The 57,671-nt window shown below is 59.6% G+C and carries 59 protein-coding genes and 1 pseudogene (2 of these 60 cut by a window edge); 39 read left to right on the forward strand and 21 right to left on the reverse strand.

Features of this window, described 5'->3' with window-relative positions; genetic code table 11:
- From HGA39_00275 to HGA39_00290, 4 genes are all read left to right on the forward strand, one after another.
- Nucleotides 1–632: the 3' end of an FAD-binding protein gene (locus HGA39_00275; GenBank protein NTW27792.1), read on the forward strand. It extends 1,225 nt beyond the left edge of the window; the window shows 632 of its 1,857 coding nt (coding positions 1,226–1,857); its start codon lies off the left edge, out of view; its stop codon occupies nucleotides 630–632.
- Between the two features lie 37 nt (nucleotides 633–669).
- A complete protein-coding gene (locus tag HGA39_00280) occupies nucleotides 670–1,365 on the forward strand; it encodes a 4Fe-4S dicluster domain-containing protein (GenBank protein ID NTW27793.1) in 696 nt (231 codons plus the stop codon).
- A 320-nt stretch (nucleotides 1,366–1,685) separates the two neighbouring features.
- On the forward strand, nucleotides 1,686–2,264 hold the full coding sequence (locus HGA39_00285) for a hypothetical protein (GenBank protein ID NTW27794.1): 579 nt from the start codon (nucleotides 1,686–1,688) through the stop codon (nucleotides 2,262–2,264).
- 7 nt (nucleotides 2,265–2,271) lie between these two features.
- Complete coding sequence (locus HGA39_00290; protein NTW27795.1) at nucleotides 2,272–3,174, forward strand: hypothetical protein; 903 nt, start codon at nucleotides 2,272–2,274, stop codon at nucleotides 3,172–3,174.
- 110 nt (nucleotides 3,175–3,284) lie between these two features.
- Here the strand turns inward: HGA39_00290 and HGA39_00295 are convergent, their stop codons facing one another.
- The gene (locus HGA39_00295; protein ID NTW27796.1) at nucleotides 3,285–5,069 is read right to left on the reverse strand and encodes an ABC-F family ATP-binding cassette domain-containing protein; all 1,785 of its coding nucleotides are present in this window, start codon (nucleotides 5,067–5,069) and stop codon (nucleotides 3,285–3,287) included.
- 230 nt (nucleotides 5,070–5,299) lie between these two features.
- On the opposite strand from HGA39_00295, the gene HGA39_00300 reads away from it, so the two are divergent.
- The 34 genes and pseudogenes from HGA39_00300 (at nucleotide 5,300) to HGA39_00465 (ending at nucleotide 37,728) form a co-directional block, all read left to right on the forward strand.
- Complete coding sequence (locus tag HGA39_00300; protein NTW27797.1) at nucleotides 5,300–6,610, forward strand: hypothetical protein; 1,311 nt, start codon at nucleotides 5,300–5,302, stop codon at nucleotides 6,608–6,610.
- Between the two features lie 144 nt (nucleotides 6,611–6,754).
- Entirely contained in the window at nucleotides 6,755–8,104 is a 1,350-nt protein-coding gene (locus HGA39_00305) for an RHS repeat-associated core domain-containing protein (protein ID NTW27798.1), read from the forward strand.
- The gene (locus tag HGA39_00310) at nucleotides 8,104–8,466 is read left to right on the forward strand and encodes a hypothetical protein (GenBank protein NTW27799.1); all 363 of its coding nucleotides are present in this window, start codon (nucleotides 8,104–8,106) and stop codon (nucleotides 8,464–8,466) included. Before HGA39_00305 ends, HGA39_00310 begins: the two co-directional genes overlap by 1 nt.
- Nucleotides 8,467–8,628: 162 nt before the next feature.
- Nucleotides 8,629–8,898, forward strand: a complete 270-nt coding sequence (locus HGA39_00315; GenBank protein ID NTW27800.1) for a hypothetical protein — start codon at nucleotides 8,629–8,631, stop codon at nucleotides 8,896–8,898.
- A 303-nt stretch (nucleotides 8,899–9,201) separates the two neighbouring features.
- Entirely contained in the window at nucleotides 9,202–10,158 is a 957-nt protein-coding gene (gene corA / locus HGA39_00320; protein ID NTW27801.1) for a magnesium/cobalt transporter CorA, read from the forward strand.
- Entirely contained in the window at nucleotides 10,149–10,793 is a 645-nt protein-coding gene (locus HGA39_00325; GenBank protein NTW27802.1) for a CDP-alcohol phosphatidyltransferase family protein, read from the forward strand. The genes corA and HGA39_00325 overlap by 10 nt, the downstream gene beginning before the upstream one ends.
- A gap of 48 nt (nucleotides 10,794–10,841) precedes the next feature.
- The gene (locus tag HGA39_00330) at nucleotides 10,842–13,352 is read left to right on the forward strand and encodes an NTP transferase domain-containing protein (protein NTW27803.1); all 2,511 of its coding nucleotides are present in this window, start codon (nucleotides 10,842–10,844) and stop codon (nucleotides 13,350–13,352) included.
- 143 nt (nucleotides 13,353–13,495) lie between these two features.
- On the forward strand, nucleotides 13,496–15,469 hold the full coding sequence (locus HGA39_00335) for a hypothetical protein (protein ID NTW27804.1): 1,974 nt from the start codon (nucleotides 13,496–13,498) through the stop codon (nucleotides 15,467–15,469).
- A 50-nt stretch (nucleotides 15,470–15,519) separates the two neighbouring features.
- On the forward strand, nucleotides 15,520–16,791 hold the full coding sequence (locus HGA39_00340) for a phenylacetate--CoA ligase (protein ID NTW27805.1): 1,272 nt from the start codon (nucleotides 15,520–15,522) through the stop codon (nucleotides 16,789–16,791).
- Between the two features lie 14 nt (nucleotides 16,792–16,805).
- Nucleotides 16,806–17,240, forward strand: coding sequence for an ACT domain-containing protein (locus HGA39_00345; protein NTW27806.1), 435 nt, complete (start codon nucleotides 16,806–16,808; stop codon nucleotides 17,238–17,240).
- Nucleotides 17,241–17,257: 17 nt separating this feature from the next.
- A complete protein-coding gene (locus HGA39_00350) occupies nucleotides 17,258–18,544 on the forward strand; it encodes a D-alanyl-D-alanine carboxypeptidase (protein NTW27807.1) in 1,287 nt (428 codons plus the stop codon).
- Between the two features lie 43 nt (nucleotides 18,545–18,587).
- On the forward strand, nucleotides 18,588–19,688 hold the full coding sequence (gcvT, locus tag HGA39_00355; GenBank protein ID NTW27808.1) for a glycine cleavage system aminomethyltransferase GcvT: 1,101 nt from the start codon (nucleotides 18,588–18,590) through the stop codon (nucleotides 19,686–19,688).
- A 41-nt stretch (nucleotides 19,689–19,729) separates the two neighbouring features.
- Complete coding sequence (gene gcvH / locus HGA39_00360; GenBank protein NTW27809.1) at nucleotides 19,730–20,113, forward strand: glycine cleavage system protein GcvH; 384 nt, start codon at nucleotides 19,730–19,732, stop codon at nucleotides 20,111–20,113.
- A 5-nt stretch (nucleotides 20,114–20,118) separates the two neighbouring features.
- Nucleotides 20,119–21,483: an aminomethyl-transferring glycine dehydrogenase subunit GcvPA gene (locus HGA39_00365; GenBank protein ID NTW27810.1), complete on the forward strand. Its 1,365-nt coding sequence runs from the start codon at nucleotides 20,119–20,121 to the stop codon at nucleotides 21,481–21,483.
- Nucleotides 21,484–21,536: 53 nt separating this feature from the next.
- Complete coding sequence (locus HGA39_00370) at nucleotides 21,537–22,979, forward strand: aminomethyl-transferring glycine dehydrogenase subunit GcvPB (GenBank protein ID NTW27811.1); 1,443 nt, start codon at nucleotides 21,537–21,539, stop codon at nucleotides 22,977–22,979.
- Nucleotides 22,980–22,989: 10 nt separating this feature from the next.
- The gene (locus HGA39_00375) at nucleotides 22,990–23,793 is read left to right on the forward strand and encodes a lipoate--protein ligase family protein (protein NTW27812.1); all 804 of its coding nucleotides are present in this window, start codon (nucleotides 22,990–22,992) and stop codon (nucleotides 23,791–23,793) included.
- Nucleotides 23,794–23,877: 84 nt separating this feature from the next.
- Nucleotides 23,878–24,123 (forward strand): annotated as a pseudogene (locus tag HGA39_00380) (hypothetical protein).
- Nucleotides 24,124–24,239: 116 nt separating this feature from the next.
- Nucleotides 24,240–24,497: a hypothetical protein gene (locus HGA39_00385; GenBank protein ID NTW27813.1), complete on the forward strand. Its 258-nt coding sequence runs from the start codon at nucleotides 24,240–24,242 to the stop codon at nucleotides 24,495–24,497.
- A 99-nt stretch (nucleotides 24,498–24,596) separates the two neighbouring features.
- Complete coding sequence (locus HGA39_00390) at nucleotides 24,597–24,974, forward strand: FHA domain-containing protein (GenBank protein NTW27814.1); 378 nt, start codon at nucleotides 24,597–24,599, stop codon at nucleotides 24,972–24,974.
- Complete coding sequence (locus tag HGA39_00395; protein ID NTW27815.1) at nucleotides 24,971–25,687, forward strand: MerR family transcriptional regulator; 717 nt, start codon at nucleotides 24,971–24,973, stop codon at nucleotides 25,685–25,687. The genes HGA39_00390 and HGA39_00395 overlap by 4 nt, the downstream gene beginning before the upstream one ends.
- Nucleotides 25,684–26,130, forward strand: a complete 447-nt coding sequence (locus tag HGA39_00400) for a hypothetical protein (protein ID NTW27816.1) — start codon at nucleotides 25,684–25,686, stop codon at nucleotides 26,128–26,130. The genes HGA39_00395 and HGA39_00400 overlap by 4 nt, the downstream gene beginning before the upstream one ends.
- An 8-nt stretch (nucleotides 26,131–26,138) precedes the next feature.
- Nucleotides 26,139–26,669 carry a hypoxanthine phosphoribosyltransferase gene (gene hpt, locus HGA39_00405; GenBank protein NTW27817.1) on the forward strand — a complete coding sequence of 177 codons (531 nt, stop codon included), beginning with the start codon at nucleotides 26,139–26,141 and terminating at the stop codon, nucleotides 26,667–26,669.
- Between the two features lie 42 nt (nucleotides 26,670–26,711).
- Nucleotides 26,712–27,230 carry an adenine phosphoribosyltransferase gene (locus tag HGA39_00410; GenBank protein ID NTW27818.1) on the forward strand — a complete coding sequence of 173 codons (519 nt, stop codon included), beginning with the start codon at nucleotides 26,712–26,714 and terminating at the stop codon, nucleotides 27,228–27,230.
- Nucleotides 27,231–27,360: 130 nt separating this feature from the next.
- A complete protein-coding gene (locus tag HGA39_00415; GenBank protein ID NTW27819.1) occupies nucleotides 27,361–28,488 on the forward strand; it encodes a hypothetical protein in 1,128 nt (375 codons plus the stop codon).
- A gap of 52 nt (nucleotides 28,489–28,540) precedes the next feature.
- Entirely contained in the window at nucleotides 28,541–30,352 is a 1,812-nt protein-coding gene (locus HGA39_00420) for a 4Fe-4S binding protein (protein NTW27820.1), read from the forward strand.
- A gap of 1 nt (nucleotide 30,353) precedes the next feature.
- Nucleotides 30,354–30,944 (forward strand): indolepyruvate oxidoreductase subunit beta, encoded by a 591-nt coding sequence (locus HGA39_00425; GenBank protein ID NTW27821.1) that lies wholly within the window; start codon nucleotides 30,354–30,356, stop codon nucleotides 30,942–30,944.
- Nucleotides 30,945–31,019: 75 nt separating this feature from the next.
- On the forward strand, nucleotides 31,020–32,216 hold the full coding sequence (locus HGA39_00430; protein NTW27822.1) for an ABC transporter substrate-binding protein: 1,197 nt from the start codon (nucleotides 31,020–31,022) through the stop codon (nucleotides 32,214–32,216).
- A 40-nt stretch (nucleotides 32,217–32,256) separates the two neighbouring features.
- On the forward strand, nucleotides 32,257–33,129 hold the full coding sequence (locus HGA39_00435) for a branched-chain amino acid ABC transporter permease (protein NTW27823.1): 873 nt from the start codon (nucleotides 32,257–32,259) through the stop codon (nucleotides 33,127–33,129).
- Nucleotides 33,126–34,106 carry a branched-chain amino acid ABC transporter permease gene (locus HGA39_00440; protein NTW27824.1) on the forward strand — a complete coding sequence of 327 codons (981 nt, stop codon included), beginning with the start codon at nucleotides 33,126–33,128 and terminating at the stop codon, nucleotides 34,104–34,106. The genes HGA39_00435 and HGA39_00440 overlap by 4 nt, the downstream gene beginning before the upstream one ends.
- A complete protein-coding gene (locus tag HGA39_00445) occupies nucleotides 34,103–34,867 on the forward strand; it encodes an ABC transporter ATP-binding protein (protein NTW27825.1) in 765 nt (254 codons plus the stop codon). Before HGA39_00440 ends, HGA39_00445 begins: the two co-directional genes overlap by 4 nt.
- Nucleotides 34,867–35,625 carry an ABC transporter ATP-binding protein gene (locus HGA39_00450; protein ID NTW27826.1) on the forward strand — a complete coding sequence of 253 codons (759 nt, stop codon included), beginning with the start codon at nucleotides 34,867–34,869 and terminating at the stop codon, nucleotides 35,623–35,625. The genes HGA39_00445 and HGA39_00450 overlap by 1 nt, the downstream gene beginning before the upstream one ends.
- Nucleotides 35,622–36,923 carry a phenylacetate--CoA ligase gene (locus HGA39_00455; protein ID NTW27827.1) on the forward strand — a complete coding sequence of 434 codons (1,302 nt, stop codon included), beginning with the start codon at nucleotides 35,622–35,624 and terminating at the stop codon, nucleotides 36,921–36,923. Before HGA39_00450 ends, HGA39_00455 begins: the two co-directional genes overlap by 4 nt.
- 61 nt (nucleotides 36,924–36,984) lie before the next feature.
- Nucleotides 36,985–37,392, forward strand: a complete 408-nt coding sequence (locus HGA39_00460) for an SH3 domain-containing protein (GenBank protein ID NTW27828.1) — start codon at nucleotides 36,985–36,987, stop codon at nucleotides 37,390–37,392.
- 6 nt (nucleotides 37,393–37,398) lie between these two features.
- Entirely contained in the window at nucleotides 37,399–37,728 is a 330-nt protein-coding gene (locus HGA39_00465; GenBank protein NTW27829.1) for a hypothetical protein, read from the forward strand.
- A 255-nt stretch (nucleotides 37,729–37,983) separates the two neighbouring features.
- Here the strand turns inward: HGA39_00465 and HGA39_00470 are convergent, their stop codons facing one another.
- From HGA39_00470 to HGA39_00495, 6 genes are all read right to left on the reverse strand, one after another.
- Nucleotides 37,984–39,249: a uracil permease gene (locus HGA39_00470; GenBank protein NTW27830.1), complete on the reverse strand. Its 1,266-nt coding sequence runs from the start codon at nucleotides 39,247–39,249 to the stop codon at nucleotides 37,984–37,986.
- A gap of 146 nt (nucleotides 39,250–39,395) precedes the next feature.
- On the reverse strand, nucleotides 39,396–40,769 hold the full coding sequence (locus HGA39_00475; GenBank protein NTW27831.1) for an NCS2 family permease: 1,374 nt from the start codon (nucleotides 40,767–40,769) through the stop codon (nucleotides 39,396–39,398).
- A gap of 89 nt (nucleotides 40,770–40,858) precedes the next feature.
- A complete protein-coding gene (locus tag HGA39_00480; protein NTW27832.1) occupies nucleotides 40,859–41,338 on the reverse strand; it encodes an NUDIX hydrolase in 480 nt (159 codons plus the stop codon).
- Entirely contained in the window at nucleotides 41,316–41,750 is a 435-nt protein-coding gene (dut, locus tag HGA39_00485; protein ID NTW27833.1) for a dUTP diphosphatase, read from the reverse strand. The genes HGA39_00480 and dut overlap by 23 nt, the downstream gene beginning before the upstream one ends.
- A 57-nt stretch (nucleotides 41,751–41,807) precedes the next feature.
- On the reverse strand, nucleotides 41,808–42,254 hold the full coding sequence (nrdR, locus tag HGA39_00490) for a transcriptional repressor NrdR (GenBank protein ID NTW27834.1): 447 nt from the start codon (nucleotides 42,252–42,254) through the stop codon (nucleotides 41,808–41,810).
- A 102-nt stretch (nucleotides 42,255–42,356) separates the two neighbouring features.
- Nucleotides 42,357–42,644 carry a LysM peptidoglycan-binding domain-containing protein gene (locus HGA39_00495; GenBank protein ID NTW27835.1) on the reverse strand — a complete coding sequence of 96 codons (288 nt, stop codon included), beginning with the start codon at nucleotides 42,642–42,644 and terminating at the stop codon, nucleotides 42,357–42,359.
- 311 nt (nucleotides 42,645–42,955) lie between these two features.
- On the opposite strand from HGA39_00495, the gene lexA reads away from it, so the two are divergent.
- A complete protein-coding gene (gene lexA / locus HGA39_00500) occupies nucleotides 42,956–43,579 on the forward strand; it encodes a transcriptional repressor LexA (protein NTW27836.1) in 624 nt (207 codons plus the stop codon).
- 15 nt (nucleotides 43,580–43,594) lie between these two features.
- On the opposite strand, the gene hflX is transcribed toward lexA, so the two are convergent.
- The 14 genes from hflX to HGA39_00570 form a co-directional block, all read right to left on the reverse strand.
- Complete coding sequence (gene hflX / locus HGA39_00505; protein NTW27837.1) at nucleotides 43,595–44,896, reverse strand: GTPase HflX; 1,302 nt, start codon at nucleotides 44,894–44,896, stop codon at nucleotides 43,595–43,597.
- Between the two features lie 15 nt (nucleotides 44,897–44,911).
- Entirely contained in the window at nucleotides 44,912–46,072 is a 1,161-nt protein-coding gene (locus HGA39_00510) for an LL-diaminopimelate aminotransferase (protein ID NTW27838.1), read from the reverse strand.
- A gap of 101 nt (nucleotides 46,073–46,173) precedes the next feature.
- Nucleotides 46,174–47,067 (reverse strand): diaminopimelate epimerase, encoded by an 894-nt coding sequence (locus HGA39_00515; GenBank protein NTW27839.1) that lies wholly within the window; start codon nucleotides 47,065–47,067, stop codon nucleotides 46,174–46,176.
- Between the two features lie 46 nt (nucleotides 47,068–47,113).
- Nucleotides 47,114–48,022, reverse strand: a complete 909-nt coding sequence (gene miaA / locus HGA39_00520) for a tRNA (adenosine(37)-N6)-dimethylallyltransferase MiaA (protein NTW27840.1) — start codon at nucleotides 48,020–48,022, stop codon at nucleotides 47,114–47,116.
- 48 nt (nucleotides 48,023–48,070) lie between these two features.
- Nucleotides 48,071–49,441, reverse strand: a complete 1,371-nt coding sequence (gene amrA / locus HGA39_00525; protein ID NTW27841.1) for an AmmeMemoRadiSam system protein A — start codon at nucleotides 49,439–49,441, stop codon at nucleotides 48,071–48,073.
- 69 nt (nucleotides 49,442–49,510) lie between these two features.
- On the reverse strand, nucleotides 49,511–50,863 hold the full coding sequence (gene miaB, locus HGA39_00530) for a tRNA (N6-isopentenyl adenosine(37)-C2)-methylthiotransferase MiaB (GenBank protein ID NTW27842.1): 1,353 nt from the start codon (nucleotides 50,861–50,863) through the stop codon (nucleotides 49,511–49,513).
- A gap of 20 nt (nucleotides 50,864–50,883) precedes the next feature.
- Nucleotides 50,884–51,717 (reverse strand): PHP domain-containing protein, encoded by an 834-nt coding sequence (locus tag HGA39_00535; GenBank protein NTW27843.1) that lies wholly within the window; start codon nucleotides 51,715–51,717, stop codon nucleotides 50,884–50,886.
- 6 nt (nucleotides 51,718–51,723) lie between these two features.
- Entirely contained in the window at nucleotides 51,724–51,996 is a 273-nt protein-coding gene (locus HGA39_00540) for a stage V sporulation protein S (protein ID NTW27844.1), read from the reverse strand.
- A gap of 132 nt (nucleotides 51,997–52,128) precedes the next feature.
- A complete protein-coding gene (locus HGA39_00545) occupies nucleotides 52,129–53,208 on the reverse strand; it encodes an ATP-binding protein (GenBank protein ID NTW27845.1) in 1,080 nt (359 codons plus the stop codon).
- Nucleotides 53,209–53,310: 102 nt separating this feature from the next.
- Nucleotides 53,311–54,849 carry a ribonuclease Y gene (gene rny / locus HGA39_00550; GenBank protein ID NTW27846.1) on the reverse strand — a complete coding sequence of 513 codons (1,539 nt, stop codon included), beginning with the start codon at nucleotides 54,847–54,849 and terminating at the stop codon, nucleotides 53,311–53,313.
- Nucleotides 54,850–55,198: 349 nt separating this feature from the next.
- Nucleotides 55,199–55,819 (reverse strand): regulatory protein RecX, encoded by a 621-nt coding sequence (locus tag HGA39_00555; protein NTW27847.1) that lies wholly within the window; start codon nucleotides 55,817–55,819, stop codon nucleotides 55,199–55,201.
- A 6-nt stretch (nucleotides 55,820–55,825) separates the two neighbouring features.
- Nucleotides 55,826–56,881: a recombinase RecA gene (gene recA, locus HGA39_00560; protein ID NTW27848.1), complete on the reverse strand. Its 1,056-nt coding sequence runs from the start codon at nucleotides 56,879–56,881 to the stop codon at nucleotides 55,826–55,828.
- A gap of 129 nt (nucleotides 56,882–57,010) precedes the next feature.
- Nucleotides 57,011–57,598 (reverse strand): RNA 2',3'-cyclic phosphodiesterase, encoded by a 588-nt coding sequence (gene thpR, locus HGA39_00565; protein NTW27849.1) that lies wholly within the window; start codon nucleotides 57,596–57,598, stop codon nucleotides 57,011–57,013.
- Nucleotides 57,595–57,671, reverse strand: the 3' portion of a protein-coding gene (locus tag HGA39_00570) for a nicotinamide-nucleotide amidohydrolase family protein (protein ID NTW27850.1). It continues 1,171 nt past the right edge of the window; only the last 77 of its 1,248 coding nucleotides appear in the window; the start codon falls outside the window, past its right edge; it ends in the stop codon at nucleotides 57,595–57,597. The genes thpR and HGA39_00570 overlap by 4 nt, the downstream gene beginning before the upstream one ends.

Here is a 57,671-nt window from a genome sequence, read left to right on the forward strand (position 1 = left end):
GTGCGCCGGTGATCAGCGATAAGCTGATGAGCACCGAGATCGCAGGCCTCTTCTGCGTGCGCGGCACGGGCGTATACGGTGAGAACGCCGGAACGAGTGTGTACCTCAGCAATAGGTTCGGCTCGTACGCGACTCGGTGCGCGATCGAGTATCTCGGGAGTCTCAAGGCTCCGAAGACGATCGACTGGACGCCGGTTGCCGATGAGTACACGAGGCTCCATGAGCTTCGGACACGCGAGGTCAAAGGCGGCCTGAGGCCACACGTAGTGCGCCACAAGATCCAGCAGGCGTGCGGCACCTGCATGAGCATCGTTCGCGAGAAGGCAGCCCTTGAGGCGGCAGTGACCGAGCTTGCGCGCATCCGTACTGAGGACATGCCGAAGATGGTTCTAGGCACGGATACCTTGACCTACAACATGGATTGGAAACAAGCCATCGAGAACTACAACCTGCTTGAGATCGCCGAGATGAGCGTCAAGGCAACATTGATGCGGGAGGAGACCCGTGGCCAGTATGTGCGCGTCGATTTCCCAAAGAAGGATGACGCTAAGTGGAAGTGTGTCATTGCGGCCTCACTCAAAGATCATGCGATGACATTCGCGAAGCGGGAAATGCCGGAACTCACCTGGTAACCAACAAGGTTCAACGCAATCGAGGAGCGAATACTCTATGAACATCACTTTCAAGAAATACGACCCAGCGGTAGACGCCGCACCCTACGAAGTGACCTGCGAGGTTGAGCACTGGGACAAGATGACGGTACTCGAAGCAATTTCGTGGGCGAACGAGAATCGTGAGCCAATTGCTTTTGACTACTCCTGCCGGGGACGAGTGTGCGGACGCTGCGCCGTCATGCTCGACGGCAACCCTATTCTGGCCTGCGTCACGATGATCGGCGACGCGAGCCACAAGATCGAGCCACTCGTTGGCCAGCCCGTGCTGCATGACCTGATCGTTGACAAGAGTCAGGCCCAGGCCCGGATAGCGCAGAAGTACGCGCGCGTTCGGACCTCGCCACTCAAGAAGGAGGAGATCAACACCTACGACATGACGGTTGCGGAGAAGATCAAAGCGCTGGAGTGGTGCGCCCGCTGCCAGGTCTGCACTGCCGCCTGCCCGGCGCACGCCGCAGCTCCGTCGAAGTACGTTGGACCGGCCTCAATGCTCGCAACCGCTTTCCGGTTCTACGATCCCTACGATCAGGCGGACAGAGTGGTTGAGGCGGTGCAGGAGGGCCTTTGGGCCTGCATCATGTGCGGCAAGTGCGACCAGGTCTGTCCCCAAGGCGAGATCAAACATCTGGACTACTGGACTGACCTGCGCGCTGCCGCCACCGCACGGGGCTTCACTGCACCGAAGGCGTAGATACAAGAACTCGGGTGTTTGGCTGGGCGTCCACTTGGAGAGATCGAGGAGAGTAGAAACGCGCCCACCGTGCCCGGCCAGTAGAGCTGCAGATGAGAGGCCGTGTTCCGGGAAGCCGTGAACCGGTCTCTCATTCGTTTTCGGCGAGTATGCAGCGCGCCTTCATGATCTCTGAGGAAGAAGTGAGAGCAGCGTCTCAAACAAGAAAGACGAGGTCAAAGGCCTCGTCCACTAGCAATACCTTACCACATTCCGGCCTTCAGAACGAGTCCTGTATTTGTCGCAAGAAGAGCGTATAAGCAGTACCCGAGGTGATGCGAATGTTAGTACCCTTTGGGCAAGACGCTGGGCGGCTCCAGATTGCACGGGCGGTTCACGAACTGGAGTCGTGCAACACCACGATCGAGTGCTACGGCCTGTCGCTGTCGTCGGCAGACATCCAGGCGCTCGTCGTCGGACGTCTTGAGGCGCTCCGTGAGAGTGAGCGTGTCGAGTTTGGAGGCGGCGTTACCAAAGCGCTGGTCTTGGCGTTTGCCGGTTCGCCGCACGTTTCGCAGAGTACCTTCGCTCAGCAGATTCTTGAGCTGCAGGACCTCTTCTATGAGTTCAAGAACGAATCGCTCGAGCAGGTTCCTGACGACGAGCTTATCGGCAAAATACGATCGCTGTTTGACGATGTGGCTGAAGGCGACATGGAGTGCCTTGCCGAGGCGTTGTTCGATGGGCTCGGCCGGCACATTCGCGAGGAGGCTCTGGGCGAGCCCGACACTGCCCACCCAGAGGCCGACAATGCCGCCGCGAATGCCTACACGCTCGCCGCGCATCGTTACGACGTTTCCAAATGGGTCGATGATACTTACGCGCCCGCCTGGGAAGGCGCGAGTTGGCTGGATGAGTAGGTTGCGCATGACTGATGAGCGCGGGCTGATGCGAGAGGCGCGTGTGGCCGACGAGCTTGTGTCATCGGCCGATGAGGTCGCGTTCCAGGACGCCTTCCTGCGGCTGGTGGAACGACGCACCGCGATCTATACCATGGGCGACAGTACCTCCGTGCCCACCCATGTGGCGGCTGATCTCCTGCGCTCCATATGCTTCGTGCTGGGCATCGATCCAGAGGAGCGGACCGTGCCCGAGCAGCTGCTTCAGGTCGATCTCGAGAGCGAATTCAGGCGCCGTCTCGCCGAGGTCGGGCGCAAGGTCGAGGCTGCCGAGCAGCTCTGGCGCAACGTCTGTATTGCCATGCCGTTGATTCCGAACATCGCGCTGCGCGACACTCTTACAGGCATCGGTGATTTTTTCAAGCACTACGATTACCGATCAATGGCACACGAGGTCCCGTGCAGCATCGACTATCCGCTCTGCCATCCGGTCGATTCGTCGCTCTCAGGCATTGACTTCATTGCCGAGTACCTACGGCGCATGATGATCGAGGCGCAGTTCCTGCGGTTCTTCGAGATCGCCTCCTGTGAGCGCGTGCTTGCCGCCGCCAGTCCAGACTACATCGGGCTGCTCGTGAACGTGTACGAGCCGGTTGCGATCAACGTGATTGGTCTGGTGCTGCTCGGTGAGGATCCGGCACGGCTGGCAATCGGGGACGGGGAGCGCACGGCGATTGCTGCGCGTCTTGAACCCCTTGGGAATGCGCAGCGTGCTCGGGCGTTGCAGCAGGTGGCAACCAAGACGTGTGATGTTCTGAGCGTCTCCGACGAAGATGCGCGGGAGTACTTGATCGCCATGGTGTCCGAGCTGCTGCCGAGGATTGAGGTGGGACTGGCGTATAGGAGCTTGGACGCGGTCTTTGTGGGCTAGAAAGCCTGAAGGATTCCGAGTGGGCCAGCAACGCTGTTCGGGCGATTGGCGGCTGCCGATAAGCCTGGTGTGCGCCCATGACAACAACAAGCGGTGACTCGGCGCAGGGGTCAGGCAAGCTTCTCGGAAAGCTCCACCCAGAGGTCCTCGAGGTCGGAGATCTGCTGTCTGGCTTCCTGAAGGCGGCCTTGGATGTCACCCAAGGCGATGTAGTCTGAAGGATTCGCCGCCTCCATCTCGTCGCGGATGGCATCCGCTTTTGTGCCCAGCGTGTCCAGCTTGCGCTCAACAGACGCGAGTTGCTTCTTGAGGGCGTATTCGTCGGCTCGCAGGAGTGAAGGTCGGGGCTGCGCATTCGGTTTTGCGAGCTTCGCCTTCACGCGCCCCTGATCGCGTTCGTCTACGAGGCGCAGGTACTCGTCAACGCCGCCCGGCACGTGCACGACTCTGCCGTCGACAATCGCGAACTGATCATCGGTGACGCGTTCCATCAGGTAGCGGTCATGGGTGATGAGCAGGAGGGTGCCGGGCCACGTGTCCAGAAGGCTTTCCACGACTGCGAGCATGTCGATGTCTAGGTCGTTGTCTGGCTCATCCAAGATGAGGACGTTTGGCTTGTCCAAGAGGATGAGCATCAGCTGAAGACGGCGCTTCTGTCCGCCGGACAAGTCAGATACCGGTGTGGACAGGTGTGCAGTCTCGAATCCGAGCCGTTCCAGCAGCTGGGCGGGCGTTATCTCTCGGCCATCGATTTCGTAGCGAGTCTTGTAGTGCGAGAGAACCTCGCGGACTCGGGAGTTGCCCAGCTCATTCAGTTCGTCCAGGTGTTGCGACAGAATCGCGAACTTGACGGTCTTGCCGATCTTCACGTGACCGGAAGTCGGTATGACGGAGCCTTGGATGATGTTGAGTAGCGTCGTTTTGCCCGCTCCGTTCTCGCCCAGAATGCCAAACCTGTCTCCAGGGCCGATACGCCACGTGACATCATCGATGACAGTCTTGTCGCCGAGGCGCTCGGTCACGTCCACAAGGTCGACAACCTGCTTGCCCAGACGAGACATCGCTGACCGTTTGAGCTCAAGGGAGTTGCGCACCGGCGGCTCGTCGGCGATGAGTGCACGCGCCGTCTCCACGTGGAACTTGGGCTTGGTCGCACGGGCACGAGCGCCGCGCGAGAGCCAAGCGAGCTCCTTGCGCATGAGGTTCTTGCGCTTCTGCTCGGCGGTTTGGGCGGCCTCCTCCCGTTCGACGCGCTGGAGCACATAGGCCGAGTATCCGCCCTCGAACTGCTCCACCAGCCCGTCGTGCACCTCCCACATACCTAAGCAGACTTCATCGAGAAACCACCGGTCGTGGGTGACCACGAGAAGCGCGCCTGACTTTTTCGTCCAGCGCTGCTTGAGGTGCTCGGCGAGCCACGCGATAGCTCGAACGTCGAGGTGGTTGGTGGGCTCGTCGAGCATGAGCACGTCGCAGTCTCCGACGAGCACGCGGGCGAGATCCACTCGGCGTCGCTGTCCGCCGGAAAGCTCGCCGATTGGGCCATTCCAGGGGATGTCTTCGATGAGGCCGTGGATGATGTTGCGGATCCGGGCGTCGGAGGCCCACGTGTGTTCCGGCACGTCGCCAACAACCGCGTGGGCGACGGTTTCTTCGGGATTGAGAGCGTCGGCCTGCCGAAGCATGCCGAAGGTAGTCCCTCGGCGCCTCATGACGCGTCCGGTATCGGGCTCGAACGCACCCGCGAGCAGCGAGAGGAGCGATGACTTACCGTCGCCGTTGCGGCCGACAATGCCGATCCGGTCACCGTCGTTGATTCCGAGTGTGACCGAGTCGAAGACCGTCTTGGCCGGATATTCCAGATGGACGTTCTCACATCCGAGCAGAAACGCCACTGAACAGACCTCGATTCACGGACAGCAGGTGAGCACGAACGACACTATCGCACTGCCGGAGACCAAAGGATACCCACATGGGCGAGTAGGGCAGTGTCACGTCCGAAAGTGCGTCGGAATGGCACACGGAGGTCGTCTCTTTTGCTAGAGTTGACAGAACAGGTCTGGGGGCCGCGCTGCATGAGATGGCGACACGGCGATGAAGCGTTTCGGCGAAGGGGGACGGCGTCATGCATTTTGTGGGGGATACTGTGTGCGGAAAGAGTGGGGGCGCGAAGCGTGCGATGTTCGCGGTCGTCTTCGGAGCGATCTTGTTGGCCGCATTGCTGGTTCCGCAACTCGCGATGGCGGCTACGCCTCGGCTGGGTACGTCGCTTCCATCGATTTTTAGTCGCGGAACAATAGGATCGGTCGCTTCGCCGAGTCTGGGCACCATGTCTTCACTCAAGACGTTCTCGGCGGCGGGTGTTACTTCGAGTCACGAAGTCGCAGCGATGACGCTAGACTCGACATCAGGTTCCGGAGAAGTTCAGATTCCTTCGATGGGCAACTTTTTCTGGGTTGGCGACTATCTGTGTATTCAGGGGCTGGTCGGAAACGACCAGAGTTCCCCGGTGGGCATGGTCCGGCTGGCATTTACGGTGAAGTCCGCCGACACGACCATAGCGACCGACACCGGTTGGGCGCTGATATACAATCTCGTGCCAGACAATATCGCGAGTTACACGGACTATATGACCCTACCCGTCCCTACGGGTACGGCCGTCACCGTGTTTGTGAGCGCATTCGGAACCATTCCCACTGAGTATCCAACCGCCGTAGATCTCACACTCGTCGGGCGGACTGAGACGGTTATCAATGGCCTTCGCGCATACTCGTGTTCGTTCCGTAACGATTCACGTGTGGCGGTGGAATCACCCGTAGCGGGAGGCTGGGAACTCAACTCGGCCGACGACCTCATTGACACGCTGTTCGACTACGACGACGGTCTCGTGATCAACCCAGGCGAAACTTGGACTTCAGTGGTTCAGAGTACTTTCAACGATGTGCCGACGACTGTGGATACCTACGCGCAGGCGCTCCCGATCCCAGTGACAGACCTGCCCATCTATCGCTTCTTCAACAGGAACAACGGTAGCCACTTCTACACGGCGTCTGCCGGGGAGCGGGATACCGTCATTGCTCAATACAGCGCGACCTTCAGCTATGAAGGTCGCGCCTATGGCGTAAATACTACCAATCCATACAACAACGCTCCTCTCTACCGGTTCTACAACAAGAAGAACGGCAGCCACTTCTACACGGCATCTCTCCAAGAGCGAAACACGGTAATCGCTTTGTGGGGCGCAACCTACAACTACGAGGGCCCGGCCTACAACGTGTGCACGTACTCCGCGGGGACAACGCCGGTGTATCGCTTCTACAACAGGAATAATGGCAGCCACTTCTACACGGTATCCGTGGACGAGCGCAATACAGTCATGGCCGCGTACTCGGCGACTTACAGTTATGAAGGCGTAGCATTCTTTGTGGCGCTCTAGGATTTCCGAGTTGCATCGGCTATGACGATGCGCTTCTAGTCTGAGCTTTCTTGAAGGCCCCGGACAATCCGGGGCCTTCGCGCGTTTACCGACGACATCTCGGGCCAGATCGTCACCGCACTCATCTCGTCCTCGGGTGCCACCGTGGCGAAGTGGACCTACGACGCCTGGGGAAACCCCACCGAGTACAACGCAAGCGGTACGCAAGTGGCAGTAGGCACGGCGGGCAACCCCTTCCTCTATGCCTCCTACTACTTTGACACCGAGACCTCGCACTACTATCTCCAGGCACGCTACTACGATTCGGCCACCGGCCGCTTCCTCTCCATGGACCCGGACCCGGGCAAAGCGACCGACCGGCTCTCACTTAACCCCTACATCTACTGCTCAAACGACGCGGTCAACAGCATCGATCCCAACGGGCACGGTTTCTGGAGCTGGGCGAAAAAGGCGGTAAACACCGTCGTCAACGCCGTCAGGACGGTCGTGAACCGCGTCGTGCGCGCCATCACCAACGTCGTGACACGCGTCAAGGAGGAAGTGCGGGAGGCCGTCGGTGACGTCGGGGAGGCCATCGGCGAGGCCTGGAGCGCGGCACAGGAAGCGGGAGCTGAGATGGCACGGGCGGCAGAGGCCGCCGCGATCGCCGAACGCGAGGCGGCAGAAGCTGCTGCTGCCGCACGCGCCGAGAGGGCTGAGGCCTTCAAGGCCGAGGTCAAGAAGGCAGGCCAAGCACTGAAGCGCGGTGCCGAGTGGCTCGGCAGCGAGGAAGGCCTTGCCACCGTCAAGAAAGGTCTGCTGACGGCAGGCACGGTGGTGGGGGTTGCGGCCCTGATCGTCGGATGCGTGGCATCCGGAGGGTTGCTTGCGGCCGGGCTGGTTGTGGCAGGTGCGGGGCTTGGCGTCGCGGCTGGCGCCGTAAGTGCGGTCCAATACGGGAAGGGCTACATCAGCGGCGGTGAGTTTGCCTTGGACATAGCAGGCGCGGTGATGTCGGTCGGGGGCCTCGGCGCCGCGGCGAAGACTCTCGGGGCGGTAAGAGCGGCAGGGGGGCTCGGAGAGGCACTGCTTGGCGAGGGCAGGGCGGTAGCGTCAGGGCTCGGGGGACTTGCGAAGAGCGGTGCGAGCCGGATACGGTCGCTTGTCACAAATCTTAGGCGGGGGTCGGGTGAGACTGCTGCAACCGGGCAAGGTTTTGAGAGTTTCGACGATGTAAAGAAGGCGGTGGGCTCGCCAGGACAGGACAGAGAGTGGCATCATATTGTGGAACAGTCACAAATCAAGAAGTCAGGCTTCAATCCGTCACAGATTCACAACACGGACAATCTTCTATCTCTCGATAAAGGTACCCATCATAAGATAAGCGGCTATTATAGCAGCAAGGATAGAAACCTCTCATCTACAATGATAGTTAGGGACTGGCTAGCCGGTCAGAGTTTCCAAGACCAATACGAGTTTGGAATCGATGTCCTTAAGAGGTTCGGTGCTATTTGATGAATACGCCAGATAGTCATGATCTTATCAAGAAATACGTTGAATACGCTACTATAGAAGGAGAAACCAAGCTCAGCGGAGACTATAAAAAGGGCAACAGAATGGTTGTGAAACTAAATAACATATTTGACATTATCAAAGGAGATAGGCAGTTATCAATATATGTACTATCGTCTGTTATGGAGTCGCATTCAGTCAGAGCTCGTGGATTGGCTGCAGTTGATGCGCTAAGACTTGGTATTTGTATTCCTGAGTCTGTAAAGGCGTTGGAAGAAATCTCGTTACGAGAAGACATATGGGGATTTGGAAGCAAAATGGCCTTGAGAATCTGGAGAGGAGAGTTTCCCGGAAAGACTCTCTGAATACTAGAGGGAAGGTCATCGCCTTGTGTCTTCTTGGATGAAGAGAGCGAACCCATCCTGCTCTTCGCCTACGCTCACTGGACCGAGTTTGTTGGTCTTGCATATCAGACCGAACAGAGCAACTAGCCTAATGATTGTTTCATCTACGTACGGAGAACACAGATGATCCCTGAACCCTATCGCGTATTCGCATTCCTCGTCGGGCTGGCCTTCTGGCTTGTCATGGTCGTCGCCGTAACCGTCGCCTACGGCCTCCTCGGCCGACCCGAATGGCTACGTGTCGTCATGACCCTTCTGCCGCTTCTGGTCGTGCTTATCGCTTGGGTGACGCTTGCGCTCTCCTGGGCTTCGATGCTCTCCATCTCGGCGATCGCCGTGGGATTGGTCTTTGTCGTGCACCTCTTCCTCACCAAGTACCTAGGACTCAAGTAAGCAGCTCGAGATCGGGCAGTTTCGAGTTCCGCCCCAAGATTCATGAGATGTCAGCGGCGAAGCCTTCGGCAGCTTTCTGCTGTTGCCTAGGTCCGCGGCGAGCCGGATCGTTCACGCCCAAAGCCATAATTGAGGTGTAAGAACGTACAAACATAGTGTACAGATGTACAACAATGGTCCCGACACCATTCGGATGCGGGCTGGCTTGAGCTGAGTCTTGTCGTGTTGGCTTGTGTCAGACACTCCTCCGACCCTTCACGCTACACTGTGCAACAGATGCGAGACAATGCGGGGGGAGTGTTCATGTCTGAGATTCTGGTTCGCTGGCTCGACGAGGGCGGCGCTGTTCGCTCGGCAGGCGCGGAAGTCCTGCCGCTCAGTGAGGCGTCGTCTTGGGTGTGGGTTGACGTCACGGACCCCGACGTAGCGGTGCTCGATCATCTTGCCGACGTCTTCGGGCTTCATCCGCTTGTTGTCGAGGACATGCTGCACGCCCAACACAGGGCTAAGTTCGATGTCTACCCGAATGGCGCCTTCCTCGCGTGGCTTACGCCGGATCACCGCAGGGGCGAGGGTGTTGCCACCCGCGAGCTCGACGTCTTCGTTGGCAACACGTGTCTGCTGACGCTCCACCATGGTGTAGATGAAGCCATCGAAAAGGTCGCCAAGGATGCGGAGCGCGTATTGCAGGCCGGTCCGGATTGGCTGATGCACGCCATCGTGGACCTGCTGGTGGATTCTACGCTCCCGCTCGTCGATGCAATGGGCGAGGAGCTCTCGGCGATCGAGGACACAATGCTCGACAATCCTCGGCAGGACGACTTGAAACGCCTTCACAAGGTGCGCCGTCAGCTGGTTCGGATGCACCGCATCGTCGCTCCCGAGCGTGACATCATCCGCGGCATCGGGCGCGAACGCGGGGCGAACAGCGGCGAGATCTACCGGTACTTCCAGGATGTGGGAGATCATCTGGGGATGGTGCTTGACTCGATTGAGACCTACCAAGATGTGGGAGCATCCGTGATGGACGTGTATCTCTCGGCTCAGAACAACCGCATGAACCTGATCATGAAGCAGCTGACGGTGGTAGCGACGATCTTTATGCCGCTGACGTTGCTCTCGGGTATCTATGGAATGAACATCACCGTGAAGATGTGGCCGCCATCCGACGCATGGTGGTCGTTTCCGGCGGTCGTGGGCTTCATGTGGGTTGTGGCAATCGCAATGGGCATCTATTTTCGGAGGAAGAAGTGGTGGTAGGCGAGCCTTCGTCAGCAGAGGACAAGAGCCACGAGATCTACACGGTGGCCAACAGCGTGACGCTGCTCAGGCTGATGCTGGTGCCGTTCTTCTTCGCGGTGCTCATCAATGGCAGGCATGATGACCTTGCGTTTGCCCTGTTTGTCATTGCGGCCTCTACCGACTGGCTTGATGGGCAGATTGCCCGGCGGACGGGCACAGTGACCGCTCTGGGCAAGGCGATCGATCCGCTTGTTGACAGGCTCCTTCTTGCGGCGGGCGTTGTGGGGCTCAACGTTGTGGGCCGGTTGCCGCTCTGGGCCGTCGTCGTGCTGCTAGCGCGCGATTTCTACCTGATGTACGGGGCGTGGCGTCTCGAACAGGTTCACGTTCGTCTGCCGGTGACGTATGCGGGGAAAGCAACTACTGCAGTACTTCTCACCGGCTTCGCGGCGCTGCTTCTCAATTGGCCGCGCATTCCGGGGCTCGATATCGTGACCACGCGCCTGCTGCCGGGTTTTGGCACGCATTCTGTGGCTGTGGGTATTTGGCTCGTCTACGCGGGCATTGTTCTGTCGATCGGGACCGCGCTGCAGTATACGGTGCAGTTCAGGCGAATCATGCGCGCGGCGGAAGGTTCTGCATCGGCGAAATGAGACTGTGCCGGCTTGCGGTCGGCGACACACGAGGAGGCGACAGGCGCAATGAAGGCTGTGATCATGGCTGGCGGCGAAGGGACACGCTTGCGCCCCCTGACGTCTTTGCGACCCAAGCCGATGGTGCCTATCGTCAATCAGCCCGTGATGGAGCACATCATCGGCCTGGTCAAGCACTCGGGCATTGAGGAGATTGTCGCGACGCTGGCGTTCATGCCCGGCGTCATTCAGGACTACTTTGGTGCTGGTGAGCAATGGGGCGTTCAGATCGAGTATGCCGTGGAGGCGTCCCCCCTCGGAACAGCCGGATCGATCAAGAATGCCGAGCACCTTCTCGACCGCGACGAACCGTTTCTCGTGATTTCGGGTGACGCCATCACCGATATCGACCTTGCGGAAGTGATCCGGTTCCACAAGGAGAAGGGGGGCGCTGTCACTATCGCGACGAAACAGGTGGACGACCCTCTCGACTTTGGCGTCGTGATCACTGACCCCGACGGCCGCGTCGAGCGGTTCGTCGAGAAGCCCAGTTGGGGACAGGTGTTCGCCGATACGATCAACACGGGGATCTATGTGGTGGAGCCATGGGTGCTCGATTTCGTTCCGGTTGGCAAATCATTCGATTTCTCCTCGGATCTCTTTCCGCTTCTCATGGCCGAGGGCCACGCGCTGTATGCGCTTCCTGTCGACGGGTACTGGTGCGACGTCGGCAGCCGTGAGACGTACATGCAGGCGCACCGCGACATCCTCGAAGGTGCGGCGCGGCTCTTCATCCCCGGAATTCACGCACGCGAAGGACTCTGGGTAGCGGATAGCGCGAGAATCGACAAGGGCGCGGAGCTGGGGACGTGCGTTGTTATTGGCGAGAACGTGCGCATTGGCGAGGGCGCGCACATCGACGACTACACCATCATTGGGGACAACTGTGTGATCGGGCGCGATGCGACCGTGAGTCACAGCGTTCTCTGGAGCGACACGTTCGTCGCCGAGCACGCGAGTGTCGCCGGGGCGGTATTGGGACGCCACGTCGACATACGAGCCCGAGCCACCGTGGATGTCGGGGCGGTTATCGGCGACGAGTCGGCTGTCGGCCATGGCGCGCACGTCGGTGCCGACGTACAGGTCTTCCCGTACAAGCGTATCGAGCCCTCGGCTGTCGTCAGAACCTCGCTTATCTGGGAGTCGACCGGTGTGCGCTCGCTCTTTGGCGACGCGGGACTCGAGGGGCTGGTCGGCGTCGATATCACCCCCGAGCTGACTTTGAAGGTCGCCGAGGCGTTCGGATCGCTCCTTCCCAAGGGCGGAGACGTCGTCATAGCCCGCGACGCCACCAGGGCAGCGAGAATGGTGAAGCGGGCGATGATCGCCGGGCTGAACGCGACCGGAATCAACGTGCGCGACTTGCGTGTGGCATCGCCCACGCTGTGCCGGTTCACCACGCAAAAGACGCAGTGCGTCGGCGGCATTCAAGTGTCCGGGTCGATGAAGGATCCGCAGTCGTTGGAGATCCGCTTCTTCGATGCGAACGGACTCGATGTTTCGCCGTGGACCAAGAAGAAGATTGAACGACTGTATTTTCGCGAGGAGTTCCGACGGGCGTTCTTCGACGAGATCGGCGGCATCACCTATCCTCCCCGGCCGTTTGAGTATTACTCGGCTGCGGTCAAGGACGCCATGACGGCGGCGAACCTCGGTACCGAATGGCGCAAGGTGGTGGCCGACATGGCGGGCGGCCCTGCTGCCTTCGTGCTTCCCCAGGTCGCCCACGGGTGGAACATGAATCTCATCGCGCTCAACAGCGTTGTCGATCCCGACGCCATCGCCGCGCCTTCAGAGACTCCTTCGGACGAGAGCGTCAGCGAGGTCCTCCGCGCGGTCGAGCTGTTTGGGGCCGATCTCGGCGTGTTCTTCGACTGGGGAGCCGAGCGCGTCCACTTCATGACGCACGCGGGTCGGCTGCTCGATGGAGATACCGGACTGCACGCGATGATCGACCTGTGGTGCCGGACACACCGAAAGGATGGTTCTATAGCCGTGCCTCACTCGGCATCCTCGGTCGTGGAGGTGATCGCCGGCCGCTATGGACACAACGTCATCAGACCCGGTCGCTCCAGAAGAGCGCTTGCGGCTGCGGTGCTCGAAGGAGATGCGGTGTTCGCGGGTTCCACAAGCGGCGGATTCATCTTCGGCGACGTCTTTCCGGCTTACGATGCTGTACTTACTGTCGGCATGATGGTGCGCATGCTCGCGAAGACGGGGGAGACTCTCGATGATGTCGTCGCCTCGCTGCCGACATTCCACAAGCTTGAGGCGACTGCGCCGTGCCCGAATGCCCGGAAGGGCGCCGTCATGCGCACTGTCACCGAGCGCAGTGCCGTGCCAGCTGCCGATCTCGCCGAGGGCGTTCGCGTCGTCTACCCCGATGGGTGGGCGCTGGTCTTGCCGCATGCGACCGAGCCGATGGTGACGATTTGGGCCGAGGCCTCCAGCGACGCGATCGCTGAGAAACGGCTGAAGGAGTGGCAAGACATCGTCGCGGAAGCTGTCGACCAGGGGTGACTTCGCGTCTATGGCTCGGCACTTGCTGAGCCAGCATGCCCGTTGAAGCGTAACGGCACCATGACGCGAGGTGGCGGATTTGCCCGTTCCCGTTATGATGGCGGCTCGGACTTATTCATGGAACTGAGGAGGATCAGAGGCGCGTGAGTGACCAGGCACCGTCGGATGACATCGATTTGCCGGCCGATAAGGCCGACCTAACAACCCCGACTGATCCGGTCGTTCCGGCTGAGGCGGCTACGGCCGCGTTCGAAGCTGTCGCAGACGATGCAGATTCTCAGGCCGAAGATGCTTCCGCGGCCGACCCGGCTGCCTTGGGCGTCGAGAGGCGTCTTGAGCGGCAGCGTCTGGCTCACGTCAAACGTCGGCAGAAGTGGGCCATCGGCGCGGCATGTGCGCTCGCAGGAATCATTCTGTTGGCGGTTGCCGGCGACGCGATTGCGAGTATGGGACGAATTCACCCGGGCGTGAGCGTGGGAGGCGTGAACGTCGGAGGGCTGAAGTCGGATGAGGCAGCGGCACGGCTCGCGACCGAGTTGCCAAAGACAATCAACACGACGGTGACTGCCGTGTATGCCGACAAGAAGTTCATTGTGAAGTCGAGCCAGATGGGGCTTTCGTTTGACTCCACGGCGTTGGCCACGAGCGCGATGGATGTGGGACGAACCGGCGGAGTCGTGCGCGTGGTTCGCGACAGGATCGCGGCTTGGACCCATGGAGTGAGTCTTGAAAGCTCGGTGAGTGCGGATCCCACAAAGCTGCAGACTGTTCTCGGCTCCCTTTCCACCGGCGTGAACGTTGCCGCCAAGGACGGCGCCATTCAGATAAAGGGAACGAGCGTGTCCGTGGTGCCGGCAGCCACGGGCCTCGAGGTTGACACCAAAGCCTCCAGTGCGAGCCTCCTGGAAGCGTTCACGGCAAGCTCCAGCACGTTCACGCTTCCGGTCAACGCTGTTCACCCGAGGATATCGGATGCGGCCGCCCAGTCGGCCAAGCTGGTTGTCGAGCGGATGCTCTCGGCACCCGTGGTCGTGACCTACACGGACAAGAAGTGGACGTTCTCGCCGACAGATATCGCAAAGACGATTGTGTTCCGTACGGTCGAGACCACCTCGGCCGCGTCGTCGACAGCCACATGGACCCTTGATCCCTACATTGGGGGGGAGGAAGTGTCGGCAACTATCGTACCGAAGCTTGGTGCGGGAGTCGGCCGGGCCGCGCAAGACGCTGACTTCAAGACACAGAACGGGCAAGTCGTCATCGTGCCCTCGCAAGAAGGCACGGGCCCGGACGTTACCGGTCTTGCCTCGGATCTCACCATGGTGCTCAAAGGTACCTCCGCGGAGCGGACGGTGGCGCTGAGGGTGGCGGCTGTTGCCGCCAAACTCACGACGCAGCAGGCGCAGGACATGGGAATCAAAGACAAGATCTCCACGTTCACCACGACCTACGATTCGGGCGCTTCCGCCCGAGTGAACAACATCCATGTTCTGGGCGACGCTCTTGACGGAACGCTCATCGCTCCCGGAGCCGTGTTCTCATTTAACGGCGCCGTAGGGGAGCGTACCGCCGAGAAGGGCTACAAAGAGGCCGGCGCCATCATGGACGGGAAGCTCGTACAGCAGCTTGGCGGAGGCATCTGCCAAGTGGGCACGACGGTGTTTAACGCCGCGTTCTTCTCGGGATTGCCGATTGTTGAGAGATCCAACCATGGGTTCTATATCTCGCACTATCCGACCGGGCGCGACGCCACCGTTTCGTGGGGCGGACCGGATCTGAAGTTCAAGAACACCACCGGGAACTGGCTCTTGGTTTCGGTGTCCTACACGTCGAGTTCGGTGACTGTCGCCCTCTACGGCAAGAGTCCGGGATACGATGTGACGTACACGACAAGTCCCTTGACCAACATCGTTGCGTTCACGACCCAGGAAGAAGCGGACCCGACACTGCCCATCGGCACAAGGATCGTCACCGATCCCGGCCAAGACGGTTGTTCGTGTGTGGTCGTGAGAACAGTGACCAAGGGCGGACAAGCCGTAAGCACTGACACATTTAAGTCGCTGTATCAGCCAAAGACTGAGATAGTGACCGTAGGAACGAAACCTGCAACACCCTGACCACAAGGCTTGAGAAGGGGGACGATGTGTACCAGCCTGAACTCGAGACAATGCCCAGGCCCCAGCTTGAGGACCTGCAACTGAGAAGGTTGCGCGATCTTCTCGCGAAGGTCTACGCGAACGTCCCGCTGTACCGAGACAAATTCGATGCAGCCGGCTTTGATCCGGAGTCCGTGACTTCTCTGGCAGACGTCGCAAGAATCCCCTTCACCGTGAAAGACGACCTGAGGTCGGCCTATCCTTACGGGATGTTTGCGGTTCCCTTGAAGGACATCGTGCGCGTGCACGCGTCCTCGGGCACTACTGGTCAGATCACCGTCGTCGGCTATACCCGCGGCGACATCGACCGCTGGTCAGACCTCATGGCTAGGACGTACGCCTCCGGCGGCATGGACGCCGAGGACATCATGCAGGTCTCTTTCGGCTACGGACTCTTCACGGGTGGCTTGGGAGCCCACTATGGCTCCGAACGGCTCGGCGCGCTGACCATTCCTGTTTCCGGCGGCAATACCAAGCGCCAAGTGCAGATTCTTAAGGACTTCGGGGTCACAGCGTTGGGTTGCACGCCCTCCTATGCGCTTCTGATCGCGGAAACCGCGCTGGATATGGGCATCGATCCACGCGATCTTCCTCTGCGTGTCGGCTTCTTCGGGGCTGAGCCCTGGAGCGAGAACATGCGGCGTCAGATTGAACAGGCCCTAGGTATCACCGCGATCGATATCTACGGGCTCTCGGAAGTCATGGGTCCTGGCGTCGCGGCGGAATGCGTTCATCAGAATGGGCTGCACGTTTTCGAGGATCACTTCCTGGTCGAGATCGTCGACGCCGAGACATTCGAACCCGTACCTGACGGCGAATATGGCGAAGTCGTCTTCACCACGCTCACCAAAGAGGGAATACCGGTCATCCGCTATCGTACCCGCGATATTTCGAGGATCGTCCCGGGACAGTGTGCCTGCGGACGGACCTTCCGTCGCATGGAGCGTGTCACAGGCCGCAGCGATGATATGTTGATCATTCGCGGCGTCAACGTGTTCCCGAGTCAGATAGAGCAGGTGCTGGCGGGAGTTGAAGGAGTTGCGCCTCATTACCAGGTGGTGCTCAGCAAACGCGGCTCCTTGGATCACGTCGAGGTTCAGGTCGAGGTGGCACCGGACTTCGCGTTTGACGAAGTGCGTGCCCTCGAGCGCCTGCAGAAAAGTGTGAAATCGGCGATCGATTCCGCCTTGGCGATCTCGATCAACGTCAAGCTCGTAGAACCCAAAACGATTGTCCGGAGTGAAGGCAAAGCCAAGCGTGTAGTGGACCTGCGCAACGAGTGAGAGGTGCGTCTACCATGATTGAACAGGTTTCGGTCTTCCTTGAGAACAGCACCGGCCGTCTTGCGGGACTCACGCGGGCGCTTGGCGATGCCGGGATCGATATGCATGCGTTGATGGTCGCCGATACCGCCGAGTACGGCGTGATCAGAATCGTCTGTGATACGCCGCGCCGTGCCAAGGCATTGCTTGAGGGACTCGGATTCAGCGCCTCCCTGACTCCGGTGCTGGCGGTTGAAGTCCCGGATCGTCCCGGCGGGCTGGCCGACGTGCTTGACGCTCTTGGCAACGCCGGAGTCAACGTCGAGTACGCATACTGCTTCGTCGAGCCCAGTGGGCAGGCCGCCGTCGACGTATTCCGCGTCGATGATCCCGCTTGCGAAGGAGTCCTAGCGGACGCGGGCTTTCGAGTCCTCTCGGCGAAGGACTTGTACATCACGGACCCTGAATGAAGTTGCCGCTTTGCCATGTGCCTGAACCGAGGCGCCCAAAGACACGCCGGGCCGGAACCTTGGCGTTGGCCTTGGCACTCCTCGCGGCTCTGCTGTTGCCGAGTACCGCGCTCAGTGAGCCCCGTGCCACTGACGTGGTTGACGGCATCGCAGCAAGCTCGCGAAGCACCCCACTGGCGTCACTACCTGATGTCACCCTGAAATCCGGCCTACTGGTCGACTCAGACGGCAGAGTGCTTTGGGCGCGCAACTCCGGTGAGCGCAGGTCGATCGCGAGTATCACCAAGATCATGACGGCCATAGTGGCGATCGAGAGTGCATCGATGGATGCTACGGTGACGATTCCTCAGGCGTCGGTATCGGTGGGGGAGTCCAGCGCAAACCTCAAACCAGGGCAGAAGCTGCCGATGCGGGATGTTCTCGCGGCGCTTCTGGTCAAGTCCGGAAATGATGCCGCCGTTGCGATCGCACTTAGTGTGGCCGGCACCGTGCCGGAGTTCGTGAACATGATGAATGCCAAGGCAGCCAGTCTGGGATTGGCGAACACGCATTTCACAAACCCTCACGGACTTGACGCGCCCGATCACTACAGCTCGGCGGAAGACATCGCGGTTCTGTCCCGATACGCCATGGCAAATCCCGAATTTCGTCGGATTGTAGGCATGAAATCGGTCACCATCGGTACCGGCAAGCAACAGGAGACCTTGCAGAGCACGGATCTGCTGCTGGGCAACTATCTTGGGGCCATGGGCATCAAGACGGGATACACCTCGGCAGCCGGCTACTCTGTCGTATCCGCGGCACAGCGTGACGGCATCACTCTGTACGCCGTAGTTCTGGGAACCAGCTCTGATCTGCAGAGGTTCCGCGATGCGCAGGCATTGCTGGACTGGGGATTCACGCACTATCGGATGCAGAGACTCGCGGAGGCGGGCACGGTACTTGCCGAGGTGTCGGTGAGGGACTACCTTGACGTCGTGGTCACCGCCGCCGTCTCCGAGGAGACCAGCATCGCGGTTCTTGATGCGAATGGGACGATCACCAGATCGGTTTCGGTGTCATCGGTGGACGCGCCCGTCAAGAAGGGCGACCTCGTCGGGGTTGCCCAGTTCACGCAGGCCGGGAAGCTGGTGGCAACCGTTCCGCTCGTTGCGACTGCGGACGTGAAGAAACCGAACATCCTCGAACGCGTCTGGATTGCGATGGTACGGGGTTGGCGATCGGTCTTTGGCAGTTCTGTGCTTGGGGGAGCCGTCTTCTTCTCGGCGGCGGTAGAATCCAAAGGCGCTGCGGTTGCATACTGAGTAGATTGTTCTAATGAAAACGAAGAAAGGCTAACCAGACGCCATGGCTGAGGAACTGAAGAGGACTGCCCTGTATGACGAGCACGTGGCCTTAAGCGCGCGGATCGTGCCATTCGCGGGGTGGGCGATGCCGGTCCAGTATGCAGGCATCCTAGAAGAGCACCGGGCGGTCAGAAGCTCGGCGGGGATCTTCGACGTAGGACATATGGCCGAGTTTCGGTGTTTCGGATTCGGAGCGTACGATTTCCTGCAGCGGATGTTCACCAATGATCTGGGCAAGATATCGCAGCTCGGCCAGGCGCAATACACGCTCCTGCTGGATGACGATGGTCATATCATTGACGACCTGATCGTCTACCACACGGGCGACCTCGAGTACTTGATAATCGCCAACGCCTCGAACCGTGAAGCGGATTTCGAGTGGCTGAGTGCGCACGCCCCTCAGGACCTCGAGCTTGTGGACGAGTCCGATCGTACGTCGTTGATTGCACTGCAAGGGCCTAAGGCGCTTGCCATTCTTAAGCAACTTGCCGACGAGAGTTTCGACCTGCCCGCGCGATTCTCCATCACCGAGGCGCTTGTCGACACAATTCCGGTGCTGGTCGCTCGCACCGGATACACGGGAGAAGACGGCGTTGAGATTCTCACGAAGGCTGCAGATGCTCCCGCTTTGTGGCGCGCTCTACTCTCGTTTCCAGAGGTAGTCCCGGTGGGCTTGGGAGCGCGCGATACGCTGCGCCTTGAGATGGGCTATCCGCTCTACGGCAGCGATATGGACAGGACGATCGATCCTGTCTCTGCCGGGCTTGGCTGGGTCGCTCCAAAGAGCAAGTCGGGCTACATCGGTGCAGAGACGGTGGCGCGCATTCGTGAGGCGGGCCCGATCAGCAAGCTTGTTGGACTCAAGCTCAAGGATAATGGCATACCACGACATGGCATGATCTTGTTGCACGAGGGCGCCCAGGTCGGTAAGGTAGCGAGCGGAACTTTCTCCCCGACGCTTGAGGTGGGCATTGCGACCGCCTATGTGCCGGTTGAGTTGGCGGTGCCCGGAACGGAACTGGCAGTTCAGATTAGGAACAAGACTATTCCGGCGACCGTGGTGAAGATGCCGTTCGTGTCTTCTACTTCATTGTCGGCGTAATTGAGCAACGTTACCAACACCGAGAGGAGCACTTGAAGCACATGGCACACCCAAATGATCGCGTGTACTCCAAAGACCATGAATGGGTCATGGTTGATGGTGATATCGCCACAGTGGGGATCTCAGATTTCGCCCAGAACCAACTCGGCGAAGTCGTCTATGTCGATCTGCCTGCTGTTGGTACGGCTGTATCGGCGGGGGACACCTTCGGCGAGATCGAGTCGGTCAAATCAGTCTCAGAGCTGTTCGCACCGCTGTCCGGCGAAGTCATGGAGTCCAACGGTTCGCTATCGGATTCGCCCGAAACGGTCAACGCCGAGCCTCACGGCGCCGGCTGGATGATCAAGGTCCGCGTGGATGATGCAAGTGAGCTGGACGGTCTTCTGAGCGCTGAAGCGTACGACGCCTTCATCACCGAGGGTTAGCACACATGCGCTACATACCAGTCACTTCCGAGCAGCGCGAAGCCATGCTTCGCGCTGTCGGCGTTCCGACGGCTGATTCACTGTTCGATGTGATTCCTGTAGGAGTCCGGCTCGAGGATGGGCTGAACCTGCCTGATGGTCTCGGCGAAATGGAGTTGACGAACCGCCTGAAGCGGATGGCGGGGGCAAACACGCCGTCTTCTGAGATGGTGAGCTTCCTCGGCGCCGGATGTTACGACCACTACATCCCGAGCGTTGTCGACCATGTGATCTCGAAGCCTGAGTTTTTCACAGCGTACACGCCGTATCAACCCGAGGTCAGCCAGGGAACGCTCCAGGCGATCTACGAGTACCAGTCGATGATTTGCCTGCTGACAGGGATGGACGTCTCCAACGCGAGTATGTACGACGGCGCCACCGCACTCGTGGAAGCTGCCCTCATGGCATGCCGAGTGACCAAGCGCCATCGTGTGCTGGTCGCAGGCACGGTTCACCCCGAGTGGCGCGAGACTCTCTCAACATACGCCGAGGCCGGTGGGCTGAATGTCGATCGCTTTGGGATATCCGGCGGCCTGACCGACCGGGTGCATCTGGACACCTTGCTTGAAGCAGGCGATGTGGCCGCGGTCCTTGTGGCGTGCCCCAACTTCTTCGGGAATCTCGAGGATCTCGAGGAAATCGGCCATATGGCACATGGCGCCGGTGCTCTTCTGGTGGTTGCCGCGAATCCGATCCTTCTCGGCGTGCTGGAGCCTCCGAGTTCCTTTGGGGCCGACATCGTCGTGGGCGAAGGACAGCCGCTCGGCAACCCCATGTCATATGGCGGCCCGGGGCTCGGTTTCTTCGCATGTCGCGAGGGGCATGTCCGGCAGATGCCCGGACGGCTTGTCGGACGCACAAAGGATGTCGACGGCAACATGGCATTCGTGCTCACGCTTTCGACCAGGGAACAGCATATCCGCCGAGAGAAGGCGACGAGCAACATCTGCAGCAACCACGCACTCAACGCACTGACGGCGGGCGTCTATCTTGCGGCGACCGGGCAGCAGGGACTCGCCGGCATCGCGCACACGTGTGTGGCGCGGGCGCACTACCTGCGCGAGCGGCTCTTGGCAACCGGCACGTTCAGCGCGCCGTGGGACGCCTCGTTCGGATACGAGTTCGCTCTGACCTACCGAGGCGATGGTGTCGCGATGCAGTCCGCGATGCTCAAGCGCGGTTACCTTGCGGGCCAGCGTGTCGCCGATTTGGCTCCAGAACTTCCCGCTGAAGCCGGAGCACCAGACTCCGAGCTCATGCTCTTCGCGGTCACCGAGAAGCGTTCGAGAGCCGAGATCGATGCGTTTGTTGAGGAGGTGGCGTCCCTGTGACCGAGAAGCTTGCTTACGAGCCTGCCGGTGCACCGGTTCGCGGCCCCCGAGGACTGATATTCGAGCTTGGCGCCTCCGATTGCACCTGCGTCGAGGCACCCTTGCCCGACGTGCCAATGGAGTCGCTGGATGAGATGTTGGGAGGTCGCGCGCGTGCGATGGCTCCTCAATTGCCGAGCGTGACCGAGGTCGAGATCATGAGGCATTACACGCATCTGGCCTCCATGAACTTCGGTGTCGATTCAGGGATGTATCCCCTCGGCAGCTGTACCATGAAGTACAACCCGCGCATCAATGAGGATGCGTGCCGGTTGCCCGGGTTTGCCGGCCTTCATCCGTACCAGCCCTCGACCACAGCGCAGGGAGCGCTCGCAGTCATGGCAGAGCTTGCGGATGCGCTTGCGGAGGTTTCGGGGTTGCCGGGCGTGTCGCTTCAACCTGCGGCAGGGGCGCACGGTGAGTTGACGGCACTGATGGTCTTCCGGGCGGCGCACACGGCTGCGGGGGATCCCAGAAAGAAAGTCATCATCCCGGACACTGCGCATGGGACTAACCCTGCTTCCGTTGCGATGTGTGGGTACGATGTGGTCACGATCGCGAGCAACGAGAAGGGTGAGGTTGACCTTGAGGCCTTGAAGGCAGCGCTCGATACAGATGTTGCCGCGTTCATGCTCACGAACCCCAACACGCTGGGACTCTTCGACCCGCAAATATGTGAGATAACGGCCGCCGTGCACGAGGTCGGCGCGTATGCGTACTGCGACGGTGCGAATCTGAATGCGATTCTCGGCAAGGCACGGCCTGGCGACATGGGTTTCGATGCTCTGCATATCAACCTGCACAAGACGTTTTCGACGCCGCACGGCGGAGGAGGGCCCGGAGCGGGTCCGGTCTGTGTGACGAGCGAGTTGGCAGAGTACCTGCCTGGACCACTACCTGCGAGGCTGGACGACGGTTCGTACGAATTGCACAAGCCGGAACACTCCATCGGCCGCGTGAAGACCTTCTACGGAAACTTCGGCGTACTCGTTCGCGCATACACGTACGTGCTTGCCCTAGGCGGCAAAGGCCTCACCGAGGTAGCCGAGCAGGCTGTTCTTTCGGCCAACTACCTGATGGCCCGGCTGCGGGGGGCATTCGATGTGCCCTACGGCGATTCGCGGTGCATGCACGAATTCGTGCTATCGGGCGCGCGTCAGAAACGAGTCAGCGGTGTGCGCACGTTGGACATCGCGAAGCGGCTGCTCGACTACGGATTCCACCCGCCCACCGTGTACTTCCCGCTGCTTGTTGAAGAAGCGATGATGATCGAGCCGACCGAGACCGAGCCCTTGGCCGACCTGGACGCCTTCGCCGACGCGCTTCTGCGGATCGCCGAGGAGGCGATTGCTCAGCCCGAGCTGGTGAAGGGTGCTCCGTACACGACTCCTGTGCGTAGACTGGATGAGGCAGGTGCGGCCCGCAATCCGGATCTGAGATGGAAGCCGGCGCAGTGAGATCGCGGCGATGACTCCGATTTGGAGACTGCTGATCGATGAACAGCCGATGGACGGCGCCTGGAACATGGCTTTGGATCGGTCGATACAGCTGGAGCGTCAGGCGGGCAGGGTCCCGCCGACGCTTCGGCTTTACGGCTGGCTCCGCCCCACGATCACGCTCGGCCGGTTCCAGGACGCGGCTGGGGTGGATCGGGATGAATGCCGTCTCGCCGGGGTGGACGTAGTCCGCAGGTTCACGGGCGGGCGGGGTGTCCTGCACGACGATGAAGTCACCTACTCGATGGTCGCAGCAGTGGATGACGGCATTCCCCAGGGTACCGCTGTATCGTACCGGTTACTCTGTGGGGTGCTGGTCGAGGCGTATAAGATCCTCGGGGTTGCGGCCGCCCTCACCGCGCGGTCTCGGGGAGAGAGCGCATCTGCTGCGTGCTATCTTCATGCCACGCAGGCTGATCTGTCTCTCGGAGCGCAGAAACTGTCCGGCTCCGCGCAGGTGTGGTCCGGCGACACTGTGCTGCAGCATGGCTCATTTGTGATCTCTCGGAACGTGGATCTTGAGTCCCGCCTGTTTCGCTTGGACAGCGAAGCTGCAACTGCGCTAGCGGCGCAAACGGTCACAATCGAGCAGGCCAGAGGCGATCGCCCATCGCACGCAAACATCACTTCGGCAGTGGCCGACGGGCTGCGCAGCGCGCTCGGCGTCCATGCAGAGGCGGGGACACTCACCCAAAGCGAGATCGAGCTGGCTCACTCGCTGCTGCCTGAGGTTCATCCTGACGCTGCGCTCCGCCGTGGTCGGAGGTTAGGCTGAGGCTGTGCCTAACGTTAAAGGAGCGCCAAGGATGCCAATAGGATACAATCAAGGCGGTAAAGTCGGAGAGGGGAGCATCAGTTCATGAGCAATCTCAAGCGGACAGAAGATGCCTTGCTGGATCTTCAGGCGAAGTCGAACGAACAGCTTCATGAGCTCCTCGATACGCTTTATGCCGAGGAGCAGAGGGTGTCATATCGGCGTCGCATACTACATGGGCAGATCGATATTCTCCGTGCCGAGCTCGTACGCCGGCTCAAGGCTGAACGCGAAGGCGGAGGAAATGTGATCACAGGTCGTGACGTCGATAGGCTGATCGACATCCTCGCCAATGATCTTCGAGGAGTATCGCGTTTTGACGTGACGGTTCCTGTCGATTTTGAGGACGAAGACGAGGCGAACGAGTAGCCCTGTGGATTTGACCGGCCCGGCTGAAGGAGAGACAAGTGACCCTCAACGATCGTATCAAGCAGTTCCTCAATGAGATCAGCACCGATCCCGTTGAGGAACGAGTTGTCGAGTATGTTGTTCGCGAAGTCCATACCGGCCGGACAATCACTGAGGTGATCAACGACCCCTACGTGCGCAATCGCGTTCCCGAGGGCAAGCTGGACGCCGTGCTGGAGAACCCTGAAGTTCTCGACGCGCTCGACGCAGAAATCCGCTCTGGGTTCTCGGCGCCGGACATCGATTTCTCAAGCTAGAGGCATCCCGAGAGGGGAGGCACACAGATGGCAAAGTGTCCTGTATGCGGTGTTGCCGTCGATCCTGGTAGTCCGCTGTGTCCGGGCTGTGGTGCGGTGATGACCGATATTACAGCTTCGTTTGCTCCGGTGGCAGAGGAAGCGCCCGTGCTCCACGGGCAAGACGAACCAAGGCATTGTGCCGTTCTCATCATGAAAAAGGGGTCCCAGCCGGGAGAACAGTTCTTCGTGGATCGGCGATTGACCATCGGACGCGATCCGAAAAGCGACATCTTCCTCAACGACATGACGGTGTCGAGGTCCCACGCGGTCATAGACTGTACGGAGAGCGGTGCCACCGTCAAGGATTCCGGTTCGCTTAATGGGACCAGTGTCAACGGGGTGATCCTAGACGAAGCCGTACTGCATGACCGCGATGTCTTGCAGATAGGGACATTCCAAATGGTCTTCCGCGCAGCCGGAAAGGATCCGAAATGACGAGCCGAGATTACCTCACGATCGGGGAGGTCGTACAGCGCCTCGAGTCGGCTTACCCCGACCTGTCGATCTCGAAGGTGCGCTTTCTTGAGGATGAGGGTCTCGTAGCCCCCGAGCGTACTTCGGGTGGCTATCGCAAGTTCTCTCAAGCCGATGTCGCGCGCGTAGAGATGATCCTTCGTCTTCAGCGCGATCACTTCCTGCCCCTTGCCGTTATCCGCGAGAAGCTTGCAGATTTCGATCGCGGACGCATTCCGCCCGAGTTGCAGCGAAGCCCCGTCGGCATGACCGAGCCTCTTCCGCTGGTCGCAGAAGACATGGGACCGATTCTGTTCGAGGCAGCACCGGCGGCGCTGGGAGTGCCAGCTTCGTTTCTGCGTGAGTTGACGGAGTTCGGTCTCATCGAAATCAAACGCGATGACGCCAAGCGCGAAATTATCGAGAGGGCCGACGTCCAGATTGTCCATGCGACATGGGATTTGCGCAGATTCGGCGTCGAGCCTCGCCACCTTCGTATGTACGAGAACTTCGCAGAGCGCGAAGCTGCTCTGTTTTCGCAGATTCTGATGCCGTCGTTTCGTCATCGGACTCCCGAGACGAAGCAGAAGCTCGCCGAGACGCTGAACGAATTGGGGTCGCTCACAGCCGATCTGAAGGATCGCTTGCTGCGGAGGTCCCTCGGACGAGCGTTTGAGGATCTCAACCGGGGATGAACGCTTCAGGTGAAACACCGAAGCCGGCAGAATCAGCGCAAACTCACCCACCGTTGGACGAAATACCGTTCGCTCATGCCAGTGAACGGGCAGCAGCCGAGATTCTCGATTTCTACCGAATCCGCTGGCAGTACGAGCCAAGGACCTTTCCCATCGAATGGGATGGACATGGCACTCCTATTGCCTCGTTTACGCCCGACTTCTATCTGGTCGATTTCGACATGTACATTGAACTCACCACGATGAACCAGAAGCTTGTCACAAAGAAGAATCGCAAGGTTCGCCGATTGAAGGAAAGCTATCCCGACGTGAATATTCGGGTGTTCTACCAGAAGGATTTTCGTCGCCTTCTTGCCAGGTTCGGCATTTCATCGGCTTCTGTCACGCATGCGAACGGCGGCGGCTTTGTTGCCTCGGAACGTGAGAATGGTGTCTTACAGTGACGCCGGAACTGCCTGACGTATGCGATCAGATCCTGTTGACCGAGGAGGCGATCAAGCTGCGGGTTGCCGAACTCGGCGCCGTGATACAGGCCGATTTCGATACCGCGGATCTGCGTCTGGTCACTGTCTTGAAAGGCGGATTGTTCTTCCTCTCCGACCTTTGTCGCACGATTGATACCGGGCTCACCATCGACTTCATGGCGGTTTCTCCTTATGTCGGGGGACAAGGTGGCATAGTCCGTCTGACGAAGGATCTGACGGACGACATTGCCGGTGCCAGCGTGATCTTGGTCGAGGACGTTGTGGACACGGGGCTTACCGTGAATTATGTTCTCTCTCTGCTGCGGGCGCACAATCCGGCGCGTCTTGAGGTCTGCACGTTGTTGGACAAGCCTGCCAGGCGAATTGCCGATGTGCCGATCCGCTATACGGGATTCACAATGCCCGATCGTTTTCTGGTCGGCTATGGTCTTGATCTAAATGCGCGCCTGAGGAATCTTCCGTTTGTCGCTTCGCTGCATGACCATGTGGTCCTGTAGACGTCTGCAGAATCCACCCGTACATTCGAACCTGGAGGAACATTGGATCTCGCAAGTCACATACGCGACATTCCGGACTGGCCCAAAGAAGGAGTCGTATTCAAAGACATAACTCCGCTGCTTGCCGATCCCACATGTTTCCGAGAGACCATTGACATGATCGCCACGGAGTTCGCCCACGCGGGAGTCACGAAAGTGATCGGCGCGGAGGCGCGTGGTTTCATACTCGGCGGAGCGCTTGCGTATCGTTTGGGGGCGGGTTTCATTCCCGCGCGGAAACCAGGGAAGCTGCCCTGGAATACCAGCTCAGTTGAATACGAACTCGAGTATGGAACCGATAGTCTCGAGGTGCATTCGGATGCACTGTCACCAACAGATGTGGTGCTGATAGTCGACGACGTCTTGGCGACTGGCGGAACCGCTGCCGCGAAGGCCGAACTTGTCAGTGCGACGGGGGCAGAACTTGCGGGATTCGCATTCCTGATCGAGCTCGACTTCCTAGATGGCCGCAGCAAACTCGACGACCGCGCGAAGATCGTCTCGCTCGTTCATGTTGTGTAGCAAGAAGATGCCAGCGTAACTGCTGCGCAACGCCGAGAAGAAACGCTGGACATGAGGGGTGTAGAATGGCATTGCCCTCAGTTGGTGATGGAGAACCTCAGTCGTAGATGAATCGTAGCAGGAGGTTGGAGTGAGACGTGCAGTCCACTGCTGGCTCAGGCGAATCGCCACGTGTGCCGTCGTCGTCGCCCTCATCATAGGTTCGGTCCCATCCGTGGTTGCCGCACCGGCGACCGCCGCCTCCGCGATCGAGGCCAAACGCGTTGAGGCCCAGGAGGCGCAGAAGAAGCTCGGCGAACTCTCCACAGCCCTCGAAATGCGCTACGAGGAGCTTGCGCAGGTCGAGCTGGCCCTGCAAGAGACTCGCAGTCGGATCGCCACTACGCAAGCCGAACTGGCCAAGGCCAATGCCGATCTGACATCGGCAAAGGGGCAGTTGGCGGAGCGTGCGGAAAACATCTACCGAAACGGGTCCACAAGCTTCTTGGACGTTCTGCTGGGTTCCAGTAGCTTCACAGATCTGGTCAGCCGCGTGGCTTTCATGCGACGGATCAGCCAAAACGACGCCGCCTTGGTGGTTTCGGTCAAGAATGCGAAAGCTCAGGTCGAGACAGAAGAGAGCGCGCTTAAGGCTCGGGAGGCCGAGCAGGCTGCTCTTCGCGATGAGGCGCGGGCGAAACAGGCAGAGTATCAGGCGGCATACGACCAGCAGAACGCCTATGTCGGCAGCATAAACGCAGAGCTTAAGGGACTTATCGAGGCAGAGCGCGTCCGCCAGGAGCAGCTGGCAGTCGCGGCAGCCGCAGCAGCCGCCAATGCGGCCAGAAGGAGCCCTCAGCCAGGGGCGCCTCCGTTTGACCCGAGCAGCCTCGGTGCCCCGCACCCCCAAGTTGCCGCGATTGCCCTCACGTATCTCGGCGTGCCGTATGTCTGGGGCGGAAGCTCGCCCGCCGGCTTCGACTGTTCGGGTTTGGTTCAGTACTGCTATGCCAGGATCGGAATCAACCTGCCAAGGGTCGCCCGATCTCAGTTCGACGCGGGCGCCTACATCCCGCCCGACAGGCTTGATCTGCTTCAGCCGGGGGACATGGTCTTCTTCGGCTACAACGGAAATCCCGATCAGATCCATCACGTCGGCATCTATCTTGGTGGAGGTTCCTACATTCATGCGCCGCAGACCGGCGATGTGGTGAAGGTTTCCTCGCTTACCGGCAGGATCGCCACGTCGGGCGACTATGTTGGCGCTACGCGCCCCTAGAAGCTCAGAGCTGCATCAGATGCTTTCGTGAACGCCTCGCATCGGGGGTCGTATGATATTATGCGGCAACCGCGTCCATGGTCATCGGAGAGGATTGCGCGTGAGCCGCACTCTACTTTCAGGCAACGAATCGGTAGCACGAGGCGCGTGGGAAGCTGGCGCCGTCGTCGGAGTTGGCTATCCGGGTACGCCGTCCACCGAGACCCTTGAGCACTTCGCGAAGCTGCCTGATGTCTACGCCGAGTGGACGCCAAACGAGAAGGTAGCCTTTGAGGTCGCCGCCGGTGTCTCTCTCGCCGGATCTCGAGTGTTGGTGACGATGAAGCACGTCGGCCTCAATGTCGCAGCCGACCCGTTGTTCACGCTGGCCTACACGGGAGTGCGCGGAGGGATCGTCCTTCTCGTCGCCGACGACCCAGGAATGCACTCATCGCAAAACGAGCAGGACTCGCACAACTACGCGGCGTTTGCCCGGGTCCCCATGGTCGATCCGAGCGATTCGGCTGAGGCACTCGCCTTCACCCGACAGGCGTTCGAGATGTCGGAACGCTTCGATCTGCCGGTTCTCGTGCGTTCGACAGTGCGCGTGTCTCATGCAAAATCGCTCGTCGATCTGGGCGAGCGGGTCCAGCTTCCTGAACCAGCTCCCTATCTTTCGGATCCGCAGAAGTGGGTGATGATGCCCGCGATGGCAACGCGCCGCCGCCTAGACCTCGACAGGAGGATTAGCGAGCTTCGCGAATTCGCCGAGGAGACGATGCTCAACTGCCTCGAGCTTCGGAATCGGAGCATCGGCGTTGTCTGCGCCGGCGCGTGCTACCTGCACGTTCGCGAGGCGCTGCCGGATGCCTCCACATTCAAGCTCGGGTTGACATTCCCTCTTTCGGAACAACGTCTTCGTGAGTTCGCGGCGAGCGTGGAGCGCTTGTACGTCGTCGAGGAAGCGGACGATTACTTCACGCGCACAGTTCGCTCATTCGGTATAGAGGTCGAGCCGCTCGCGATCCCCAAAGCCGGCGAACTGACTCCGGGTGTGATCCGGAGCGCCTTTGGCATCCTTGAGCCTGAGACTCGTGAGCAGGAGACAGATCTTCCGGGAAGGTCGCCGCTCCTGTGTGCCGGATGTCCTCATCGGCTCGTGTTCTATGCGCTTCGGCAAGCCGATGCGGTGGTCACGGGTGATATTGGATGCTATGCCTTGGGCGCGCTGAAGCCGCTCGGCGCGATGGATTCGTGCGTCTGCATGGGGTCTTCAATCGGAATGGCCCACGGGATTGAGTTAGCCGGCGGCGTGAGCGGTCGGCCAGTGGTTGCGGTCATCGGCGATTCGACTTTTGCGCACTCAGGACTCACGGGTCTGATGAACACGGTCTATAACGGTGGCACCGGGACCATCCTTATTCTCGATAATCGCATCACTGCGATGACCGGACATCAAGGAAATCCAATCAACGGTATCACCTTACAGAAAAGGCCATCACGCGAGATCGACCTTGAAGTGCTTGTTCGCGCGTTGGGTGTCGAAAGGGTGCGGGTTGAGAATCCCCACGACCTTTCCGCAACGACGGCCGCGATTGCAGAGGAAACGGCCAGCGATCAGCTGTCCGTGATTATCTTCAGAGCGCCATGTGCGCTGCTGATACGCGAGAAAGCTGACCCCTACGCTGTAGATGAAGATGCATGCCGCAAGTGCGGGCTGTGTTTCCGGCTTGGCTGCCCGGCGATCAGTCGAAACGAGTCCACCAGCCAGGCTTCGATTGACACGGCTGCCTGCGTGGGTTGTGGGCAGTGCGTTGAGGTGTGCAGGTATGGCGCGATCGTGCGTTCCGGCTCCGCATGCGATTTCAGGGGAGCGGAGGGTTAGGATGAAGACAACGACCGTCATGTTGTGCGGGGTCGGGGGCCAGGGGACGATTCTGGCTGCTGACCTTCTGGCAAAGGTCGCAGCTGCGGCAGGGCTGGAGGTCAAGCTGTCGGAGGTCCACGGCATGTCGCAGCGCGGGGGAAGCGTGGACACGGTGGTTCGATTCGGCGCGGAGGTGTTCTCGCCGGTCACTGATCCGGGGATGGTAGATCATCTGGTGGCTTTCGAAGTCATTGAGGCCGCGCGCAGGATCCACTTCGTGAAGCTCGACGGGCGGCTACTCGTGAACTCAAGAACGATGCAGCCATTGCCGGTGCTGACTGGTGACTGCGCGGCTCCGCAGGATCTTGAGGCACTGCTTGCCAATGAAGGGGCGATCTTCGTCGATGCCGAGGAACTTGCCTGTGAGTCAGGCAGTCCAAAGTCGGCGAATGTGGTCCTCATGGGGGCTCTCTCGACGGGGCTGCCATTTGACGAAGATCTGTGGTGCGATGTGATTGCGGGGCGTGTGCCACAATCAACGATAGAGGCGAATCTACGTGCGTTTTCGCTAGGACGTGCCGCCTGCTTGGGCGGAGAGTGTCTCTGGTAGGCCGCTGTCGGCCCTAAAATGGGATGATGCTCGGCTTGGATGGCCGGGCGGACAATAACAAGGAGGAAGAGCACCATGAGAGGTCGTACACTACGGATTGCGTTTGGAGTGCTTGAGGCCGCGCTTGCCGCTGCCCTCGCGGTTGGAGTGGCGGGGTGTTCGTCGGGAGCGGGTGGGGCGTCCACTTCCGGTTCGGCGGCTCCGGTCAAGATCGGGGCGATCGTTTCACTGACAGGTTCCTATGCGGCGATGGGGCTCGCGGAGAAGCAGGCTCTGGAACTCGAAGTGAAGCGGATCAACGATGCAGGTGGGGTAGGGGGCAAGAAGATCGAGCTCGTGATTGTGGACGATGGCACCGACGAGGCTAAAGCCGTCGCCAAGGCATCCGAGCTCATTGAACGCGAGAAGGTCGTAGCCATCTTGGGGGCGACCGGTACCGGTCAATCGATGGCCATTCGCAGTGAACTCACCAGAAGCGGCGTTCCTGAGATATCCATGGCGGGCGGCAATGCAATCACCGGCACGTTCGACAAGCTGGTATTTCAGACCCCCTGGTCAAATGCGATCATCATCCCGAGCGTACTCAAACGAATGGCCGCTGACGGGCACAAGAAGATAGGCGTCATGACCGACAGCAGCGGCTACGGCAAAGACGGTCTCGCGATCATCAACAGTGCTGCATCTGCGGCGGGGCTCACTGTCGTATCCAGCCAGACTTTCAATCCGGGAGATACGGATTTCTCCGCCCAACTAACACGGCTCAAGAACTCGGATGCTGATTCGATTCTTCTGTGGACGGCCGGCAAGGAGGGCGCCTCCATCGTGAAGGCTTCAGTCCAGCTGGGCATCCGCCTGCCGATGTACGGCGGCTCGGGACAGGCGAAGGTCGAGTTTCCCCAGGGTGCTGGTTCGGCCGCCGAGAACTTCGTCTTCTGCACCGGCAAGAGTCTCATTCCTCTGAACTGGGGCAAAGACTCCGAGGAGTACAAGGTCGTCAACGATTTCGCCCAACGCTACAAGGCCGCGTACGGTCAGGATCCCGACATATTCGCAGGGCATGCGTTTGACGCCCTGAACATCGCGGTTGATGCAATCAAGCGTACTAGTGGCGAGATCACTCCATCAAAGCTGCGTGATTCGATCGAGCAGACCAAGGATCTTGTCGGCTTCGCGGGCAAGTTCTCTTTCTCTGCTACGAATCACAATGGGCTCACGGAAGCAGATCTCTCGTTCTATCGGATCCAAAACGGAACGTGGGTCACGATCAAGTGAATACGAGTCCTCACGGTCGAGAGCATTGGAGACTCTAAACGTGGCCGAGTTCTTGCAGTTCCTTGTGGCAGGATTGAAGAGCGGTTCCGTGTACGCCCTTGTTGCGCTGGGCTTCACGATTGTCTACGCAGCGACTGGCGCCATCAACTTCGCGCAAGGTGAGTTCTTCATGCTCGGCGGCATGGTGGGTGCCTGGCTGACACACGCCGGGCTTCCCTTGCCCGCTGCTGCCCTCATCGCCATTATCGGCACAGCCGGGTTCGCCGCGCTGTTTGAGGTGCTCGCGATTCGACCTGTAGGTAGCGGCGACCCGTTGCGGATCATCATGGTGACTATTGGCGGATCCGTGCTCATCCGACAGCTTTCGCTTCATGTGTTCGGTCCCAACGAGCTCACGCTTCCCGCGTTCTCGGACGGCGCTTCTGTCAGCATTTTCGGAGCGGTAGTGGAACGTCAGGTCATATGGATATGGGCGATCACGGCGGTTGCCGTTGCAGCCCTTGTCTTGCTGTATGGGAAGACCTCGTTCGGCTTGGGTATGCGGTCGACGGCGCTGAATGCCGATGCTGCAAGACTCGTCGGCATTGATACACGGACAATGGGTACTGCTTCTTTCGCACTGGCAGCCGCCCTCGGGGCCGTTGCGGGACTTGCAGTAGCGCCATTGACTCAGACCGCCTTTGATGTCGGCGCGGTTATGAGTGTAAAAGGATTTGCGGCCGCGATTCTCGGCGGGCTGGGCAATCCGATGGCTGCTGTAGGAGGCGGTCTCGTGATCGGCGTCCTTGAGAGTCTCACGGCTGGCTATATCAATCCGCTGTACAAGGATGGAGTTGCCTTCATTGTCTTGCTCGGAGTGCTCTTCATACGCCCGCAAGGACTCTTTGCAGTTCTGCGCAGGGAGAAGGCATGATGCCGAGCAGAACGGTTCAGAAGGTCATTCCTGTGCTCTGTGCGGTAGCGATAGCGGTTATACCGTTCATGGTGACGGACCGCTTCACCTTGAAGATTCTGACGTACGCCGGAATCAACACGCTCGTTGTCGTGGGTTTGGCACTTCTCTTCGGATACGCGGGACAGATATCAATGGGGCAGGCGGCATTCATGGGTATCGGGGCGTACGGATGCGCATTTGGCGTCGTCCATCTGCACTTGCCATGGCTGGTTGCGTTCCTCTTGGGAGGCACATTGGCCGCCCTCGCGGGCCTCTTGCTGGCCCTGCCGAGTTTGCGGCTCAGAGGGCACTATCTCGCGATGGCCACGCTTGGCTTCGGGGAGTTGGCTTCCTTGGCTTTCACTGAGGGCGCGTCCGTCACGGGCGGAGTGAACGGATTCGCCGGGATTCCTTATCCGAGTTTGGGTCCAATATCTATCAACTCGCCGTCTGGTTTGTATTGGTTGGTCTGGGGGTTGGCGGGATTGGCTGTGCTCTTCGCGGCAAATATGGTGTCTTTGGGACCCGGACGGGCTATGGGAGCCCTGCGTGGAAGCGAAATGGGAGCTGCTGCAAGCGGGGTTGATCTGACAGGGGTCAAGGTGCGTGCATTTGTCGCATCGGCGCTGTGCGCAGGGTTCGCCGGGGCTCTGTACGCCTCGTTTGTCGGGTTTGTGTCTCCGAGCGTGTTCACTCTACAGGCGTCAGTGGCCTTCCTGGCCATGGCGGTTATCGGGGGATCCGGCTCTCTGGCAGGCCCCGTGGTCGCGACCGTATTCTTGACTCTCATCCAATATGTGGATGCATTCATCCCTGGAATTCCCGACAACATCGCCAGCGTGCTGCAGGTTGCTCAGCCAGACGTGTACGGTTTGGCGATAGTGCTGGTTGTCTTGTTCGTTCCCGGTGGGATCGGCGCGATCTGGCGTCGGCGGGCAAGGGAAGGGGAGCGGTGAGCCTCCTTCGTGTCCAAGGGGTTTCAAAGCGTTTCGGCGGTCTTGTCGCGGTCGACAAGGTCTCGTTCGAAGTGCACGCAGGAACGATCAAAGCTCTCATCGGACCTAACGGTGCAGGAAAATCGACGTTGTTCAATCTGCTGACCGGTTTCGAGCGGCCCGATTCTGGAAGCGTCGTCTTTGAGGACCGCGAAATCCAGGGTCGCTCCCCACGTTCGCTTGTTCGCGCGGGAATAGCCCGCACGTTTCAAAATACGCAGCTCTTCGACGAAATGACGGTACTCGCGAATGTCTCGGTCGGCGCAGAGGCCGGCAAACGCTCCGGGTTTGTCTCGGCGGGATTGCGTTTGCCAACTGCAACACTGAGCGACCGCGCTGTGAAGGTTGAAGCTGCTCGGCTCCTGCGGTTCGCTGGAGTGGATGAATGGTCCGAGACGCTTGCAGGTGACTTGCCGGCCGGCGTTCGAAGGCTTGTCGAGATCGTGCGAGCGCTGGCCACTTCGCCGCGTCTCGTGCTTCTCGACGAGCCCGCAGCGGGCCTCAACGGCATGGAGACGCGTGAACTGGCAAAGATGCTCTTTCGCATCCGAGATCTTGGCGTGACGGTCCTGATCGTTGAACACGACATGGGTCTCGTCATGGAGATTGCGGATGAGATCGTGGTTCTCGATCGCGGCTCAAAGATTGCCGAGGGACCGCCGAGGATGATCCAGAAAGACCCGCTTGTGATCTCCGCATATCTCGGCGAGGAGGTGTTGTGATGGCGGACACCGTTCCTTTGTTGTCGATCGAGAATGTCTCCTCGGGATATAAACGCGTGAAGGTTCTGCGCGATGTCACCATGTGCGTGGATGCCGGAGAGACTGTAGCGATCATCGGGGCGAACGGGGCGGGGAAATCGACTCTGATGCGCACTGTGGTCGGGTTCCTCACGCCAACCGCAGGCTGTGTGTCCTTCGACGGCACGCCCATCAACGGCATCCGTCCGGAACTGCTCGTGCGAGCTGGTGTTGCTCTCGTACCGGAAGGACGTCTTCTGTTCGGCGACATGAGCGTGCGCGAGAATCTCCAAGCCGGTGCGTATGCCACGCGGGGTCCCGGCCGCAAGACTTTGACCAATGACCGAATCGATAAGGTCAACTCCCTGTTTCCTGTCTTGGCGGAACGTGCATCTCAACGTGCCGCCACCTTGTCGGGTGGCGAGCAGCAGATGCTGGCGATTGCTCGTGCGCTCATGTCCGGCCCGCGCCTGCTCTTGCTCGACGAGCCATCCCTCGGCCTAGCGCCCAAAGTCATCACGGAGATATTCGGAGCGCTGGATGCCCTGCGAGCTGACGGTGTGGCGATTGTCCTCGTCGAGCAGGACAGCCGTCTGGCCCTGAAGCATGCAGACCGCGGCTACGTGATGCGAAGCGGCCGTGTCGTCTTGGAGGGTTCATCGGCGGAATTGCTCGCCGATGAATCGATACGCGCGATCTACCTCGGTTCTTGGAATACGGAGAAGGCGGAGAAGCAATGATTTGGAATCCCGAATACGAGTGTATGGAACGTGCGGAGCTCAGGGCACTGCAACTGCGTCGTCTTCAGACGACGGTTGCCTGGGTCTATGAGCGCGTGCCTTTCTATCGCAGGCAACTTGACGAGCGAGGGGTGAAACCTCGTGACATTGTCAGCCTTGCCGATGCGCGTCTTCTCCCGTTCACCGACAAGTCGGCCCTGCGCGACACATATCCATTTGGGATGTTTGCGGTACCTCTCGACGAAGTCGTTCGACTGCACTCCTCCTCAGGCACGACCGGCAAACCTATCGTCGTGGGATACACACGCGGCGACATCAACACTTGGACCGAATTGACGGCACGTGTGGCCACGGCCGCCGGGGTGGGCCGAAATGACCTTGTGGACATGGCGTTTCTGTATGGCATGTTCACGGGAGGGTGGGGGATGCATTATGGAATCGAACGCATCGGAGCGACGATCATTCCTGCGGGGAGTGGCAACACCGAACGCCACATCATGATGATGAAAGATTTTGGGACTACCGTTCTAGTCTCGACGCCATCCTATGCCTTGTATCTCGCCGAGGCGGGAGAGGGGATGGGGGTAGACTTCAAAGAGCTCCCCTTGCGGCTGGGCCTATTCGGAGGCGAACCGTGTTCTGACGCGGTCAAGATGGAAATCGAAACGCGCCTTGGGATCCGCGCATCCGACAACTACGGGCTTTCCGAGGTTATGGGACCGGGTATAGGCGCCGAATGTGAGTGTTCTTGTGGCCTTCACATTGCCGAGGATCACGTGCTGTGGGAGGTTCTTGATCCCGTTACTGGTTCGTCGGTCGAAGACGGCGAAGTTGGCGAACTGGTTCTGACGACGCTTACCAAAGAGGCATTTCCCGTCCTGAGGTACAAGACCCACGACTTGACCAAGGTCACAACTGAACGGTGTGAGTGCGGACGCACTCTGGCACGGATGACTAAGGTCCGTTCACGGACGGACGACATGCTCATCATCAAGGGCGTCAACGTGTTCCCCAGCCAGATTGAAGACGTGATACTGGGAATCGAAGGGACTCGTCCGCACTATCAGATCGTTGTGGCGCGCAAGAAAGGGCTTGACGATCTCGAGATCAGGCTAGAAGTGGATACCTCCATCTTTTCTGATGTGGTAACAGATATGGTGCTCTTCCAGAGGACTGTTTCGGATCGGCTACAGTCTGTGTTGGGCCTGAGAGCGAAGGTTACTCTGGTCGAGCCGGGCTCGATCGAGCGGACCGCCGGTAAGGCTGTCCGGGTCGTGGACTTGCGTGATCGCATATAATGCAAGGGAATAGGTTACGGAGTTGTGTGTATAGTGCGGATGGGCAACCCGAGGGGGACCTGTGGCGGCGAAGACAAGTCGTAAGGTGGTTCGCGGAATCTTGGGGCTGGTCGCTCTTGTGGCCGTGGTCATCGTCATCTCGAATTGGTGGGGCGACTACCGAAGCGCAACCGGTTCAGCGGGTACACCTTCCAGCCAAGAGTCCACGAGTAGCGTCTCGGCGACAGGGACCACAAGTGCTGTATCCGCAGGTACTACTCCCGCCAAGGTCCAGACCGTTCTCATTCTGATCGATGGCCTGAATCTTCGGGAGCAGGCGACGACGCAATCAGCATCCAAGCGTGTACTCAAGAAAGGGGATCGGCTGACGCTGATCTCAAACAAGGGGGCATGGCTGCAGGTTCGCGACAGCACAGGTGTTGAGGGGTGGGTGGCCAACAGCCCCCAATATGCGGCAATTGAGGACTAGGTCATCATGGTTCACTTGATCGGCGACGCAGACGATTTCTGGCGATTGCGCGTGGTTCACGTCGGCGCGTCGGTCGCTCAGGAATTCGAGTGGCGTGACGATGTCCTCTATCGAAGACCCCCCGTTTATCTGGGCGAGGATACTGAGTCTTGGCATGTCGAAGCGGTGCTTGTGGATGACGCGGATCAAGCTGTACGACTGGGAGCCTTTTCCACTGCCGATGAAGCGACAGCGTATCTTGAGTCGGCTCTCAATGATCTGCAGACGATGTCGAAGTCTCAGTTCGAGTCCGTCTACTTTGCTCGTGCCGAGTTTGGCGATACCGGCTTCGAGTAGGGCTGCTTCGCATGCTCAACCCAGGTGACAAACCATGGCCGTTATGGTGGGCGAGCAGACGCCACAGATCTTAGTTTACATAAGATGCATTATCACGCATGTACGTGCTCTGTTGACGTGCGCGAGTGGTGCTGAATCACGGGATATGCATCGTTCCGTCTCTCGAGTTGTTTGAGCCGGGCGATGAAGCGGCCCCAAGCTGAGGCTATCCCAGTCTGGGGCCGCGGTTCCAACGTTGGCGCACGGGAGATATCTCTAAGCTTCAACTTTCGCCGCGTCGGCTTGTCCGTCGGCAACAAACGCCGGCGAATCGATTGCGAGACCCTCACTTTCTTTTGGCAAGATCAAGTTCAGGATGATGCCGAGCACCGTCGCCAGAGCCATTCCGGGGATCGTGTACTCGCCGACGGGAATCGTGAACCCGCCGGTATCCATGCCGATGCCTACGACAAGGACGACGCTGGAAAGGATCAAGTTCCGGCTGTGGCTGTAGTCGATGCCGCTCTTGACGAGTAGACGTAGGCCGCTTGAGGCGATGAGCCCGAACAGGAGTAGCGAGATGCCACCCATGACTGGCGTGGGAATCGAGCTGATCGCTGCGCTCACCTTCGGAATGAACCCGCCGATGAGAAACGCGAATGCGCCAGCATACCAGAAGACTTGCGTCGCATAGACCTTGGTGACCGCCATGACACCGATGTTCTCGGCATACGTCGTAGAAGGCGTACCGCCTAGCGCGCCGGAGACGACGGTTGCGATGCCGTCGCCGAACAGTGACTCAGGCAGCATGGGTGTGAAGTCCTTGCCGGTGATCTCGTTGATGACCAGAAGGTGGCCGATGTGTTCGACGATGACCACGATGGCGACTGGTGCGATGATGAAGATCGCGCCGAGGTCAAACGACGGAGTCGTGATGTTGGGCAGACCGATCCATGCGGCCTTTGAGATGCCATCGAAGCTCACTAAGCCCATGGGGATCGCGGCCACGTAGCCGACGATGATGCCAAGAAGTACGGGAATCGCCTTGATGAATCCCTTGAAGAAGCTGGAGAAGATGATCGCAGCCGTGAGAGTGATTGCGGCGACCAGCACGCCTTTCAGATCGACGCCCTGAGTGGGGTCGGAGAGCGGAAAAAGCGACATCTTGACGGCGGTGGCTGAGAGGCCCAAACCGATGACGATCACCACGGCACCAACAAGTGCGGGTGGCAGGATCTTGGTGATCCAGCCGGTGCCAAATGCCTTCACGAGACCGGCGACGATCATGTAGACGACGCCTGCCGCCACCAGCCCTCCTAAAGCGGCCGGAAGGTTACCCTTGCCACCGGCAATCGCTGCTGCTCCACCCCCGACAGCGATGAGAGGCGTGATGAAAGCGAAACTTGAGCCGAGGTAGCTCGGAATCTTATTGCGCGTGCAGATGAGGTACAGGATGGTCCCAATGCCGGAAGTCATCAGGCCTACGCCCACATCCATGCCGGTCAGGTATGGAACCAGAACTGTGGCTCCGAACATGGCCATGAGATGCTGCAGCGCAAGCGGGATTGCTCGCAGAACGGGCACAGTCTCGTCGGTCTGAATGACTGTCTGATTTGTGGCCACTCTCTCCCTCTCTTCCTATTTCTGGATGGAACCCGTTGGGGCGGGTCTTCGACCCTCTCTGGGGACTAGCCGACCATCTTCTGGATGAGTGGCATGACAAATGTGATCACGAACAAGCCGCTCACGACCCACATCAGCCAATGAACTTCTTTGGCCTTGCCGTGGAAGACCTTGATGAGCACATAGCTGATGAAACCAAGGCCAATACCGTAGCTTATGTTGTAGGTCAACGGGATACCGACGATCGTCAGGAATGCCGGGAAGGCGTTCTCGAAGTCAGTCCACGGAATCTCCCGAATGGTCGACATCATGAGGAAGCCGACGATGATGAGCGCGCCGGCCGTGATAGGGGTCGCACCCCCGACCATTGCGATGATCGGCGAGAAAAAGGCCGACACAAGAAAGAGAAGGCCTACTACGATTGAGGTAAGACCCGTACGGCCGCCTTCGGCGACGCCTGATGCGGATTCGACGTAGGTGGTGATGGAGCTGGAACCGAAGAAGCCGCCGACCGCCGCAGCGATCGAGTCGACGGTGAGGATACTCCGGATACCAGGGACTTTGCCGTGCTCATCGACGAAACCGGCTTTCTCTCCGATTGAGAGAACCGTGCCCATCGTATCGAAGAAGTCCGACAGCATTGTCGCAAAGACAAACAACAGCAGCGTTGGGGCTAGGGCACCCGAGAAGACCTGCAGGATCGCCATCCCGCCTCCGTCGACGGTCTGGAACGGTGCGCCGAAGGTGCGGAAGTCGAGCGGAGCGACAATTGAGGACGGAAGCTTGGTGACGTGAAGCAGCAGTGCTGCCGCGGTGGCCACAAGGATACCCCAGAGGATGTCGCCCTTAACCTTGAAGGCCATGAAGGCCATGATTGCGATCAGCCCGATGAGTGTTACCCAAACCTCGGGCGTGGTGAAGTCGCCCAGCGCAACGAGCGTCGCCGGATTGCCAACGACAATCTTTCCGTCCACCAAGCCAATGAAAGTTATGAAAAGACCGATACCAACGCCGATGGCGCGCTTGAGGTTAAGCGGTATTGCGTTCATCACCGCTTCGCGCAGTCCAGTCACAACGAGGAGCAGGATGATGATGCCCTCTACGAAGATGACCGACATACCAACCTGCCACGGAACCTTCAGGCCGATGATGATGCTGAAGGCGACCACTGCGTTCAGGCCCATGCCGGAAGCGAGCGCTAGTGGACGGTTTGCGAATATGCCCATACAGACGCACATGAGGGCTGCACCGAGCGTCGTTGCTGTCGCGATTGCGGGGATCCAAGACGCCTGTGCGGCAGCGTCGGCGCCGAACGCCGCAGAGAGAATGCCGGGGTTGACGAAGATGATGTAAGCCATCGTCATAAAGGTGACAATGCCCGCCAGAACCTCGGTTCTCAGGTTCGTGCCCCGCTCCTTGAACTTGAAGAAGTTCTCCATGTGTTGCCCTTTCGTAGCTGGGTTGCTACTTGCGGTGAAAAGCTTGCGTGCCGGTCGACTGGGCCGGCGTTGGAGTTCGATGCGCTCTCTCACACTCCTCTCATGTTGCTCTCCGGAGTGAAGAGCGACCCAAGGTACCCAAGGCGTGATTCCCCGCCGAGTAACACGCATGCGAGCTGCTCGGCGATTGGAGGCCTGAGATCGATTTCGCAGAGCTTCTCCGGCGCAACGAGTTCGATGCCCTCAATCGCCGAGTCGGGGCTGGTGGGGTGCAATGACCCTCCGATACGTGTGGCTCCGAACGTGATGTTCACAACATGTCGGGATCCGTTCGGATCGATTGTGTCACTGATGAACATTGGCTCACCAAGAGCTACAATCAGGCCAGTTTCTTCATGGACTTCGCGGATCAAAGCCTGCTCCAGAGTCTCCCGATAGTCGACGCCGCCACCTGGTAGAAGGAAATACGGTGCGGCTCCCCTGCTTTGGCGAACCAAGATGACTTTGCCGTCGATCAGGATGACGGCCGCCACGCGCACCCGGGGGCTAGCGCACGCCTGTGCTTCCAAAACCGCCCTCCCCCCGGCGAGTGGGGTCAAGTTCATCGACTTCGAGGATCTCGGCACATTCGACACGCTGAATGACGAGTTGACCGATTCTGTCGCCCCTGCAGAGGATGATCTCGTTTGTGGGATCCATGTTGATCGCTATGATCTTGATTTCGCCTCTGTAGTGGCTATCGATGAGGCCTGGTGAGTTCACGAAGCCGAGTCCTTTGCGAATAGCCAGTCCGCTGCGCGGCTGCACAAAGCCCGCGTAGCCCTCCGGAATGGCTACCGCGATACCGGTACCTATGAGTCGGCGCTCGCCAGGTGCGAGCGTGAGATTCTCTGCAGACAGGAGATCTAAGCCCGCATCTCCCGCATGAGCATAGCTAGGAACAGGCAGGTCCCGGTCAAGCTTCAGATACCGCAGGATCATCAGTGCTTCGGTCTCCCTGTTTGAGTGCTGACGACGGGTGTGCTTGAGACGTGACGCTTACGCGAGATGATTCAACTCCGAAGTGAACTCGTCCAAGTCCTGAAACTCCTTGTAGACAGACGCAAACCGTACATAGGCGACCCTGTCAAGATCACGCAGGCGCCTGAGAACCATGTCGCCAACCTGCGAACTAGGAACTTCATAGCGAAACGAGTTGTAGAGTTCCGAGGTGATGTCATCGATGAGAGACTCAAGTTGTTCCACGGTGACATTGCGTTTCGCTGTTGCGACCATCAGGCCGCGCAGAAGCTTGGAGCGATCAAAGGGCTCAACGGTTCCGCCCTTCTTGACAACCATGAGCGGCATTTCCTCCCGTCGCTCGTAGGTCGTGAAGCGTTCGCTGCACTTGAGGCATTCACGGCGTCGGCGAATGGCATCCTGAGACTCGGAAATCCGGGAGTCAACAACCTTGGTATCATCATGACCGCAGAACGGACACCGCATACGCTGACCCCCTAGATCTTGTCTAGGTGAAAGACTATCACTCAAGATATAGGGCATCAACGGAAAACGCATAACAAATCGAGGATTTCGCATCTACTGCTGTTATCTCTTCAGTGCGAGGCGATTCTCTATCGAACTAGCAGGTACCTGTACGGTGCTACCGGCAAGAAGCATCTTCTCTCCGAGCGAATTGACGCGGATGAGTAAATCCACCGTTTCTTCGGTACGGAGTCCGGGGGCCGGGTACTTCTCGGCAAGTCCCCATATGGTGTCGCCCTGCTGCACCGAGATGGTGACGAGTGCTGGGCTTTCTAACCTATGGGGAATCCCAGTGATGGTGGCACCGACGACGAGCAGAACCAGGATCACCAGAACGAGAGCGGTATCCAAGTGCGCTTTCCATCTATGCCCACGGCGTCGGTGATGCGCGCTCGTTCGTGATGCGGACCGCCGTCCGGACTGGTTGATGTCGACCCCGCTTGCGTAGATCATTGCGATTCCCCTTCTTGCTTACGAATCAGGCTCACTCACCGTAGCAGTGGACTCTGACATCGTATTCACAATATCGAACACCTGTGCGTACATATAGTAAACGAACAGGTGTTCGGTTTACAAGAGATAATCGAACGCATGTTTGCACGCACGGAGATGAGCGGAGTACACTAGCTCGAAAAGATCTTCGATCAGAAGAGGGCTGAGAAATGACCTATCAGCGCGAGCTGAGCAAGCGGCAGCAGCAGATAATCGATTTCATCAGGTCTGAGATACATCGGTGTGGCTATCCTCCGAGTGTCCGCGAGATCGGCGAAGCGGTCGGCCTCTCCTCGTCTTCTACCGTGCATTCTCATCTTGCATCCTTGGAGGCAAAGGGTTTCATTCGACGTGACCCGTCGAAGCCGCGAGCGCTGGAGGTTCTGGACTTTCGCGAAACCGAGCGCGGAATCGACGCCAGCGCCATTCGGATGGTGCCGGTTCTGGGACAGGTGGCCGCAGGTCAGCCCATCATGGCTGCCGAGAACATCGAGCAGACCATGCCATTGCCTGCGGAAATGGTGGGTGACTCAACCTTCATCCTTAGAGTACGCGGCGATTCGATGATTGAAGCCGGCATTCTGAACGGCGACTTCGTAGTCGTTCGCCAGCAGACTACCGCCAACAACGGTGACATCGTTGTTGCAATGATCGATGACGAGGCCACGGTGAAGACGTTCTATAAAGAGGCGGACCGTGTTCGCCTGCAGCCGCAGAACAGCACTATGGAACCCATTTACACGCGCGACATAATGCTTCTCGGCAAGGTGGTTGCGCTGCTCAGGAGATTGTGAGCAAGAGACCGGGGTTTATACGGTATCAGGGGCCGCATGGAACTCGGCAAACATCGGCTCGAGTTCCTTCGGCACACGGAGCACAATCTGTGTGCCGAAGTCTGTATGCCGCTCGCTGAGGATATGTGCTCTCTCGTGCGCCAATGCGACTACGTCCCCGCGAGTGTATGGTACGGTCACAGTCATGGTGACACTCGCTCTGCCTGCCTCATCGGCAATGCGTGCCAGCAGCGCATCTAAGCCGGTCAGAGACTTCGCGGACACGAACACCGCCGATGGGTTGCGCTTCTCGAGGATGGCTCTGTCGGCCGAGTTGAGGGTATCGCTCTTGTTGATGACCACGATATTGGGCGCCTGTGCATCTATTTCGGCGAGCACCTCTCGAACCGCCTGCATTTGCGCTTCGCGTTGTGGCGACCCGGCGTCCGTGACGTGCAGGAGCAGGTCGGCCTCGCGCACTTCGTCAAGCGTTGATTTGAACGCCTCGACCAGCCCGTGCGGAAGCTTGTGGATGAAGCCGACGGTGTCCGTGAGCGTAAGCTCTCTCCCCTCGGGGAGGATGAGGCGCCTAGTTGTGGAGTCCAGCGTTGCGAAGAGCATGTCGGCCTGTAGCACATCCGAGCCGGTAAGCGCATTCAGCAGCGTGGACTTCCCTGCATTGGTGTAGCCGACCAGAGCTACCTTGAAGACGCCGCTTCGCATTCTGGCGCGGCGCTGCAGCGCTCGCTCGGCCGAGACACCCTTAAGTTCGTGTTTGAGCTCGCCGATGCGTTTCCTCGCGAGCCTCCGGTCAGTCTCGAGCTGACTCTCCCCCGGCCCACGAGTGAGGACGCCTCCGCCGGCGAACCGGTCAAGGTGACGCCACATGCCGCGCAGGCGCGGGAGCAGATACTCCATCTGAGCGAGCTGAACCTGAAGTTTGCCTTCACGGGTGACGGCATGCAGCGCAAAGATGTCTAGGATGAGCGCGGTCCGATCGGCTATCTTGGTTTCAGGAATGAGGTTCTCGAGGTTGGCTTGCTGAGTGGGCGTGAGCTCATCGTCAATGATGACGAGTGTTGCGCTGAGGTCCTTGACGAACTCCGCGATCTCCTCGACCTTCCCCTTGCCGAGGAAGGTGCGAGGATTCGGGTGATCAAGGCGTTGCGTGACGACGGCCAAAACATCGGCTCCCGCCGTCTCGGTGAGTCGCGTCAGCTCGGCGATAGATTCTTCCGTTGGCCAGTCCCGATCACCGCGGTCGATTCCGACGAGCACCGCATGATCGCGGCGCTCAAGAGAGTCGTCCTTCGTGGCTGGGTTCCGGCGTTCCGTCAAAGGTTGTCCGTCCCCTTAGAGTGAGTTCTTGATACGTTCGATAGCGGTCTCGAGCTTGTCGTCAGGCGTGGTGAGTGAGATTCGGACATATCCTTCGCCCGATGGCCCGTACGCGGAGCCGGCCGCCACGATGACGTTGGCCTCTTCGAGGATCTTCTCGGCGAACTCGGCGGACGTGTAGCCTGCAGGAACCTTGGCCCATACGTAGATGGTCGCCAGCGGCTTGACCGGGACTTCGATACCGATCTTTTCGAGTGCGTCGAGGACGAGATCGCGGCGGCGCTGATAGAGGGCGTTGAGCTCGACGATCGAATCCTGCGGGCCGAGGAACGCCTCGATGGCGGCGTCTTGGACTGCGGTGAAGACGCCGGAGTCGATGTTTGACTTCACGGTGCCGAGCGCTTTGATCGCCGCCGCGTTGCCGCAGGCGAATGCGACACGCCAACCGGTCATGTTGTAGGCCTTGCTGGCGCTGAAGAGCTCGATGGCGACGTCTTTGGCGCCCGGGCGCTCAAGGAAGCTCGGCGCGCGGTATCCGTCAAAACCGATCTCGCTGTACGCGTTGTCGTGGACGATCAGGATGTCATGCTTCTTGGCGAACGCGATCGCGCGGTCGAAGTACTCGTCATTGGCGATGGCGGACGTGGGGTTGTTGGGGTAGCTGAGGAACATCATCTTCGCTTTGGCGAGAACTTCGGGGGGAGTCGACTCAAAGTCGGCCAGGAAGCCGTTCTCCTCGGTCATCGGCATCCAGTGCGTCAGGCCGCCGACCATCACGCCGCCGGTGTAGTAGACGGGGTATCCCGCACCGGGCACCAAGGTGTACTCGCCCGGATCGATGAAGGCGGTGAACAGGTGAGCGATGCCCTCTTTGCTGCCGATCAGTGCAAGGACCTCGGTCGCGGGATCAACGGTGACCCCGAAGCGGCGGTGCATCCACTCGGCGCAGGCCGCGCGGTAGCGGGGGGCGCCGGGGTAGCTCGGATACTGGTGGTTCGCAGGGTTGTGGAGCGCCTTGCAGGCCGCCTCGACGATGTGATCGGGCGTGGCGGTGTCGGGGTCGCCGATACCCAGTGAGATGACGTCGATACCCTGCGCGGTCTTGAGGGCCTTCTTACGGTCGATCTCGGCGAACAGATATGGCGGCAGGTTGTCGATACGTTTTGCGGTCCTCACCGGACTTGTCTCCCTTTTCGTCGGAAATAATTCACTTAAGGCCCGTTAGGCCGTGGCTGCCATGGTAACACTCGCGAGCATCTCGGTAGGTTGCGTGTCGGTTACACGATCGAATCTTCGTCCGAGTCGTCTTCGGGAATCGTAAGAATACCCGCGAATACCTCTTCGGCTGATCCGGTCATGTAGACATGGTTGTTCTCGGCCCAGTTGATCGCAAGCTCGCCGCCAGGAAGCTCGATCGTCACCTCGCGATCGGTGCGGCCGGTGAGGACACCGGCCACCGTGGTTGCGCATGCTCCTGTTCCACAGGCAAGCGTCTCCCCTACTCCGCGCTCCCAAACTCGCAGTCTGACGTAGTCCGAGGCAATGACCTCGGCGAACTCGACGTTCGTTCTGGCCGGGAAGGCGCAGTGTGTTTCGACTTCCGGACCCACCTCGCCTACCGGTGCATCCTGAACGTCATCAACCCACATGACGCAGTGAGGGTTGCCCATCGAGACACACGTCACCGAGAAAAGACCGAGCGTCGTCTCAAGCAGACCTGCAATCACCGGTGAGTCGTCGTCGGATGAGAGTGTGGTCGGCACGTCGGAAGGAGTGAGGATCGGCTCGCCCATATCGACCGTGGCCATCGCCATGCGCCCGTCCGATTCGCGCGTAACGGCTATCGGCTTGATACCACCGAGGGTCTCAACGCGGATATCATCGCAATCTGCGCCGACGATACGATGGTCGACGAGGTACTTCGCAAAGCACCTCACACCGTTGCCGCACATCTCGGCGACGGTACCGTCGGAGTTGTAGTACAGCATAAAGTAGTCGGCCTCGGGGACAGACGCGGGACGAACTAGGATCACCCCGTCGCCTCCGATGCCAAAATTGCGATCACACAGCCATGCAACGGCGTCAGGGGAGAGATCAAGTTCGCCCGAGAGGTCTTCGATCAACACGAAATCGTTGCCGAGCCCATGCATCTTCACGAACGACAGCTCCATCGAAAAACGACTCCTTCGCGATGCGGATGTTGGTGATTTGGTGCGGCTACCAGTCTAGCGCACTCAGCGCTTCGACGACCGCATCATCGATCGAGCGGTGCGTAACGTCGATCCAGAGGATGCGCGGGTCGGCGCGAAACCACGTCAACTGGCGTTTGGCATAGCGCCGAGATGCAAGCTTCACGGCCTCGACTGCCGCGGCCATATCGGCTTCCTGAGTGATGACCGGTGCCAGCTCCTTGTATCCGATGGCCTGCATCGAAGTGAGGTCGGGTGCGAATCCTTCGCCGAGAAGTCCCTCGAATTCATGAACAAGACCATCGGCAAGCATCCGGTCGACACGCGCATCGATACGCGAGTAGAGCGCCGCCCGCTCCATGGTCAGTCCGAAGATGGTCGAGTCGTACACGCTCTCGCGCTCGGAGAACCGTGAACTCTGCCGAACATAGCTTCGCCCCTCGTCCGCAAGCTCAAGCGCCCGCACCACACGGCGCACGTTGTTGGCGTGGATGCGGACAGCTGATTCGGGGTCACGCTCGTACAGGAGGGCGTGGAGCGCCCCAGGGCCCTGCTCGGCGGCCAGATGCTCGTAGCGGAGCCGTTGGATGCTTCCCGCTTCGCCCGGAGCGAAATCGAACGGATCGATCGCGGCGCGAACATACAGGCCGGTGCCGCCTACCACTATGGGCGTGCGTCCCCGCTCGGCGATGTCCGAGATCGCTGCGCGTGCCGCCTGCTGGTAGAGCGCGGCCGAGAAGGCGACGTCCGGATCGACGAGGTCGAGGCAGTGGTACGGCACTCGCCTCGACTCCAAGCTCGGCTTAGCGGTACCGATGTCCATCCCGCGGTAGACCTGCATGGAGTCTGCCGAGACAATCTCGCCGCCTAAGTGCACCGCGAGCTTCTCGGCGAACTCGGTCTTGCCGACAGCCGTCGGACCGACGACCGCTATCACGCGAGGCCGTGGCGAGTCGTCTTGTGGGTGATAGGGTGTGTTCACACGCTAATTGTAGCGGTCTACCGTGAAGCGCTGGAGATCGCATTGGGTTCCCGGGCGGATGCCGGCCTTGTTCATGGCGATGGCTATCTGGTCGGCAACGCTGTCGACGCCTTCGAGGTCGGGCAGGAGGAGTCCGCGGCGCATGCCACTCGTCACGATGACGCCGTAAGTCGCAGGGTCCAGGTCTGCGGACGTGCATGACTCGGGTGGCTGGAGGACGTCAACCTTGATTTCGAGATCTGTCAGCTCGGTGGCCGACAAGGGTGCGAAACGTGGGTCGCGAGTGGCCGCCTCGAGCGCATTACCGACGACTTCCCCGGCAAGAGTACTGCGCGTGGGGGCGATCGTCCCGATGCAACCGCGCAATCCTCCAGAGCGGTGCAGAGAGACAAAGCAGCCTGCTCGCTCGGGGTAGCCCGGGTCGGAGAGTACCGGCGGATTGGTGATGGTGGTGCCGTCGTGCACGTATGCCGCAATCGCAGCGCGGGCCAAGCGGACGATCTCGCTCGCATCGTGTCCTGGTGTTCCGCCTTTGCGTCCCTTTGCCGGGACGACCCGGTCGACTGCGGCTTTGCCGCTGAGAGCCGTCAGGTAGCCGACGCCCCATGGGCCTTCGTATGACAGCACGCGGCTTGGCACGGGATCAGGGCCGCAATATCCGCCGAGAGCGATTATCGAGCGCAGTCCGCACTCCCCTCCCTGCTCGACCATGTCAGCGTCGAGCGTCATGAGTTCCGAGAGGAGGCCGGCCGAGACATGCTCCCTGATCGCGGCATCCAGTCGGGCGCCTTGGGGCGAATAGCCCGCCGCGGCTTCCGGGGACAGACGATGCGACATATCGCCGCTTGCAATGAAGGCGACGCGGCGGTCTATCGCCTCGGCGGCCCTGCGAACCTCGGAGCCGAGCTGTCGGTGGAGCGCATATGGCAGGTACGAGAGAGACAGCACAACGAGCGCGCACGTGCTTTGGGGATCAAGGAACGAAAGCGGCACAATGGCGCCGTGATCGAGCCAGCCGGGCTTGAGCCGCGTTTCGGTACTACGGGCAATCGCGGGGATATCGGCAGTCTCAAGCCCCTGTACCAACGCAGAGGCGAGATCAGGGTCGCCGCGCCATCGGTAGGCTTCGGGTGCGCCAAACTGCGCGAGCGAGCCTCCAATCGATTCGCTGTCATCGATGAGAAAGGCATCCTGCATCAGTGGCGCATGTGGCGAGATGAGCACGATTGTTTCGGGAGCGAATGAAGCGAGCGCTCTGCCCGCGTCCCGCAGCGCATCCAGGCTTGCGTGCGCTACGAGGGCCTCTCGGCCGCCTACGCTAGGCACCAGAATGGGCGGATGCGGCGCGATCACTCCGAAGACAGGGAAAGACATGGCAACCTCCGATCCCGACAAGACGCCATCAGGACACAGACCACGTGCGCCGAACACGAAGCGCCTCTTCTAGGTGTCTGTACCCGAAAGACGTCCTGACAGGAACCATGTTTGTGCCTGCTCGATCTCCACATCGATCAGACGCCCGGCGAACTCGCTCGCGCTGTGCCCCAACGGTACCGGCACGTGCACCATCTTGTTGGTTGGCGTGCGTCCTGCGAGCACCAACGCGTCGCGACGGCTTGATCCCTCGACAAGAACCTGCTGCGTGGAGCCGACCAAAACGAGGTTGTTCTCGAGTGCGGATCTCTGCACGATCTCGATCAGCCGATCAAAGCGCGTTTGGGCTATGTCGCGCGGTACCTGCTCCTCCATTGCGGCAGCCGGGGTGCCTTCGCGCGGAGAGTAGATGAACGTGAACGTCTGATCGTAACGCACGGCGCTGACGACATCGAGGGTTGCTTGGAAGTCCTCTTCCGTCTCTCCCGGGAAGCCAACGATTATGTCGGAAGAGAGCGCCAGCCCCGGGATCGCCTCGCGGATGCGGCCGACGCGCGCAAGGTATTCGGCCTGCGTGTATCGGCGGTTCATAGCCGAGAGGACCCGGTCGGAACCGGACTGCACCGGCAGGTGAAGATACGGCATCACCGCGGGTAGCTCGGACATAGCGGTAATGGTCTCGTCCGAGAGATCCTTGGGGTGGCTGGTCGTGAATCTGATTCGCGGGATGCCGGTCGCGGCGACCGCCCGAAGGATCTCGGCGAAACGAGGCTGACCGTAAAGATCGCGCCCATATGAGTTGACATTCTGGCCGAGTAGGGTCACTTCGAGGACGCCGTCGGCAACGAGGCGCTCCACTTCGGTTACGACGTCTTCGAGCCTGCGGGACCGCTCGCGCCCCCGCACGTACGGCACCACGCAGTACGTGCAAAAGTTGTTGCAGCCGATGGTGATCGGGACCCACGCGTGCCAGGGATGCTCCCGCTGCGTGGGAAGATCGCTCGTGAAGGAGTCGGCGCTCTCGACGATCTCGACCTGAGGACGAGATTGGCGCTGTACGGTCTCAAGGAGATCCGGCAGGTGACCGACGTTATGAGTGCCGAACACCACATCGATATGGGGAATCTGCAAGAGCAGTTTCGCTCCGTCGCGCTGGCCGATGCATCCCCCGACAGCAATGAGCTGGCCGTTTCGGCCGGCCTTCACGCTCTTCAGAGAGCGCACCTGCCCGCGAAGCCGCTCGTCGGCGTTCTCACGCACGCAACATGTCATGAAGACGACGACGTCGGCTTCCTCGGCCGTTTCGACCGGCTGCATGCCACGCGCAGACAGAAGGCCCGCGACACGCTCTGAGTCGTGTTTGTTCATTTGGCACCCGAAAGTGCGAATAAAAAATGTGTGCATGGCGTTGGAGTGTAGCATGCCGCGGGCCGCACCCGCCGTTACAGCACAGGCTTGGGTAGACTGTTCCCTGCCGCCAAGAACCGGGTCAGAATCGATTCCGGCATCGGAATGCCGCCAAGTTCGATGTGGCGCGTCTCAGAGCCATGGTAGTCCGACCCGCCGGTGACCAAGAGCCCCATTTGATCGGCAAGTTGGGAGTATTTCAAGGTCTGCTCCGGCGTGTGATCTGAGTGATATGCTTCGATGCCACGAAGTCCCACTTGGACGAGGGACTCAATCAGATGATCGGCGCCGGTTATCCCGGGATGCGCGAGCACCGGGATAGCGCCAAACGTGCAGATCTGAGCCACGAGATCTTCGGGCGATTTGGTGTCTTTGGGCTGGTAGAACGGCTTCCCTCTGCCGATCAGCCGACCAAATGCGTCACTCAGGTTTCCGGCATACCCCGCAGCCACCAAAGCGCGCCCGATGTGGCTTCTCCCTATTGATGCGCCATCGGCGATGGCCAAGACGTCGTCAACTTCGATGTTGTAGCCGGCTTCTTGGAGAGTGAAGAGCATTGTGGTTGCACGTCGTTGTCTGGCATCTCGAAGTTGGGACAGGAAACTCAGGAATCCCGTGTCGGCAGTGTCGACAAAATAGGCAAGCAGATGGATGTCGAGGATGCCGTCGGTCGCCGACAACTCGACTGCGGGGATGATTCGGATTCCATATTCACATGCAGCAGCGGTGGCTTCCGCCACGCCGGCGACGGAATCATGATCCGTTACGGCCAGTATGCCGACAGACTTCGAAGCAGCGAGAGCGACAAGTTGAGTGGGCGTAAGGGTTCCATCTGAGGCGGTGGTGTGGGTGTGCAGATCCGCCTTCATGGTGGTCTAGCGTCGCATATCGCGAGACTCTACGAGCAGTCGGATTGCGGTGCGTTCTTCGCCGTTGATTTCGATGTCGGCGAATGCTGGGACGCACGTGAGCTCCATGCCGGACGGCGCGATGAAGCCGCGGGCAATGGCGATCGCCTTGACGGCCTGATTCAGGGCTCCCGCGCCAACAGTCTGGATTTCCGCGGCACCCTGCTCACGCACGATCCCCGCAAGGGCTCCCGCCACAGAGTTCGGGTTCGACTTGCTGGACACCTTGAGGACTTCCACGGTCCCTCCCTGGTATGAGTGTGCTGCGGGCCGCCTGAGGGCGGCTGTTGCCTTTGTGGTGTGTTCGTTGCTGCTGCGGAGTGTGTGGGCGGCATTTTGAGTCAAAGTATAGTCATTTAGGTGGGCTTTGCGTCAGTCGTCCTTCTCCAGTTCAAATCGTACTCGCAGATCGTCTCCGTTCAAGGTAATCCGAGGCGCCGATCTAAGGTGGACGTAGTAGCGCTCCGCAAGCAGATCAAACGCCTCTTCCAGCTTGTTTTGAAACTCGGCGAGATCTGCAGGATGAATTCTGAGTCCCCGCCGGTCGCGATAAATGTCTGGCGTAGCAGCTGGCGCGGCGTGCATGCCTGTACGGGTAGCGGCAGACAGGACGGGTCGCAATGGCGCGACTTCTCCGGCAAGAACGCGGTGCGCAGTACGTTCCGAGATTGACAAGCCAAGGCCAACGGCGATTCTGACAAGTTCCGCAGCATCGGACGCCATCGCTGGGCGCTGCCAAACCGGAAGCTTTGATTCATCATCGCAGAACAGGAGTTCAGAGGAGTCGATCTCCCGCCGTGCGGTAGCAGAAATGGTTGCGAGGATTTCGGCGGGGGTGCCGATGAACAGTTCGATGCCGGGGTGTTCAAGCGCGAATTCAACTGCGCGTCGCACGATGTTGTGCGGTCCTCGTGCGACATGAGGAACACCCGCATCGTCGCATTCGATGGATGGCCAAGTTGATTGATCTGCACGCTCCGGAAGTTGCTTCGATTCGGTAATGACGGAAAGTGCTGTTCCTTTGTGAAGGCCGGAGGATACTACGTGAGCTTGGACGGCATTGCTCCGGATGGAGAACAGGGCCATCCCTCGGCCATGAACGCCCCATTGGTCCATGACCATAGTCTCCAGCTTGCTGGTGACCCGCGGTTCGAAGACACGATCCAGCATTGCATCGGGAATTCCGACACCGTCATCGATGATTGATATGGTGCGGGTCTCTCCTTCACGGCTGGTCGCAAGAAAAAGACGCCGGGCATGGGCGTCTCTTGAGTTTCGGAGCAGCTCAATGACTATGTCTTCGACGCAGCGGATGTCGTGTTTGGCCTGACGGCGCTCCGCTTCGGATATGCGAAGTCGAACGTATCCGTCACCGAGGTTTTCCTCGATCTTGAGATACGTCTCGCCGGAAACGGCGGTTACGAAGCCAAGAAGGTCATCTGCTGAGGTCATGCACACCAGTCTATCGTGATGTCAGTGTCTGCGGGAGGATCAAGACACAAATCGAACCGCTGCAAGAGCGGTTCGATTTGTGAAGAGTGCTATTGGCTTGGATTACTTCGCGTAGTCGACAGCTCTGCTTTCGCGGATGACCATGACTTTGATCTGCCCTGGGTACTCAAGTTCGTCTTCAATCTGCTTGGCGATGTCGCGGGCAAGCACGGTGGCATCGGCGTCAGAAATCTGTTCAGGCTTGACCATGACTCTGACTTCGCGCCCGGCCTGCATTGCGTAGGTCTTCTCGACACCCTTGTGCGAGTTTGCGACGGCCTCGAGTTTCTCAAGCCGTTTGATGTAGCTTTCGAGGGTCTCACGGCGCGCGCCCGGACGTCCCGCGGAGATCGCGTCTGCGGCCTGGACCAGCACGGCTTCGACGGTGTTGGGCTCAACATCCGCATGATGTGCTTCGATGGCGTGAATGACTGCTTTGGATTCATTCATCCTGCGGGCCAAATCGGCGCCGATAACCGCGTGGGGTCCCTCGATCTCGTGATCGATGGCCTTGCCCAGGTCATGTAGTAATCCGGCCCGTTTCGCCAGCGTAACATCGACGCCCAACTCGGACGCCATGACTCCGGCCAAGTAGCTGACCTCAAGCGAGTGCTTCAAGACGTTCTGGCCGTAGCTCGTGCGGAACTTGAGACGGCCAAGCGTACGGATGATCTCGGGGTGCAGTCCGTGGACTCCACTGTCGAATGCCGCCTGCTCGCCGGCCTCATGGATCTGCTGCGTGACGAGCGTCTCGGCTTTCTTGAACAACTCTTCGATGCGGGCCGGGTGGATACGCCCGTCCGCAATGAGCGTTTCGAGAGTGATGCGGCCAATTTCGCGTCTGACGGGGTCGAAACTCGAAATGACAACAGCCTCGGGAGTGTCATCGATTATCAGGTTGATTCCGGTCATCTGCTCGAACGCGCGGATGTTGCGACCTTCTCGGCCGATGATGCGGCCCTTCATGTCGTCGCTCGGGATGTGAACGACCGATACCGTCGACTCGGCTGTATGGTCTGCGGCTACACGCTGGATCGCAAGGCCAACAATGTTGCGGGCACGCTTGTCGGCTTCTTCTCGTGCGCGGTTCTCGTTCTCGCGAATATACGCTGCAGCCTCACGCTTGACTTCATCCTGAACGCGATTAAGCAGTTCGGCTTTAGCTTGATCGCTGGTCATGCCGGCGATTCGCTCGAGCCTCTCGTCGGCATCAGCCAGCAGCTGTTCCAGCTCTTTTTCTGTCTTGGCGATCTGACCCGCTTGCGATGAAAGCTGATGCTCACGCTTATCGAGGGATTCGACACGGCGGTCCACGGAAGCCTCGCGTTCGGAGAGCCGGGTCTCCAAGACCTGGATCTCGCGACGCCTTTCTTTGTTCTCTGTGTCCGCTTCCTGCTTGAGCCTAAATAGCTGATCCTTGCCCTCAAGCAGGGTCTCTCGCTTGAGTGTCTCGGCTTGCTTCTCCGCATCCCGTACCAGTCGATCTGCTTCTTCGGCAGCGCGCGCGGTACGATCCTTCATAAGGTAGCGGTTAATGGCATAGCCGAGGGCGACACCAATGACCAGTGATACGAGTGAAGCCAGAAGTGCTGTAGTCGACATGCGCCCTCCTTCCAGTGAATGTCATTCGCGTAATCCTGCAGCGAACGTACCGTCGTGGAAGGTGCCCTTGGATACAGGAAACCGGACGACGGTGCGTCCGGCATCGTGATCAGTACTGCTTCAGCAAAGGGAAAACGGACACACAAGAAACGACCCGATCAGGCCGTCATATCCAGAATTCCCTGCATGATACGCATAAACCACCGGAATCAATTGCGAGCATCCGGCAGATGATCAGTGATGCCTCTGCGAATCGTACCTTTCACGAGGCTTCATCGTCAAGGCGACCGCACCGTACCGACCCGCAAGGGCATCGCATTTCCGCAGGTAATCGAGCCAATCGTCGGACTCAAGCGTCAGTATCATCCAGCTTCACGGCATGAAGCACGGTGCCGAGGTCGAACCCACGCGCCAGCAGGCGGCGAATCTGCTTCTCGCGCTCGGCTTTTGTGCCTGTCATACGGTTTCCGATGGCCCTTCGGGCGTCCAGAACTTCGGTCTCACTGCTAAACACCGCCGCGAGAGTCTCCTGCGCAAGTTCGGGCACGACACCCTTGTCCGCAAGTTCGCGCAATACCCGAAGGCGCCCGTAGCCGTTCGCGTGCCGAGAACGCGCCCACATGAGTGCAAATCGTTCATCATTGAGGAAATCGAGTTCTTGAAGGCGTCCGATCACGCCAGCTATCGCGGCAGATGAATAGCCAAGGTCACGGAGGCGCCCAATCGTCTCTGCGGAGGATCTTTCGCGCTGGCGGAGAAGAACTAGGGCCCTCTCTCTTGCCAAGTGACCCTCGGCCTGGGAAATGAGCCGATCCAAATCCGGAATATCGTATGTGATGCCTTCGAGAAGCCGGAGTTCCTTGACCACAGCAGCAGCCGTGGTCCGAGAGCAACCCGAGTCGTCAAAACAGAGCCGCCGGGCCCGACCTCCAGGCCCGGCGTGCTCGATTCTGGCCAGAACGCAACTCATGAGATCCTACTTGCGCGATGCAGCGGTAGGCTTCTCGACTGCAACATCAGCGGTGTTTGGCCTGATAGAGACTGGGAGATTGAGTTCTGCTCGAACCTTCTGCTCGATCTCATCTCTCAGGACCGGGTTCGCATTAAGACACTCCTTGGCAGCCTCTCGGCCTTGACCCAGCCTCTCAGTGCCATACGTGTACCATGCGCCAGACTTGGCGACGATACCCTCCTCAACGCCGAGATCGAGAACCGAACCCTCTTTACTGATACCAGTGCCGTACATAAGGTCGAACTCCGCTTGCCTGAACGGGGCAGCGACTTTGTTCTTCACGACTTTCGCCCGGACGCGGTTTCCGACGATTTCAGTGCCCTGCTTGATTGAGTCAATACGACGGATGTCGATACGAATCGTTGAGTAGAACTTCAGGGCCCGACCACCACTTGTGGTCTCCGGGTTGCCGAACATCACGCCGATCTTCTCACGCAGCTGGTTGATGAAGATGCAGGTTGTGTTCGACTTGCTCAGCGAACCGGCAAGTTTGCGCAAGGCCTGGCTCATGAGACGAGCCTGAAGGCCGACTGTGGTGTCGCCCATTTCGCCCTCAAGCTCAGCTCTTGGCACGAGTGCCGCAACCGAGTCGATTACGACTACGTCGATGGCGCCACTGCGTACCAGCATGTCGGCGATTTCCAGTGCCTGCTCGCCGGTATCGGGTTGAGAGATGAGGATTTCATCGATATCGACGCCAAGCCGAGAAGCATAGCTGGGATCTAGAGCGTGCTCTGCGTCGATGAAAGCGGCAACTCCCCCCATCGCCTGTGCTTCGGCGATGATTTGCAGCGCAAGGGTCGTCTTGCCTGACGATTCCGGTCCGTAGATCTCGATGATGCGCCCTCTTGGAACCCCGCCGATTCCAAGCGCCGCATCTAGGGCCAATGATCCGGTCGGGATGGCTGCGATCTGATCTGTCGCAGCAGTTTCCCCGAGTTTCATGAGTGAGCCCTTGCCGAACTTCTTCTCGATCTGTTCCTTGGTGAGATCAAGGATCTTCTCTTTGTCGCGATCCATACCCTTTTGCTCCAATCTGGACTGCGGGAGACCCTTGCGGGGCGCCTCAGACTCTATACGAACAGGTGTTCGGTGTCAACGCACTATTCTGGGCCAGTGTGCTCGGATCTGGGTGGTGCGTATGGCTCTCTAAAGCCTCCACTCGTGAATCACTTCATACTTTGGTCCCAACGGCGTCAACGTGCTTGAGAAGAGAGTAACCTCCGACACTGACACGGAGGATTGTGCCCCATGTCGGGAAGTCCCGAGCGTCTCGGTGGCCATGCGAATTGCGTCTGCAGATGCCGCCATTGGATGTCTTGCTCGTGAGAGAGTGATATGAGGTCGAAACGGCTTCTCGGCGGCCTTTGCGTCTCGCGTTTCGATTGCCGAGAGGACGGCATGGGCGAGCGATTCGCACATGCCTTGAGGGTCTGCGAGGCTTGCCCAGAGCATTCGGGCATGCTGTGGACTCGGCACGGGCGCGACCGCTTTCAGGAGAAGCTCGAACCCGGCAAACCGCCGAAGGGTGTCATCGAGCTCGCTCAGAAGCAAGGGCAGACTGTCCTCCTTGATGCGGCCGATGAATGCCAAGGTCAGATGCAGGTTTTCGGCTCGAACCCACTTCTCATGGGACCACGACGGATCGGCTGCCAGGAAGACGCGCGAAGCGTTCTCGATGACGCGGACGACATCTTCAGCCAGCCGGACACCCACGAAGCAGCGCGTGAGGTTCACGCCTTCAACACCTCATGTCGCAGCAGGTCCAGCGCGGTCGCCACCGCGATCGTGCGGACCGCCTCGCGCACAA

The sequence above is a fragment of the Coriobacteriia bacterium genome, from assembly GCA_013336165.1.
Taxonomy (GTDB): Bacteria; Actinomycetota; Coriobacteriia; order Anaerosomatales; family JAAXUF01; genus JAAXUF01.

Bases quoted from the DNA above. Each gene is read 5' to 3' on its own strand.
- lexA (NTW27836.1), top strand. From the start codon at position 42,956: ATGACCTATCAGCGCGAGCTGAGCAAGCGGCAGCAGCAGATAATCGAT.
- HGA39_00280 (NTW27793.1), top strand. From the start codon at position 670: ATGAACATCACTTTCAAGAAATACGACCCAGCGGTAGACGCCGCACCC.
- HGA39_00515 (NTW27839.1), bottom strand. From the start codon at position 47,067: ATGGAGCTGTCGTTCGTGAAGATGCATGGGCTCGGCAACGATTTCGTG.
- HGA39_00400 (NTW27816.1), top strand. From the start codon at position 25,684: ATGAACGCTTCAGGTGAAACACCGAAGCCGGCAGAATCAGCGCAAACT.
- corA (NTW27801.1), top strand. From the start codon at position 9,202: ATGTCTGAGATTCTGGTTCGCTGGCTCGACGAGGGCGGCGCTGTTCGC.
- HGA39_00450 (NTW27826.1), top strand. From the start codon at position 34,867: ATGGCGGACACCGTTCCTTTGTTGTCGATCGAGAATGTCTCCTCGGGA.
- HGA39_00555 (NTW27847.1), bottom strand. From the start codon at position 55,819: ATGAGTTGCGTTCTGGCCAGAATCGAGCACGCCGGGCCTGGAGGTCGG.
- gcvH (NTW27809.1), top strand. From the start codon at position 19,730: ATGGCACACCCAAATGATCGCGTGTACTCCAAAGACCATGAATGGGTC.
- HGA39_00475 (NTW27831.1), bottom strand. From the start codon at position 40,769: ATGGAGAACTTCTTCAAGTTCAAGGAGCGGGGCACGAACCTGAGAACC.
- HGA39_00470 (NTW27830.1), bottom strand. From the start codon at position 39,249: ATGGCCATGTTCGGAGCCACAGTTCTGGTTCCATACCTGACCGGCATG.
- HGA39_00455 (NTW27827.1), top strand. From the start codon at position 35,622: ATGATTTGGAATCCCGAATACGAGTGTATGGAACGTGCGGAGCTCAGG.
- dut (NTW27833.1), bottom strand. From the start codon at position 41,750: ATGATCCTGCGGTATCTGAAGCTTGACCGGGACCTGCCTGTTCCTAGC.
- gcvT (NTW27808.1), top strand. From the start codon at position 18,588: ATGGCTGAGGAACTGAAGAGGACTGCCCTGTATGACGAGCACGTGGCC.
- HGA39_00345 (NTW27806.1), top strand. From the start codon at position 16,806: ATGATTGAACAGGTTTCGGTCTTCCTTGAGAACAGCACCGGCCGTCTT.
- HGA39_00465 (NTW27829.1), top strand. From the start codon at position 37,399: ATGGTTCACTTGATCGGCGACGCAGACGATTTCTGGCGATTGCGCGTG.
- miaB (NTW27842.1), bottom strand. From the start codon at position 50,863: ATGCTACACTCCAACGCCATGCACACATTTTTTATTCGCACTTTCGGG.
- HGA39_00310 (NTW27799.1), top strand. From the start codon at position 8,104: ATGAATACGCCAGATAGTCATGATCTTATCAAGAAATACGTTGAATAC.
- HGA39_00440 (NTW27824.1), top strand. From the start codon at position 33,126: ATGATGCCGAGCAGAACGGTTCAGAAGGTCATTCCTGTGCTCTGTGCG.
- HGA39_00545 (NTW27845.1), bottom strand. From the start codon at position 53,208: ATGACCTCAGCAGATGACCTTCTTGGCTTCGTAACCGCCGTTTCCGGC.
- HGA39_00315 (NTW27800.1), top strand. From the start codon at position 8,629: ATGATCCCTGAACCCTATCGCGTATTCGCATTCCTCGTCGGGCTGGCC.
- HGA39_00365 (NTW27810.1), top strand. From the start codon at position 20,119: ATGCGCTACATACCAGTCACTTCCGAGCAGCGCGAAGCCATGCTTCGC.
- nrdR (NTW27834.1), bottom strand. From the start codon at position 42,254: ATGCGGTGTCCGTTCTGCGGTCATGATGATACCAAGGTTGTTGACTCC.
- HGA39_00395 (NTW27815.1), top strand. From the start codon at position 24,971: ATGACGAGCCGAGATTACCTCACGATCGGGGAGGTCGTACAGCGCCTC.
- HGA39_00535 (NTW27843.1), bottom strand. From the start codon at position 51,717: ATGAAGGCGGATCTGCACACCCACACCACCGCCTCAGATGGAACCCTT.
- HGA39_00290 (NTW27795.1), top strand. From the start codon at position 2,272: ATGACTGATGAGCGCGGGCTGATGCGAGAGGCGCGTGTGGCCGACGAG.
- HGA39_00285 (NTW27794.1), top strand. From the start codon at position 1,686: ATGTTAGTACCCTTTGGGCAAGACGCTGGGCGGCTCCAGATTGCACGG.
- HGA39_00430 (NTW27822.1), top strand. From the start codon at position 31,020: ATGAGAGGTCGTACACTACGGATTGCGTTTGGAGTGCTTGAGGCCGCG.
- amrA (NTW27841.1), bottom strand. From the start codon at position 49,441: ATGTCTTTCCCTGTCTTCGGAGTGATCGCGCCGCATCCGCCCATTCTG.
- HGA39_00420 (NTW27820.1), top strand. From the start codon at position 28,541: ATGATATTATGCGGCAACCGCGTCCATGGTCATCGGAGAGGATTGCGC.
- rny (NTW27846.1), bottom strand. From the start codon at position 54,849: ATGTCGACTACAGCACTTCTGGCTTCACTCGTATCACTGGTCATTGGT.
- HGA39_00375 (NTW27812.1), top strand. From the start codon at position 22,990: ATGACTCCGATTTGGAGACTGCTGATCGATGAACAGCCGATGGACGGC.
- HGA39_00330 (NTW27803.1), top strand. From the start codon at position 10,842: ATGAAGGCTGTGATCATGGCTGGCGGCGAAGGGACACGCTTGCGCCCC.
- HGA39_00300 (NTW27797.1), top strand. From the start codon at position 5,300: ATGCATTTTGTGGGGGATACTGTGTGCGGAAAGAGTGGGGGCGCGAAG.
- HGA39_00425 (NTW27821.1), top strand. From the start codon at position 30,354: ATGAAGACAACGACCGTCATGTTGTGCGGGGTCGGGGGCCAGGGGACG.
- HGA39_00340 (NTW27805.1), top strand. From the start codon at position 15,520: ATGCCCAGGCCCCAGCTTGAGGACCTGCAACTGAGAAGGTTGCGCGAT.
- HGA39_00390 (NTW27814.1), top strand. From the start codon at position 24,597: ATGACCGATATTACAGCTTCGTTTGCTCCGGTGGCAGAGGAAGCGCCC.
- recA (NTW27848.1), bottom strand. From the start codon at position 56,881: ATGGATCGCGACAAAGAGAAGATCCTTGATCTCACCAAGGAACAGATC.